The organism is Yersinia rochesterensis, assembly GCF_003600645.1.
GTDB classification, from domain to species: domain Bacteria; phylum Pseudomonadota; class Gammaproteobacteria; order Enterobacterales; family Enterobacteriaceae; genus Yersinia; species Yersinia rochesterensis.
Genome location: NZ_CP032482.1, coordinates 4031685 through 4085856 on the forward strand (window position 1 = coordinate 4031685; position 54172 = coordinate 4085856).

A 54172-nucleotide genomic window follows, 5' to 3' on the forward strand; every position below is an offset into this window, starting at 1 on the left:
TTTTTCAATAGGGCCTGAATAGCTTCGGCGCCCATTTTCGCGTCGAACTCATCACCAAACTCTTCCAACGCGTCCAGATACTGCTCTTCAGTCAGGATCTGACGACGTTCCAAGTTGGTCATACCGCCTTCAATAACCACATAGGATTCGAAGTACAGTACGCGTTCGATGTCACGTAATGGCATATCCAGCAGTAAACCGATGCGAGATGGCAACGATTTCAGGAACCAGATGTGCGCAGTTGGAGAAGCCAGTTCGATGTGACCCATACGCTCACGGCGTACTTTGGTTTGAGTCACTTCAACGCCGCATTTCTCACAAATAACACCGCGGTGTTTCAAACGCTTGTACTTACCGCACAGGCATTCGTAATCTTTTACTGGGCCAAAGATACGGGCACAGAAAAGGCCGTCACGTTCTGGTTTGAACGTACGGTAGTTAATGGTTTCCGGCTTTTTAACTTCGCCGAACGACCATGAACGGATCATGTCTGGCGATGCCAGAGCAATTTTGATCGCATCAAACTCTTCGGTCTTAGTTTGCGCTTTCAGAAACTTTAATAAGTCTTTCACGGATTGGCTCCTGTCGGAGTTAGACCTGATAGGCGCTCAAATCGAAATTTGAGCGCCCCTGTGACCAGTACGAACCACCAGCAGACTCCCGGCTGTCAAAGTCTGCTGTCTGGAGAAGAATTACTCTTCTTCCAGCTCGATATTGATGCCCAGCGAGCGGATTTCTTTCAACAATACGTTGAAGGACTCCGGCATGCCTGGTTCCATACGGTGATCGCCATCCACGATGTTTTTGTACATCTTGGTACGGCCGTTTACATCGTCGGACTTGACGGTAAGCATTTCCTGCAATGTGTACGCGGCGCCATAAGCTTCCAACGCCCACACTTCCATCTCACCGAAGCGCTGACCACCGAACTGAGCCTTACCACCCAGCGGCTGCTGAGTAACCAAGCTGTAAGAACCGGTAGAACGCGCATGCATCTTGTCATCAACCAAGTGGTTCAGTTTCAGCATATACATGTAGCCGACAGTAACCTGGCGTTCGAACTGTTCACCGGTACGGCCGTCAAACAGAGTAATCTGACCAGAAGTTGGCAGGCCACCCAGCTGTAACAGTTCCTTGATTTCTTTCTCTGTCGCACCATCGAACACTGGTGTTGCGATTGGCATACCTTTTTTCAGGTTCTCAGCCAGACGCAATACTTCGTCATCGGTGAAGGTGCTCAGATCAACTTTCTGACAAACGTTGTCGCCCAGATCGTAGGCTTTCTGGATAAACTCACGCAGTTTGGCAACTTCTTCCTGCTTCTTCAGCATGGCGTTGATTTTCTCGCCGATGCCTTTCGCTGCCATCCCTAAGTGGGTTTCCAAAATCTGACCGATGTTCATACGCGATGGTACGCCCAGCGGGTTCAGAACGATGTCTACCGGCGTACCGTTTTCATCGTAAGGCATATCTTCGATCGGGTTAATCTTGGAGATAACACCTTTGTTACCGTGACGACCGGCCATCTTGTCACCCGGTTGAATCTGACGTTTAACCGCCAGATACACCTTGACGATCTTCAGCACGCCTGGTGCCAAATCATCACCTTGGGTGATCTTACGACGCTTGGCATCCATCTTCTTCTCGAATTCGGATTTCATTTCGTCGTACTGCTCTGCCAACTGTTCCAGCTGGTTTTGCTTGTCTTCGTCGGTCAGGCCAAGTTCCAGCCAGCGATCACGTGGTAATTTGCTCAGCTTGTCAGCTTCGATGCCACCAGAAACCAGTACTGCATGGATACGTGCAAACAGGCCCGCTTCCAGGATCTGCAACTCTTCAGTCAGGTCTTTCTTGGCCTGCTTCAGTTGCATCTCTTCGATTTCCAACGCACGTTTGTCTTTTTCTACGCCATCGCGAGTAAAGACTTGTACGTCAATAACCGTACCGGAAACACCGTTTGGTACACGCAGAGAAGAGTCTTTAACGTCAGACGCTTTCTCACCGAAGATCGCACGTAACAGTTTCTCTTCTGGCGTCAGCTGGGTTTCACCTTTAGGTGTTACCTTACCAACCAGAATGTCACCGCCAGTCACTTCAGCACCGATATAGACGATACCGGATTCATCCAGTTTGGAGAGTGCAGCTTCACCCACGTTCGGGATATCGGCAGTAATCTCTTCTGGCCCCAGCTTGGTGTCACGAGACACACATGCCAGTTCTTGAATATGAATGGTAGTGAAGCGATCTTCTTGCACCACGCGCTCGGAGACCAAGATGGAGTCTTCGAAGTTGTAACCGTTCCAAGGCATGAAGGCTACGCGCATGTTCTGACCCAATGCCAGTTCGCCCAGGTCTGTTGATGGGCCATCTGCCAGCACGTCACCGCGCTCGATTGGCTCACCCAGATTCACACACGGCATCTGATTGATACAGGTGTTCTGGTTAGAACGGGTGTATTTGGTCAGGTTATAAATATCAATACCTGCTTCGCCCGGATACATTTCGTCTTCGTTAACTTTAATCACGATACGAGATGCATCTACATACTGAACAGTACCGCCACGCTTGGCTACAGAAGTTACCCCTGAGTCAACCGCTACTGCACGTTCCATACCAGTACCCACCAACGGCTTATCAGCACGCAGAGTAGGAACCGCCTGACGTTGCATGTTCGCACCCATCAAGGCACGGTTGGCGTCATCGTGTTCCAAGAATGGAATCAGAGAAGCACCAACGGATACGATCTGCTGGGTAGATACGTCCATATAGTCAACTTGATCGCGGCTAAATAGGCTAGATTCGCCTTTGCTACGACAAGTGACCAAGTCTTCCAAGAAGCGGCCTTCATCATCCAAGTTGGAGTTCGCCTGAGCGATAACGAAGTTGCCTTCTTCAATAGCAGACAAATAGTTAATTTCATCGGTCACCACACCATCACGTACGCGACGATAAGGTGTTTCCAAGAAACCATACTCGTTGGTCTGTGCGTACACAGACAAGGAGTTGATCAGACCGATGTTTGGACCTTCTGGCGTTTCGATTGGGCATACACGACCGTAGTGAGTCGGGTGTACGTCTCGAACTTCAAAGCCAGCACGTTCACGGGTCAAACCACCCGGGCCCAATGCAGAGATACGGCGTTTATGCGTAATCTCGGACAACGGGTTGTTCTGGTCCATAAATTGTGACAACTGGCTGGAACCAAAGAACTCTTTCACCGCAGCCGAAATAGGCTTAGCGTTGATCATGTCCTGAGGCATCAGTGTGTCGAGGTCGCCCAGAGACAAACGCTCTTTAACTGCACGCTCAACACGAACCAGACCTACACGGAACTGGTTTTCAGCCATTTCACCAACGGAACGAATACGACGGTTGCCTAAGTGGTCGATATCATCCACTTCGCCTTTACCGTTACGGATATCGATGAGCTTCTTCATCACTTCTGTGATGTCTTCTTTGCTCAGGATACCGGAACCTTCGATCTCGTCACGCAGCAGTGAACGGTTGAACTTCATCCGGCCAACCGCAGACAAATCGTAGCGGTCTTCAGAGAAGAACAGGTTCTCAAACAGATTTTCAGCTGCTTCACGTGTTGGTGGCTCACCAGGACGCATCATGCGGTAGATCTCAACCAAAGCGCTCAGACGGTCACTGGTTGGGTCAACACGCAGGGTCTCGGAGATATAAGCACCGTGATCCAGGTCGTTGGTGAACAATGTTTCGATTTGCTTGTGGCCAGACTGGCTCAACTTAGCCAGCAAATCCAGTGACAGCTCCATGTTGGCTGCACAGATTAGCTCACCAGTGTTCTCATCAATGTAGTCTTTTGCGACCACTTTACCGGCAATGTATTCAACCGGAACTTCGATGCGATCAATACCGTCTTTTTCAAGCTGGCGAATATGACGTGCAGTAATACGACGCGCTTTCTCGACGTAAACTTTGCCATTCGCTTCAATATCAAAGGATGCCGTTTCACCGCGCAGGCGCTCTGGAACCAATTCCATCTGCAGCTTGTTGTCACGAATCTCAAAGACCACTTTGTCAAAGAACAGATCAAGGATCTGTGTTGTGGTGAAACTCAATGCACGCAGAATGATGGTTGCCGGCAACTTACGACGACGGTCAATACGGACAAACAGGTTGTCTTTCGGGTCAAACTCGAAATCTAACCATGAACCGCGGTAAGGGATGATACGTGCGTTATACAGCACTTTACCCGAGGAATGGGTTTTACCCTTATCGCTGTCAAAGAATACGCCAGGACTACGGTGCAGCTGAGATACGATAACCCTCTCAGTACCGTTAATGACAAAGGTACCGTTTTCGGTCATGAGTGGAATTTCACCCATGTAGACTTCTTGTTCTTTGATGTCTTTAACCGTACCTTCCGGAGCTTCGCGCTCATAGATTACCAGGCGCAATTTAACGCGCAGCGGTGCGGAATAAGTCACACCACGGATCTGGCACTCTTTAACGTCAAATACTGGCTCACCAAGACGGTAGCTAACGTATTGCAGCTCCGAATTGCCGCTGTAGCTCTGGATTGGAAACACAGAACGGAATGCTGCTTCCAGGCCGTGCTGTCCTTCAGGATCTTGCTCGATAAACTTCTGGAACGAGTCAAGTTGGATAGAAAGGAGATAAGGTATGTCCAAAACTTGTGGACGTTTACCAAAATCCTTACGAATACGTTTTTTCTCGGTATAGGAGTAAACCATAGGGTTCCTCAGCTCGCTGATCAGTGACCCACTCTGTCCGCCCTAATAAAAATAGGACAGGTCATGCAACACTATTATTTAGAATGAGAAGTCGAAACACTTCTCGGAATACTCTTTTCTATCACTCTTAAACCATTTCATCGCGTTACTTTGACTACCGAGCTACCCGAGTGGGTCGTAGCTGAGAACGCAGTATATTAAGTCGTCAATAGAAAGGAATATTAGGGGTTAGTTAGCCGCTAAACAGTGTGAAATGCGACTAACGCCCTACAGCGCAAAAAGGCTGATGACTAAAAAGTCACCAGCCATCAGCCTATAAGTTAGGCTGCAAGCTCAAAGCTTAACTTACTTGATCTCAACAGAAGCACCAGCTTCTTCCAGAGATTTTTTCAGAGTTTCAGCTTCGTCTTTGTTCACGCCTTCTTTCAGAACTGCAGGTGCAGATTCAACCAGGTCTTTAGCTTCTTTCAAGCCCAGGCCAGTTGCGCCGCGAACAGCTTTGATTACTGCAACTTTGTTGTCGCCGAATGAAGCCAGAACAACGTTGAATTCAGTTTGTTCTTCTACAGCTTCAGCAGAGGCAGCAGGACCTGCAGCTACAGCAGCAGCTGAAACGCCGAATTTCTCTTCCATAGCAGAGATCAGTTCAACGATTTCCATTACAGACAGAGCTGCAACGCCTTCAAGAATTTGGTCTTTAGTGATAGTTGACATAACAAGTGTTCCTAAAATACAGAAATAGTTTATACGTTAAAAAGCAATGACTGAAAAAGTGAGGGCGAATTAAGCCGCTTCAGCTTCTTTCTGGTCACGCAGCGCAGCCAATGTACGAACCAATTTGCCAGCAGCGGCTTCTTTCATGGTTCCCATCAGACGTGCGATTGCTTCTTCGTAGGTTGGCAGAGTTGCCAGGCGGTCGATCTGAGCCGCAGGGATTAACTCGCCTTCAAAGGCTGCTGCTTTAACCTCAAATTTCGCATTATCTTTAGCAAATGCTTTGAACAAACGAGCAGCTGCGCCCGGGTGTTCTGAAGAGAATGCAATCAAGGTTGGACCAACAAACGTGTCTTTCAGGCATTCGAATGGAGTGCCTTCAACAATGCGACGCAGCAAGGTGTTACGAACAACTTGCATGTGAACGCCAGCTTCACGACCTGCTTTACGCAGTTCAGTCATTTTATCAACGGTAACGCCACGAGAATCCGCAACAACCGCAGACAGCGCACCTTTGGCTACTTCTTTAACTTCAGCAACAATCGCTTGTTTGCCTTGAAGATTTAGTGCCATTAGTTCTTGCTCCTGGATTAACCGGGGATTAATTCCCCGGAACTCACGTCACCCAACTCACAACAAAATGCAGTGAATGGGCGTTGAAACACGGTGAGCAGAATCCAGCAAAGACTATTCTTTATCATTCTTTATAAACAAATAAAGAAAGAAAAAATTTCTTCAGGTTCTGTCACCGTCTACGCAGGAAATTAAGTGTTTCGCAACACACCTGCGGTCTTGGACGGAGGCTTGGATAAGGCCAAGCTCCAACCGAAAATTCTGTTTTCTGTCAATTGAACATTTGTTATTAACAAATAAGCCATCAACAGAAGCATGGGCGTAAGATTCTAGACAAACCTTACGCCCACGTAAAGCGATAAAAGCAATTAGTGATTAGTTCACTACTGCTGACAGGCCGCTTTGATCAATAGCAACGCCGGCGCCCATGGTGGTGGACAGGCTGATTTTCTTGATATAAACGCCTTTCGCTGTAGCAGGTTTAGCACGCTTCAGCGCAACAACCAGAGATTCTAAGTTTTCTCTCAACTTTTCTGAGTCGAAATCAACTTTACCAATGGTGGTGTGGATAATACCGTTTTTGTCGTTGCGATAACGAACCTGACCTGCTTTAGCATTCTTAACTGCTTCAGCAACGTTAGGAGTAACAGTACCCACTTTAGGGTTTGGCATCAGGCCACGTGGGCCCAAGATTTGGCCTAATTGACCTACAACGCGCATTGCATCCGGGGAAGCAATAACAACGTCGAAGTTCATTTCGCCTTTCTTGATTTGATCAGCCAGATCTTCCATACCTACCAATTCAGCGCCTGCTTCTTTCGCAGCTTCAGCGTTTGCACCCTGAGCGAAAACAGCAACACGAACTGAACGGCCAGTACCATGTGGCAACACAGTTGCGCCACGAACGTTCTGGTCAGATTTACGTGCGTCGATACCGAGATTAACGGCAACGTCCACGCTTTCTACGAATTTAGCAGTAGCCAGCTCTTTCAGCAGGGCAACAGCTTCGTTGATATCATATTGCTTAGTAACATCAACTTTGTCACGGATCACGCGCATGCGCTTGGTCAGCTTAGCCATTTATTAACCCTCCACTACCAGGCCCATGGAACGAGCAGTACCTTCGATTGAACGCATCATGTCGTCAATTGAAGCACCAGTCATATCCGCAGCTTTGGTTTCTGCGATTTCACGGACCTGAGCACTGGTCACAGTCCCTACTTTGTCTTTGTTCGGCTTGCCGGAACCAGACTTAATACCTGCCGCTTTTTTCAGCAGAACTGCTGCTGGCGGGGTTTTAGTAACGAAAGTGAAAGAGCGATCAGAATAAACAGTAATAACAACAGGGATCGGCAGGCCTTTTTCAATGCTTTCAGTCTTAGCATTGAACGCTTTACAGAATTCCATGATGTTAACACCCTGCTGACCCAATGCTGGGCCAACTGGTGGACTTGGGTTCGCCATACCAGCTGCAACTTGCAGCTTGACATAGGCTTGTACTTTCTTAGCCATTTACGATTTCCTCGATTTGGGTAGTATCGCCTCGCGTTCGAGGCTCCCCGTGTTTTGTCTCGCTATTATTTACTATGAAATAAATTGCCACGCATGACAAAAAGCAAGACATCTAAAAACAAAAGGCGCGAAATTATATTGTAATTTCGCGCCTAAGACAAGACTCAAATTTCAACCAATGGTGAAAAATGAATCAGCCTTTTTCTACCTGGCTGAAATCCAGTTCGACCGGTGTTGCACGGCCAAAGATGGAAACAGACACTTTCAAGCGACTTTTTTCATAGTCCACTTCTTCAACGACACCGTTAAAGTCTGCGAACGGACCATCGCTAACACGTACCAGTTCACCTGGTTCAAACAGTGTTTTAGGACGTGGTTTATCACCCACTTGTTGAAGGCGATTCATAATCGCATCAACTTCTTTATCACTGATTGGTGCAGGGCGATCGGATGTACCACCGATAAAGCCCATTACACGTGGCACGCTACGCACTAAGTGCCAGCTGGCATCTTCCATCACCATCTGAACCAGTACATAGCCTGGGAAGAATTTACGTTCACTTTTACGACGTTGACCGCCACGAATTTCGACGACTTCTTCCGTTGGAACCATGACTTCGCCAAACAGCTCTTCCATGTCATTTAACTTGATATGCTCACGCAGCGATTGAGCTACGCGGCCTTCAAAACCGGAAAACGCCTGAACGACGTACCAACGCTTTTTGGGTGCTTCAGACATCTTAGAACCTCAGGCCAGTAATAAATGATACCAGGCGAACCAGAATACCATCCAGCCCCCATAGAATCAGTGACATTACAGCAGTTACCGCAGCAACGATTAACGTTGTGTGCAGAGTTTCCTGACGGGTAGGCCAAATCACTTTACGCACTTCCGTGCGTGCTTCACGAGCAAACGCGACAGTGGCTTTACCTTTTGCCGTCATCAGCGCAACAGCACCGGCAACAGCGATAATTACTACAACTGCCAACGCGCGCAGCGGCAGGCTGAAATCACGGTAATAATAATTACCAACAATAGCGGCAACTAATAATACAGCAACGATTAGCCATTTAGCCGTTTCCAGGCCGCGTCCGCTCCCTGGAGCCTCGGTATTCGCACTCATAAACCAACCTGTCACTATGATTCAGAACAAACAACTTTGCTTCGCACCGCAAAGCAAACCAAGCCGAAGGATGCTCTAGAAATTCTCTAATCGGCACCACTCAGCACTATTCGCCGTACTTCCAGAGCCCATCTCACCAGTAATTATGATGAAAAAACTGCTGATGAGATAGGTTCTAGTATGACAACGTATAAAAAGGGCATCAAATGATGCCCTTTTATCACATGTCGCGTCAAATCTTATTCAATGACTTTCGCAACAACGCCAGCACCGACCGTACGACCGCCTTCACGAATCGCGAAGCGCAGACCGTCATCCATTGCGATAGGCGCAATCAGGTTAACAATCATTTGAATGTTATCACCTGGCATCACCATCTCAACGCCTTCTGGCAATTCAATAGTACCGGTTACGTCAGTTGTACGGAAGTAGAACTGAGGACGGTAACCTTTGAAGAACGGAGTATGGCGACCGCCTTCATCTTTGCTCAGAATATAAACTTCTGATTCAAATTTGGTGTGTGGTTTGATAGAACCCGGTTTAGCCAGAACTTGACCACGTTCGATATCTTCACGTTTGATACCACGCAGCAGAACGCCAACGTTCTCACCAGCGCGGCCTTCGTCCAGCAGTTTGCGGAACATTTCAACGCCAGTACAAGTAGACTTAACCGTATCTTTCAGGCCGACAATTTCTACTTCTTCACCAACTTTAACGATACCGCGCTCTACACGCCCCGTTACAACCGTACCGCGGCCAGAGATAGAGAATACGTCTTCGATTGGTAACAGGAATGGCTTATCAATAGCACGCTCTGGTTCAGGGATGTAAGAATCCAAGTAGCCAGCCAGTTCGATAATTTTCGCTTCCCACTCAGATTCGCCTTCCAATGCTTTCAGCGCTGAACCACGAATAACCGGCGTATCATCGCCTGGGAAATCGTAAGTAGACAGAAGATCACGCACTTCCATCTCTACCAATTCCAACAGTTCTTCATCATCAACCATGTCACATTTGTTCATGAATACGATGATGTAAGGGACGCCAACCTGGCGACCCAACAGGATGTGCTCACGAGTCTGTGGCATAGGGCCATCAGTTGCAGCAACAACCAAAATAGCGCCATCCATCTGGGCAGCACCGGTAATCATGTTTTTAACGTAGTCGGCGTGACCTGGGCAGTCAACGTGCGCATAGTGACGAGACGGGGTGTCATATTCAACATGAGACGTGTTGATGGTGATACCACGCGCCTTCTCTTCCGGAGCGTTGTCAATCTGGTCGAATGCACGAGCACTCCCGCCGTAGGTTTTAGCCAGAACGGTGGTGATTGCAGCAGTTAGGGTAGTTTTACCATGGTCAACGTGGCCGATAGTACCCACATTAACGTGCGGTTTTGTACGTTCAAACTTTTCTTTAGACATCGATTGTCCCTCTAAGACACGGAATCGGTGGTTTCACCACATCAACCAAGCGCATGCTTGCTGAATCCATAACACAGAAAGAAAATCAGGGGACGAGAAAGTGAGAAGTGGTGCTGATAGGCAGATTCGAACTGCCGACCTCACCCTTACCAAGGGTGCGCTCTACCAACTGAGCCATATCAGCACATCTTGGAGCGGGCAGTGGGAATCGAACCCACATCATCAGCTTGGAAGGCTGAGGTAATAGCCATTATACGATGCCCGCATCTTAGAACTCGGCTACCTGACTTAATCTGCAGAAACTTGAAAGGAAGGGCTTGGCCACTTCACTCTTCATCGAGAGCGTTGCTCTCGCCTTGAGTGTTGATTGGGAGTTCGGTCTTCTGAATCACCCTGAGACTCAAGGTTAAATATGGTGGTGGGGGAAGGATTATTCGTCACTTCATTCCTCACCCTGCGGGTCGCCGCTTCGCGTCGCTGTCTCGCTACGCTCGGCTCGAACCTTATCGAAGGTTTTCACCTTCCCCTTAAGTGCTTGACTGAATTCCTAATACTGAATCAGCTTTCTACTCAAGGTTAAATATGGTGGTGGGGGAAGGATTCGAACCTTCGAAGTCGATGACGGCAGATTTACAGTCTGCTCCCTTTGGCCGCTCGGGAACCCCACCTAATTTTTAGTACTTGAATGGTGCCGGCACCAAGAGTCGAACTCGGGACCTACTGATTACAAGTCAGTTGCTCTACCAACTGAGCTATGCCGGCATCAAGTGCAGCGCATTCTAGGTAGAGTGGGCCTATGATGCAACAAAAAAATCGCATAAATCGACCTTTCGCTCATAAAACCGCCACTTTTCAAAAGCCAGACGTATTATTAACCAAGGTTAGCTTAATTAGCGCCCAGAACTTTAGTTATTCTAACCAACTCTATAGCGGAAAATCACCCCAAAAAACCGACAATGTCTCATTGTTGAACAATCTTATTGTCCACACAGCAAAAATAAATTTAGTTCTATGCCCCAAAATGGGGAAATCTTTCTATTAAGGTGCATGAAACCCAAGAAATACTCGCTCAATTCTCGTCACCACAAGGTTACATATTTGGCTTGTTTATTGCTTAAGCATAACTATTTATTTTAAACATCATATCCGCAGACCGACTGTTGAAGAGGAGCTTAATCATGAAGATAGTTTTACTTAATGCGGCAACATTGCCTATATACCGAAGCGAACTGGCAAGTTTACTGATTGATGCCGTCTCTCATGGTGCTTCAATCGGCTATAACACCCGCAGCCTCTCACAAGAAGAGGCTGAGAGCTACTACCATGGCCTACGCCCAGCCATCACGAAAGGCACGCTATTATTGTGGATAGCACGTGATGAAGTGGGGATAGTGGGAACCATCCAATTAGATCTCTGCCAAAAACCCAATGGATTAAATCGAGCCGAAGTACAAAAATTATTAGTTCACAGCCGCAGTCGTCGTGCTGGGATTGGGCATAAATTGATTATTGAAATGGAGAATACGGCGGTTCAACTTCGCCGCGGATTGTTATACTTGGATACTGAAGCTGGCTCTCCCGCAGAATCTTTTTACCGGGCACAAGGATATAGATATATGGGTGAAATTCCTGATTATGCCTGTACGCCTGATGGTTATTATCATCCAACCGCTATTTACTTCAAACGTTTATTCTCTGTAAATCAATTACATACTGTTATAGCTAGCTAGTCATGATAAATGCCTTCAACCATAAGACAAAAGCTTGGCATGCCCTTTTTTAATTGAGTGGAATAGCAACATACATCAAAGAAATCACTCACTAAATACAAAAATGTCTACGCCAAAAAGCAAGCTGCCTATAATATGCAGCTTGTTTATTATCTGGAGTTGGCGTCCAGCGCCTTTCCCAACCTGCGTTAACAGGCAGAATTTGGCTTATGATAAAAAGAGATCAATCTTTAGCGACGCCTTATCTACAGTTCGATCGTACTCAGTGGGCCGCTTTACGCGACTCAGTACCATTGACGCTAACAGAAGAAGAAATCGTTAAACTCAAAGGGATTAACGAAGACCTTTCCTTAGATGAAGTGGCACAGATTTATCTGCCGCTCTCACGTCTACTTAATTTTTATATCAGTTCTAATTTGCGTCGCCAGGCAGTTCTGGAACAATTCCTTGGAACTGATGGCCAACGCATTCCCTATGTTATTGGTATTGCGGGCAGTGTTGCGGTGGGTAAAAGTACAACGGCCCGCTTATTACAAGCATTGCTGAGCCGCTGGCCAGAGCATCGCAGTGTAGAACTGATTACTACTGATGGTTTTCTTTATCCGAATAAAGTGCTTAACGAGCGCGGACTGATGAAGAAAAAAGGATTCCCGCAATCCTATGATATGCACAGTTTGGTGAAATTTGTCTCTGAAGTAAAATCCGGGGCTGACTATGTTACGGCACCCGTTTATTCTCATTTAATATACGATATTGTCCCTGATGGTAATAAAATTATCAAACAGCCGGACATTCTTATATTAGAGGGATTAAATGTGTTACAAAGCGGGATGGATTACCCTCATGATCCACATCGTGTATTCGTTTCTGACTTTGTAGATTTCTCTATATACGTGGATGCGCCTGAGGATTTACTCCAAAGTTGGTATATCAATCGGTTCCTTAAGTTTCGTCAAGGTGCGTTTTCCAATCCTGACTCTTACTTCCATAACTATGCAAAATTGCCTGAAACCGAAGCAGTCAAGATTGCAACACAGTTATGGAAAGAGATTAATGGATTGAATTTAAAGCAGAATATATTACCGACCCGTGAGCGAGCAAGTCTGATAATGACAAAAAGTGCCAATCATGCGGTTGAAAATGTGCGTTTAAGAAAATAGTAGATAGCGGGTAGTAATAACTGCCCGCTTAGTTTATTGACTAAACTCCACGAAGGGATATTTCGCCACCAATATAAGGTTTTACATTACCATTTTGTTCTAATAATAATGCGCCCTGTTGATCTATCCCCCGAGAAATACCAAATATTTCTTGATTCCCAATAATCAATTTTACAGAACGATCAAGATAATTGTCCATTTCCCGCCAGCGAGAAATAAAGGCAGACAGACCTTCATTTTCAAATTTAACCACCGCTAGCCGTAATTCAGATAATAATTCAGCAGTCAGTTTATTACGATCAATAATAACCCCAGTTTCCTGTAAGTTAATCCAATCTTGGCTAATAACATTGGTCATAGATTCACGCATGGTCAGATTGATACCGGCCCCAATAACTAACTGCGCTGCATCACCCGTTTTACCAGTGAGCTCTACTAATATACCCGCCAGCTTCTTATCATTTAAATACAAATCATTTGGCCACTTCACACGAACTTGACCTGCACCCAATTTGTGCAGTACCTCGGCCATGACAATACCTACAACTAAACTTAACCCCATTGCGGCCGCAGGGCCTTGTTCCAATCGCCAATACATTGATAAGTAAAGATTAGCACCAAAAGGAGAGACCCACTGGCGGCCACGTCTACCACGCCCTGCTTGCTGATATTCAGCAACACATGCATCACCAGATTTAAGTTCCGTGATACGGTCTAAGAGATATTGATTCGTCGAATCAACTACTGGTAATACCGCAACTTGACCGGCGGGTAAATAACTTAATATAGCCTGCTCATCAAGTAATTGGATAGGTGCTGGCAGACTATAACCTTTGCCAGGCACGGTGAAGACATCCAGCCCCCATTCTTTGATAGTTTGCATATGCTTATTAATTGCGGCGCGGCTCATACCCAGCATTTCACCCAATTGCTCACCTGAGTGAAAAGCACCATCGGCCAGTATGCCAATTAATCGCAAGGGGACTTTAATATCTTTCAAGACAAATACTCCACAGCATTAACTTCACCATCACTAGCGATAAAGCGCACCTCGGGTTCCAGCCAGATGGCAAATTTCTTTGCGACCTGCTGACGAATATAGCTAGCAAGGCCGAGTACATCTTGGCCTGTAGCCTCTGCGAGGTTAATCAATACCAAAGCTTGCTGCTGATGCACCGCGGCTCCACCAATCTGGTGTCCTTTAAGCGCGCATTGATCAATAAGCCAGCCCGCAGCCAGCTTTACGGATCCATCGGGCTGTGGGTAATGGGGGGCATTGGGAAAGAGCTTCACGATATCTGCAGCTACAGTTGCATCCACAACGGGATTCTTGAAGAAACTGCCGGCATTGCCCGTCACTGTTGGGTCAGGGAGTTTACTCCTACGCATCGCGCAGACTGAGTTGAAGATATCTTTTGCTGTCACGGTCAATGGATCCATCCGAGTTAAATCACCATAACCCAATGTTGGTATCCACGACTTCACTAACTTGATACCCACCGCGACGATAGCGAACCCATTGCCATAGCGATGCTTAAATATGCTATCACGATAGCCAAACTGACAATCTAGCGCAGAAAGGCGCAGAACTGTGCCCTTCTCCATATCAAGCAAATCAACGTATTCACACACTTTTTGTAGCTCAACACCATATGCACCAATATTTTGAATTGGGGCAGAGCCGACACAACCTGGGATCAAAGCCAAGTTTTCTAGACCCGGCATGTTGTTTTGCAACGAATAGCAGACTAATTGATGCCAATTCTCCCCTGCTCCAACATGAAGATGCCAGGCAATATCGTCTTCGGTGAAAGTGATACCCTTGATGCGATTAAGCAACACTGTTCCTGAATAATTTTCGATAAATAGTACATTGCTACCTTCACCAAGCAAAAGCACAGGTCGATGCTTAGAGACAGACTCACGCCATGCATCAACCAATTCTTCAGGAGAGTTGGCACTGATGACATTGTTCGCATAGGCTGATAACGCGAAAGTATTAAGATGTTTTAGCGGGGAACATTGATTCGACATAACATTAAGTACTCATTCTTACTGGCTCTGGCGCTAGTCTAACCGATCAATATACTCATATTGTATTTTGTTTTAAGTGGATACATAAAAAAAGCCCTCTGCGCAGCAGAAGGCTTTTCTCTTTTTCTTTTCCACATAGCAAAAACCCCACGCTTTTGGCATGGGGTCTCGGCTTTATTTGATGCCTGGCAGTGTCCTACTCTCGCATGGGGAGACCCCACACTACCATCGGCGCTACGGCGTTTCACTTCTGAGTTCGGCATGGAGTCAGGTGGGTCCACCGCGCTATGGCCGCCAGGCAAATTCTGTTTTAATTAACCCGCTATGCAATATCACACAGCCAGCCAATCCAATCTCGGAACTTCGCTGAAAATCTTAATTTCTCTCAAATCACCAAAACACCTTCGGTGTTGTAAGGTTAAGCCTCACGGATCATTAGTACTGGTTAGCTCAATGCATCGCTGCACTTACACACCCAGCCTATCAACGTCATAGTCTTTAACGTTCCTTCAGGGGGCTTAAAGCCCCAGGGAAGACTCATCTCGAGGCAAGTTTCCCGCTTAGATGCTTTCAGCGGTTATCTCTTCCGAATTTAGCTACCGGGCAATGCCATTGGCATGACAACCCGAACACCAGTGATTCGTCCACTCCGGTCCTCTCGTACTAGGAGCAGCCCCTCTCAATCTTCCAACGCCCACGGCAGATAGGGACCGAACTGTCTCACGACGTTCTAAACCCAGCTCGCGTACCACTTTAAATGGCGAACAGCCATACCCTTGGGACCTACTTCAGCCCCAGGATGTGATGAGCCGACATCGAGGTGCCAAACACCGCCGTCGATATGAACTCTTGGGCGGTATCAGCCTGTTATCCCCGGAGTACCTTTTATCCGTTGAGCGATGGCCCTTCCATTCAGAACCACCGGATCACTAAGACCTACTTTCGTACCTGCTCGAGCCGTCACTCTCGCAGTCAAGCTAGCTTATGCCTTTGCACTAACCTCACGATGTCCGACCGTGATTAGCTAACCTTCGTGCTCCTCCGTTACTCTTTGGGAGGAGACCGCCCCAGTCAAACTACCCACCAGACACTGTCCTCACCCCGGATTACGGGGCCGAGTTAGAACATCAAACATTAAAGGGTGGTATTTCAAGGTTGGCTCCATGCAGACTGGCGTCCACACTTCAATGCCTCCCACCTATCCTACACATCAAGGCTCAATGTTCAGTGTCAAGCTATAGTAAAGGTTCACGGGGTCTTTCCGTCTTGCCGCGGGTACACTGCATCTTCACAGCGAGTTCAATTTCACTGAGTCTCGGGTGGAGACAGCCTGGCCATCATTACGCCATTCGTGCAGGTCGGAACTTACCCGACAAGGAATTTCGCTACCTTAGGACCGTTATAGTTACGGCCGCCGTTTACTGGGGCTTCGATCAAGAGCTTCGCCTTGCGGCTGACCCCATCAATTAACCTTCCAGCACCGGGCAGGCGTCACACCGTATACGTCCACTTTCGTGTTTGCACAGTGCTGTGTTTTTATTAAACAGTTGCAGCCAGCTGGTATCTGCGACTGGCTTCGGCGCCGGGAGCAAGTCCCATTACCTAATGCCAGCGTGCCTTCTCCCGAAGTTACGGCACCATTTTGCCTAGTTCCTTCACCCGAGTTCTCTCAAGCGCCTGAGTATTCTCTACCTGACCACCTGTGTCGGTTTGGGGTACGATTTAATGTTACCTGATGCTTAGAGGCTTTTCCTGGAAGCTTGGCATCAACTACTTCATCACCGTAGTGACTCGTCATCACACCTCAGCGTTGATAAGCAACCGGATTTACCAAGTCGCTCCGCCTACATGCTTAAACCGGGACAACCGTCGCCCGGCTAGCCTAGCCTTCTCCGTCCCCCCTTCGCAGTAACACCAAGTACAGGAATATTAACCTGTTTCCCATCGACTACGCTTTTCAGCCTCGCCTTAGGGGTCGACTCACCCTGCCCCGATTAACGTTGGACAGGAACCCTTGGTCTTCCGGCGTGCGGGTTTTTCACCCGCATTATCGTTACTTATGTCAGCATTCGCACTTCTGATACCTCCAGCAACCCTCACAGGTCACCTTCAACGGCTTACAGAACGCTCCCCTACCCAACAACACCTAAGTGTCGCTGCCGCAGCTTCGGTGCATGGTTTAGCCCCGTTACATCTTCCGCGCAGGCCGACTCGACCAGTGAGCTATTACGCTTTCTTTAAATGATGGCTGCTTCTAAGCCAACATCCTGGCTGTCTATGCCTTCCCACATCGTTTCCCACTTAACCATGACTTTGGGACCTTAGCTGGCGGTCTGGGTTGTTTCCCTCTTCACGACGGACGTTAGCACCCGCCGTGTGTCTCCCGTGATAACATTCTTCGGTATTCGGAGTTTGCATCGGTTTGGTAAGCCGGGATGGCCCCCTAGCCGAAACAGTGCTCTACCCCCGAAGATGAGTTCACGAGGCGCTACCTAAATAGCTTTCGGGGAGAACCAGCTATCTCCCGGTTTGATTGGCCTTTCACCCCCAGCCACAAGTCATCCGCTAATTTTTCAACATTAGTCGGTTCGGTCCTCCAGTTAGTGTTACCCAACCTTCAACCTGCCCATGGCTAGATCACCGGGTTTCGGGTCTATACCTTGCAACTAGACGCCCAGTTAAGACTCGGTTTCCCTACGGCTCCCCTATTCGGTTAACCTTGCTACAAAATATAAGTCGCTGACCCATTATACAAAAGGTACGCAGTCACACCACGAAGGTGCTCCCACTGCTTGTACGTACACGGTTTCAGGTTCTATTTCACTCCCCTCGCCGGGGTTCTTTTCGCCTTTCCCTCACGGTACTGGTTCACTATCGGTCAGTCAGGAGTATTTAGCCTTGGAGGATGGTCCCCCCATATTCAGACAGGATGTCACGTGTCCCGCCCTACTCATCGAGTTCACAGCAAGTGTGTTTTTGTGTACGGGAGTATCACCCTGTACCCTGCGACTTTCCAGACGCTTCCACTAACACACAAACTGATTCAGACTCTGGGCTCCTCCCCGTTCGCTCGCCGCTACTAGGGGAATCTCGGTTGATTTCTTTTCCTCGGGGTACTTAGATGTTTCAGTTCCCCCGGTTCGCCTTGCATGGCTATGTATTCACCATGCAATAGTGCAACGAATTGCACTGGGTTTCCCCATTCGGGTATCGTCGGTTATAACGGTTCATATCACCTTACCGACGCTTTTCGCAGATTAGCACGCCCTTCATCGCCTCTGACTGCCTAGGCATCCACCGTGTACGCTTAGTCGCTTAACCTCACAACCCGAAGGTGTCTTTGCAGACAACTTGCGTTGCGATTATTTGAGAGACTCTAATACAGGTTAATCCTTATCTCAGTACATCTACGGAGAGATAAGTTTCAGCTGTATTGTTTCAATTTTCAGCTTGTTCCAGATTGTTAAAGAGCAATATCTTAAACACGACTTGGTAAAGTCATCTTTAAGATATTCAGTTGATAATGTCTTTCACACATTATCGGATTGGCGTCCCCAAGGGGATTCGAACCCCTGTTACAGCCGTGAAAGGGCAGTGTCCTAGGCCTCTAGACGATGGGGACACGAAGTTCCGATTAAACCGAAATCTAACCGTTTCGCATCAGCATGAGTCGAAACTCACGACATCAACAGGTGCTCTTGCTCATTTACATTCATCAGACAATCTGTGTGGACACTACGCAATGCGTATCGTTAGGTAAGGAGGTGATCCAACCGCAGGTTCCCCTACGGTTACCTTGTTACGACTTCACCCCAGTCATGAATCACAAAGTGGTAAGCGCCCTCCCGAAGGTTAAGCTACCTACTTCTTTTGCAACCCACTCCCATGGTGTGACGGGCGGTGTGTACAAGGCCCGGGAACGTATTCACCGTAGCATTCTGATCTACGATTACTAGCGATTCCGACTTCATGGAGTCGAGTTGCAGACTCCAATCCGGACTACGACAGACTTTATGTGGTCCGCTTGCTCTCGCGAGTTCGCTTCACTTTGTATCTGCCATTGTAGCACGTGTGTAGCCCTACTCGTAAGGGCCATGATGACTTGACGTCATCCCCACCTTCCTCCGGTTTGTCACCGGCAGTCTCCCTTGAGTTCCCACCATTACGTGCTGGCAACAAAGGATAAGGGTTGCGCTCGTTGCGGGACTTAACCCAACATTTCACAACACGAGCTGACGACAGCCATGCAGCACCTGTCTCACAGTTCCCGAAGGCACCGAAGCATCTCTGCTAAGTTCTGTGGATGTCAAGAGTAGGTAAGGTTCTTCGCGTTGCATCGAATTAAACCACATGCTCCACCGCTTGTGCGGGCCCCCGTCAATTCATTTGAGTTTTAACCTTGCGGCCGTACTCCCCAGGCGGTCGACTTAACGCGTTAGCTCCGGAAGCCACGCCTCAAGGGCACAACCTCCAAGTCGACATCGTTTACAGCGTGGACTACCAGGGTATCTAATCCTGTTTGCTCCCCACGCTTTCGCACCTGAGCGTCAGTCTTTGTCCAGGGGGCCGCCTTCGCCACCGGTATTCCTCCAGATCTCTACGCATTTCACCGCTACACCTGGAATTCTACCCCCCTCTACAAGACTCTAGCTTGCCAGTTTCAAATGCAGTTCCCACGTTAAGCGCGGGGATTTCACATCTGACTTAACAAACCGCCTGCGTGCGCTTTACGCCCAGTAATTCCGATTAACGCTTGCACCCTCCGTATTACCGCGGCTGCTGGCACGGAGTTAGCCGGTGCTTCTTCTGCGAGTAACGTCAATCAACCGTGCTATTAACACGACTGCCTTCCTCCTCGCTGAAAGTGCTTTACAACCCGAAGGCCTTCTTCACACACGCGGCATGGCTGCATCAGGCTTGCGCCCATTGTGCAATATTCCCCACTGCTGCCTCCCGTAGGAGTCTGGACCGTGTCTCAGTTCCAGTGTGGCTGGTCATCCTCTCAGACCAGCTAGGGATCGTCGCCTAGGTGAGCCATTACCCCACCTACTAGCTAATCCCATCTGGGCACATCCGATGGCGTGAGGCCCGAAGGTCCCCCACTTTGCTCTTGCGAGGTCATGCGGTATTAGCTACCGTTTCCAGTAGTTATCCCCCTCCATCAGGCAGTTTCCCAGACATTACTCACCCGTCCGCCGCTCGCCGGCAAAGTAGTAAACTACTTCCCGCTGCCGCTCGACTTGCATGTGTTAGGCCTGCCGCCAGCGTTCAATCTGAGCCATGATCAAACTCTTCAATTTAAGATTTGTTTGATTTGCTATGAGTTAACATAGCGATGCTCAAAGATTACTTTCTGCAAATATGCATTCGAACCGAAGTTCAAATGTGTACTGCTTTGGTCACTCTTCAAGACTTTGATATTTCTTCTGCCTGTCGAAACAGGCTTCGATATCGTCTTGCGAGTGCCCACACAGATTGTCTGATAAATTGTTAAAGAGCAGTGCGTTAGCAACCCGTGGTTGGTAACGCGAGGTGCGCATATTACGCTTTCCTCATTCAGAGTCAACTACTAATTTCGTTGATTTTCTCTGTTCTCTTCGTCGGCCACTCAACTACTTGATTCGTTGTGTGCCGTCTCGATGGATGCGCATTATAGGGAGTCGAATTTTTTGCACAACACTTTTTTCGCGTTTTTCTTCTGTTTGAATACTTTTCACTCCTTACGTGCAGATCTTGGTCGATCCGCTGTGTTTTCATGGCGATCCCCACCGCCGATTGGTTGTAATTCCACCAGCAAAGGCTAGTATTGCCGGTAAAGTACTTTCTTATAAAGAGGCTATTATTATGTCTGATGCTATTCGCCCTTATCTTCATTACTTACCTACGCTAGGTGAACGAGTCATGATCGATAGATCCAGTGTGATCATTGGTAATGTTATTTTGGGTGATGATGTCAGTGTCTGGCCGTTAGTTGCCATTCGTGGTGATGTTAATCAGGTTAGCATTGGCGCACGTTCTAATATTCAAGACGGTAGCGTGTTACATGTTACCCATCACTCAGAACATAATCCCAAGGGGAATCCGCTGATTATTGGCGAAGATGTGACTGTCGGACATAAAGCCATGCTCCACGGTTGTACCATTGGCAATCGGGTATTAGTGGGAATGGGCTCCATCGTATTAGATGGTGCTATTGTAGAAGATGATGTGATGATTGGAGCGGGTAGTTTAGTTTCTACTGGAAAAAAACTGGTTAGCGGCCACCTTTATATGGGCAGCCCAGCCAGACAAGTCCGCCCTTTAACGCCCGCTGAATTAGAAGGCCTACTTTATTCTGCGGGTAACTATGTGCGCTGGAAAGATGACTATCTGGCAGAAACCAAATAGAGATTAATTTCTGATGCAGGGAATTAACCATATCTTCCCTGCATTACTCCGTGACTTTCTATTTACCTAACTCATCACGCAGCTGATTTAATACAGGGGTAATTTCAGGTATCACACCATGCCATAACTGAAAAGCATGCGCCGCCTGCCCCACCAGCATGCCCAAACCATCGGCATAGTTCGTCACCCCCAAGCGCGTACTCCAGGTTAAAAATGGCGTAATATCAGCCTGATAGAACATGTCGTAACAACGGGTTTGTGGGCTAATAATATCTATAGGCAGGTTTGGTACTTCACCATGAATGCCTGAGGCTGTCGCATTGATGATTAAATCAAACTGCTGCCCACTCAGATCTTGCATCTCGATAGCATCTATATCCCCTAAATGATGGAATACTTCTGCAAGTTGCTGCGCGCGAGCATAAGTCCGGTTAGTGATAACAACCTTACAGCCATAGGAAAGTAAAGGAAGGATAACACCCCGAGCCGCCCCACCAGCCCCCACCAATAGGATACGGTCGGTTGTTTGGATCAGACCCTGTCGCTCAAGATCACTGAGCAAACCAATGCCATCGGTGTTATCACCCAACAAGCGCCCATCTTTTAATTGCTTAATAGTATTGACGGCACCGGCCAGTGACGCGCGATCGGTCAATTCGTCGCACTTTGCATGAGCACGTTCTTTAAACGGTGTCGTTATGTTCGCGCCTATCGCTCCGCCCGCAAAAAAAGACGTTAATGTCTCTTCAAAAGTTTCATTAGGAGCCAAAACCATACCGTAACGATGTTCAATGCCCGTTTGCTCAGCAAAGAGCGCATGGATCCTTGGTGACTTACTGTGCCCAATTGGGTTACCAAACACTGCAAACTTCTGATCCATGCTATTTCCTATCCTTGACGAAATTGTTTACCGGTTAAAGCATCTCTAATCTCAGATGGATTCAAACGCCCGCCAACTAAACCAGTGAATACGGGCAGTGAAACACCAAACTGTATTCTGACTTCTTCAGTTGTACGGCAAGGTTCTTGGCCACTTAAGTTAGCGCTGGTTGAAACCAACGGTTTGCCATACTGCGAGCAAAGCTGCTGTACAAGTGGGTGGTCACTGACTCTCACGGCTAATGAATCAAAGCTGCCCGTTAGCCAGCGCGGTGTTTCAGGGCGGGCAGGAATAACCCAAGTTACCGGCCCTGGCCAACAGGAAAAAATAGCCTCTCGCTGGGCGTCACTTAGTGCCGCGTCATTCACATACGGTTTTAACTGTTCATAATTGGCGGCAATTAGAATCAGCCCTTTCTGCCATGGCCGCTGTTTTAATGCTAATAATGCATTAACAGCCTTTTCACTATCAGGATCACAGCCCAGCCCGAACACAGCCTCTGTCGGGTAGGCGATAACCTCTTCTTGTTGCAATGCCCGCAACACATCCGCCAAAACGGCACTATTCTCTGGCTTACTCACGTTGTTATTACTCACTGACTACTGCCTTCCCGCATAACTTGCTGGCGCAAAAACGTTTTACGCCTTGTGCTGTTTTCTTTTCCATTAACAATGGATAGTGGCAATAAACACACTCTCCAGTAATGGGTTGCTGATTAATTGTAAACTGGCAATCGGGATAACGATTGCAAGCATGGAAGACTTTTCCAAACCGAGATTTGCGCTGTAGCAATTTTCCTTGCCCACATTGTGGACAGTCTATTGATGTTTCATCCGGTTTATCAATAACTTCGGTATGATCGCATTGCGGATATTGGCTACAACCAATAAACATACCAAAACGTCCTTGCCGCAACACCATTTCTGAACCACATTCAGGGCAATGTTGCCCTTCCAGAACTTTCACGATATGGCCGTCAGATTGCGCTTTCAGCGGGCGCATGTACTGGCAACCTGGATAATGTGAGCAACCAAGGAATGGGCCATGACCGCCGCTGCGAATGACTAACGCCGCTCCGCACTCCGGACACGACCCATTATCCTTAGCAGTAACTGTTTTTGTCATAACGCCTTCTATATAAAGTTATTTGCCAGTGATATTACCACTTAGTGCAAATAACCTTCATTGACTTCAAAAAGTAACTCTTCCATCTGCTGATAGGCGCTTTCATAACCCGGAATGTTAAACAGCACCATTAACACAACCCATTTGAGATCCTCTAGGTCAATCTCATTCGAGTCCAATGCCATAATACGGTCGATAACCATCTCACGGGTATCAAGGTGTAATACCTGAATTTGTTCAAGAAACAGGATAAAACCACGGCAAGTGGCATCCAGACGTTGACACTCTTCCGCCGTATAAATACGCAGTGCTTGCGGATCAGCAGCATAGAGATAAGGTGCTTTCTGCCCCTCTTGTAGGTCGGCGAGAGCCTCTAACCAGTTCAGGGCGTTGTTGATATCCTCACGATAGAAACCTGCTTGTGCAAGATCATCAGTAATCCTGTCTTGATCAACAAGCATTTCCGACTCGTTATGCATATAAGTTTCAAATAAGTAAATTAGAACGTCGAACATGGCCTGCCCTCCTTAATCGGACATAGCCGCCGGGTACAGCTGCGATCCACCCTGCTAACTCCAGTTCGAGCAATTTGCTAACGATATCTGGCACAGGTTGGCCGGCACGTTCGGCGACGACATCAACGGGTGTCACCTCATCTCCTACGTTAGCCAACACATCGGCAAATGGCAATTCAACTTGCCCCTCAGATGAAGAAATAATTACTTTGTCGGGCAATGATATCCATTGCAGCGAACCGCCAACCTGTTCAGCAACCTCATGAGCAGATTTGGCCAAGTATGCCCCCTGCTGAATTAGCCAGTGAACCCCCTCACTGGTTGCGCTGCCGAGTGGCCCCGGAAGTGCAAAAACATCTCGGCCTTGATCCATAGCATAGCGGGCAGTAATTAAAGAGCCACTTTTCATTGTTGCTTCAACAACTAACACTGCGGAACTTAATCCGCTGATAATACGGTTTCTTCGAGGAAAATGAGCGGCGATAGGTAATGCTGTTGTCAGAAACTCGGAGACTAAAGCCCCACCTTGATACTCAATTTCGCGCGCTAATTGACTGTGACGACGTGGGTATATGTGCTCCAATCCACTACCTAATACAGCAATGGTTTTTCCTTTAGCATTCAGGGCCGCCTTATGGCAGATTCCGTCAATCCCCACAGCCAGACCACTGGTAATGACTAACCCAGTTTGAGCCAATTCTGAAGCGAAATATCGCCCCCACTGTTCGCCATAATGGCTAAAATGGCGACTGCCCACCATGGCAATTTGTGGCCGATAAAGGGCATCAAGTTCACCGGAAACAAAAATCATCAGGGGAGCAGTAGAAATATGAGCTAAACGCGGTGGATAGCCAGGCTCGCCGTATGTGAATAAGTAATGCGAGGGGTGATCCAGCCAGGTCAGGGTGGCGTCAATATAATGGGGATCGACCTGAGTAAATTGCTGACATTGCTGGGGATCTAACCCATAGGCGGCCAATCTCCCAAGGTGAACATCACCGCTGGCCAGTAACCGCCTTACCAATGCGCTGCTTTTTATTGCCCCGAGCCCTTTGACGTAGCTCATCCTGAGCCATAATTCTGCCGCTAGCATATCGCCTCCCTGGCATATTTCCTAAACTGACGCCGATTTGTTCAATTGGTAGACGATGCTGTCAATCATGGCCGGAAATGTCTAGAATAGAGATTGAATATCATTCACTACTCGGACGCAGATCTAGATATTTATGTCAGTATTACAAGTATTACATTACCCAGACGAGCGGCTGCGCAAAATTGCAGCGCCGGTAAAAGAAGTTAATGGTGAAATCCAGCGTATCGTGGACGACATGTTCGAAACCATGTACGCAGAGGAAGGTATTGGCCTTGCTGCAACACAAGTGGATGTTCACCTGCAAATTATCGTCATCGATGTCTCGGAAAATCGTGACCAACGTTTAGTGTTGATTAACCCTGAACTGTTGGAAAAAAGCGGTGAAACCGGTATTGAAGAAGGTTGCTTATCCATTCCAGAGCAACGCGCGTTAGTTCCTCGGGCTGAAAAAGTCAAAATCAGGGCGCTGGATCGTGACGGTAAACCGTTCGAGCTAGAAGCTGATGACTTATTGGCGATTTGTATCCAGCATGAAATGGATCATTTGGTGGGCAAACTGTTTGTGGATTATTTATCTCCACTGAAACGTCAGCGTATCCGCCAGAAGCTGGAGAAAATGGCCAAGCTAAATGCTCGAGCCGACTAACTGACTCTAATACAGGAAACCTATTAATTGCAGGAAACCAATGTGTTTGACTCTTTGCGGATTATTTTTGCCGGAACTCCTGACTTTGCAGCGCGCCATTTAGGCGCGTTGTTGTCTTCTCAACATCAGATTGTGGGGGTTTTCACACAACCTGACCGCCCAGCAGGCCGAGGAAATAAGCTTACCCCAAGCCCGGTGAAGGTATTAGCTGAACAACACAACATTCCCGTTTTTCAGCCAAAATCATTACGCCTGGAAGAAAATCAGCACTTAGTTGCCGATCTTAACGCGGATATTATGGTGGTGGTTGCTTATGGCTTGATTCTGCCGGCATCTGTTTTAACCATGCCGCGATTAGGCTGTATTAATGTCCATGGTTCCCTGTTGCCGCGCTGGCGTGGTGCTGCTCCGATCCAACGCTCATTATGGGCCGGCGATGCAAAAACCGGTGTGACTATCATGCAGATGGATGCCGGGCTGGATACCGGTGATATGTTGCATAAGATTGAGTGTGATATTCAGCCAGAAGACACCAGTGCGACACTGTACGATAAATTGGCGCAACTTGGCCCTCAGGGCTTATTAGTCACACTGCAACAGTTGGCCGAAGGCCGTGCACAGCCCGAAGTACAGGACGAAGCGCAAGTAACCTATGCAGAAAAACTGAGCAAAGAGGAAGCCAAACTAGATTGGTCACTTTCTGCTGTTCAGTTAGAGCGTTGTATTCGCGCCTTCAATCCTTGGCCAGTCAGCTATTTCGTTGTTGATGCGCAGCCGATCAAAGTTTGGCAAGCACAAGTGCTCGCGACTATTGACAATGCCGCTCCTGGAACAATCATTCAGGCCGATAAGCATGGCATTCAAATTGCCACCGCTGATGGTGTTTTGAATATCACGCAACTGCAACCGGCTGGAAAGAAAGCGATGTCAGCAGCAGATTTGTTAAATTCGCGGCGCGAATGGTTTACTCCCGGTAACCAGTTAGCATAAAAGATCTATTTAATCATATACCCAACGGGTATAAGTTTCATCGCCCGATACTTCATCATCGGGCTACTTTCCCTTTATTTGCTGACGTTTGTCGGCTTTTTTGGTTATGAAAAACACATATAATCTCCGCAGCATCGCTGCCAAAGCAATTAGCCAGGTATTGGATCAGGGGCAATCGCTCAGTACCGTTTTACCTGGGCTACATAAAAATATTTCCGATAAAGATCGCGCATTGCTGCAGGAGTTGTGTTTTGGCACTTTGCGTGTTTTACCGCAGCTCGAATGGTGCATCAAGCAATTAATGGCACGCCCGATGACGGGCAAACAGCGCGTTTTTCATTATTTGATTATGGTTGGACTTTATCAGCTGATATACACGCGCATTCCCCCTCATGCAGCGCTGGCGGAAACAGTTGAGGGGGCTACCGCATTGAAACGCCCCCAATTAAAAGGGTTAATTAATGGGGTACTGCGCCAATTCCAGCGCCAGCAAGTGGAATTATTAGAGCGAGCTGCAAATAACGAGAGTCACTACCTGCATCCAAGCTGGCTACTGGCGCGGATTAAACACGCCTATCCAGATCAATGGCAGCAGATTTTGGACGCAAATAATCAAAAACCGCCAATGTGGCTGCGCGTAAGCCGGCTACATCATTCACGTAGTGAATACCTTGAGCTGTTGAAGCAAGCTAATATTGATGCTCTACCTCATGATCTTTATCCTGATGCTGTTCGCCTTATTACACCTTGTGCTGTCGGCGCTCTCCCCGGTTTTGAACTCGGCTGGGTAACAGTGCAAGATGCATCCGCACAAGGCTGTGTTGATCTGCTTGATCCCCAAAATGGTGAACAGATCCTCGATTTGTGTGCCGCTCCAGGGGGTAAAACAACTCATATATTGGAAGCAGCGCCAAAGGCCCATGTATTAGCTATCGATATAGATGAACAGCGTCTCAGCCGAGTTAAAGAGAACTTACAACGTCTGAAATTACATGCGGACGTGCGAGTCGGTGATGGCCGAACCCCGGATGAATGGTGCGGTGATCAGCAATTCGACCGAATTCTGTTAGATGCCCCTTGCTCAGCAACCGGGGTTATTCGCCGGCATCCCGATATCAAATGGTTGCGCCGAGACAGCGATATTGCCGACCTGGCCCAACTTCAATCTGAGATACTTGAAGCTATCTGGCCTAAACTAAAACAAGGTGGCGTAATGGTTTATGCTACCTGCTCTATATTGCCAGAAGAGAATCAGCAGCAGATAGCCGCTTTCCTGCAACGGCACAGTGAAGCAGAATTGGTCGAAACCGGTACAACTTCAGCGCCCGGTAGACAAAACCTGCCACATCCTGAGGATGGCGATGGTTTTTATTATGCAAAGTTGATCAAAAGATAGTCGTGGCCTTTGCTGCCTCAAACCTAATTTCAGTGTGAAACAGAGAGCGCTATGAAAATAATTATTCTTGGGGCGGGGCAAGTCGGCGGTACCCTGGCAGAAAATCTGGTAGGTGAGAACAATGACATCACGGTCGTTGATGTCGACTCTGGTCGGCTACGCCAGCTACAAGATAAATTTGATCTTCGAGTCGTGCAAGGGCATGGGTCGCACCCGCGTATTTTGCGGGAAGCTGGGGCAGAAGATGCCGATATGTTGGTAGCAGTGACTAACTCAGATGAAACTAATATGGTTGCCTGCCAAATAGCTTACTCGCTATTTAACACACCAAATCGTATCGCTCGCATTCGTTCGGCTGAATATATTCGTGAAGCAGATAAACTATTTCTACCGGAAGCGGTTCCTATTGATCATTTAATCTCACCGGAACAGTTAGTTATAGATTACATCTATAAACTTATCGAATATCCGGGTGCTTTGCAGGTGGTGAATTTTGCTGAAGGTAAAGTCAGCATTGCGGCGGTCAAAGCCTATTATGGCGGGCCACTAGTCGGGAATGCATTATCATCTTTACGTGAACATATGCCGCATATTGATACCAGAGTCGCGGCAATATTTCGTCAAGATCGGCCAATTCGTCCGCAGGGTTCGACAATTATTGAAGCGGGTGATGAAGTATTCTTTGTTGCTGCCTCGCAGCATATCCGGGCCGTAATGAGTGAATTGCAACGGCTGGAAAAACCCTATAAGCGCATCATGATTGTTGGTGGTGGAAATGTAGGGGCGGGCTTAGCGTTACGATTGGAAAAAGATTACAGCGTAAAGTTAATCGAACGCGACCAGCAACGTGCGGCTGAATTAGCAGAAATGCTGCACGATACTATCGTATTTTATGGTGATGCATCAGATCAGGAATTGTTAGCAGAAGAACATATTGAACAGGTTGATGTTTTCATCGCCATTACCAATGATGATGAAGCAAATATTATGTCAGCTATGTTGGCAAAACGCATGGGCGCTAAAAAGGCAATGGTACTAATCCAGCGCAGTGCCTATGTCGACCTGGTTCAGGGAAGTGTTATTGATATTGTTATATCGCCACAACAAGCTACTATTTCCGCATTATTAGGCCATGTCCGCAAAGCCGATATTGTCAGTGTCTCGTCATTAAGACGAGGTGTTGCTGAAGCAATAGAAGCTATTGCCCACGGTGATGAAACAACATCAAAAGTGGTAGGCCGAATGGTTGAAGATATAAAGCTGCCGCCGGGTACAACTATTGGGGCAATTGTTCGTGGTGACGAAGTTATTATTGCAAATGGTAACTCCGTTATTAAGCAGGGCGATCATGTAATAATGTTTATTACTCACAAAAAATTCGTCCCTGATGTGGAGCGGCTGTTCCAGCCAAGTCCGTTCTTCTTGTAATTAATGATGATTAAATTAAAACTATTCCCATTGAGAATGGAAAAATTTTCCTATAATTATGGCTGTATCCAGTTTTATTTAGCTAAGATTAAGTAGTTCATTTTAAAGGGGGGTGTTAGTTATGAGTTTTATGAAGGAATTTCGTGAATTTGCCATGCGTGGCAATGTGGTCGACTTGGCTGTCGGGGTAATTATTGGAGCTGCATTTGGCAGAATTGTCTCCTCACTTGTTGCCGATATCATTATGCCACCATTAGGTTTATTGCTCGGTGGGGTCGATTTCAAACAATTCCATTTCGTATTACGTGCCGCCGAAGGAACTATACCTGCTGTTGTAATGAATTATGGTAGTTTTATTCAAAGCGTTTTTGATTTCGTCATTGTCGCACTCGCTATTTTCTCAGCCGTTAAACTAATGAATAAACTACGTCGCGAAAAAGCGGAAGAACCTGCAGCGCCGCCAGCACCAACAACAGAAGAAAAACTGCTTGCTGAAATTCGTGACCTACTGAAAGCGCAACAACCAAAATAATTTCAGCTTTATTAAATGTAGAAAGCCATCAATATTGATGGCTTTTTTATTGCTTTCAAATCAGGAGGCCAGTGGTAATAAATCTATTGATTGCTTACCACTGGCCTCCCAGTTACCGCCTTTACCGTGTTTTTCTTTACGCTGGTAGCTTCCTTTGCCTTTAGCATTCTTCTCAATACGTTGCCTAAATAGTGGATCATGGAGCAGGGCTTCCAGCGCATTGTCTTTAATTTTTCCTTTAGTATGCCGATATGTCGTCATAGTAGTACCTCACCAATGAAATATTGATCAAAAAACACACGAATAATACTGCCTATAAATACGGATAAAAACCCATCCTCTAAAAAAATTTAGTCTCTAGCTAACTCTTCAGTTGCCCCTTGCTCCAGTGCCTCCAAAATTGAGCAATAAGTCGTGGCGTGCGTACTACCGCAACACGCATTACTAAGTCGTTTTAAAGACTCCTGCATCTTTTTCAACTCTATGATCTTGCTTTCCACATCATGTAGCCGAGAATCTACAATCGCCTTAGACTCTTGGCATGTGTGATGTTCCGGATCAACACGGATCGACAATAACTCAGCAATTGTTTCTAATGTAAAACCAAGCTGCTTTGCATAACGAATGAAACGTAAACGCTGCAAATCTTGTTCAGTGTAAAGTCTGTAGCCACCTTCCGTACGTTCGCCATGCTCCATCATGCCTTGCTTTTCGTAATAGCGAATAGTATCTGGCGTGACATCTGCAAGTTTAGCGAGTTGCCCAATTTTTAGCATGCATTACTCCTCTTTGGACAGCTTATCTGCCACTTTGTGCTGATACTCTTTGTGTAAAAAGTCCGTGCTAAACCCCGCTTGCTTTAATCTTAGTTCCAGTAGGACCAGTCTTTTATGCAAGTTAGGGTAATCTTGGTGTTGTTTATCCAGTTGCGATAATAAATCAGTGATAGTCAGTGCTTCCTGACGATCCTGCAATTCAGGAGGAAGATATCCGGCATTCTTCAATAATCTATAGCCAGCTCTTAGTTCAGGAGGAACAAGGCGGTCATCATCAAGCAACAAGGGTTTGCCATTTCCCGAAAGATTATCCAGTTCTCCATTCTCTTGAGCATTAATAATGTGTCTTTCAGCCCATTCATCGACTAATCCCATATATCCTCCAATCAGCCCCATAAAATGGAGTGCTAGTTAAGATTAATGGATTGGCAGATAAATAATAAGTGGCACGGTGTAAAGAGATGAAGAATGGAAACCATGTTGCTGAATTCTGGACGTAAAAAAACCGGGCAAGCCCGGTTTTTTTACGCGTTTACAGATTACTCTGCAGCAACTACTTCTGCTTGCGATGCAGCACGATCAACTAACTCGATGTAAGCCATCGGTGCGTTGTCGCCTGCACGGAAGCCACACTTCAGAATGCGAGTGTAACCACCGGCGCGGCTCGCGAAACGCGGGCCTAGCTCGTTAAACAGTTTTGCCACGATCTCGTTATCACGAGTGCGGGCGAATGCCAGACGACGATTAGCTACGCTGTCGGTCTTGGCAAGAGTAATCAGCGGCTCAACAACGCGACGCAGCTCTTTCGCTTTCGGCAGGGTCGTCTTGATTATCTCATGACGAACCAAAGAGCCGGCCATGTTACGGAACATAGCCTGGCGATGGCTGCTGTTACGGTTCAGTTGACGACCACTCTTACGATGGCGCATGACCTTATCCTTCTCAGTAAAACCTTAACCTGTGATCCGGTTACTCGTTATCAGCAATGCTAGCCGGCGGCCAATTTTCTAGGCGCATGCCTAAAGAAAGACCACGTGATGCAAGCACGTCTTTAATCTCAGTAAGAGATTTTTTACCCAGGTTAGGCGTTTTCAGCAACTCAACCTCGGTACGCTGTACCAGATCACCGATGTAGTGGATAGCTTCTGCCTTGAGGCAGTTAGCAGAGCGGACAGTCAATTCCAGATCGTCAACAGGGCGCAGCAGGATCGGATCAAACTCTGGCTTCTCTTCTTTAACTTCCGGCTGACGTACATCACGTAGGTCAACGAAAGCTTCAAGCTGTTCAGCCAAGATAGTTGCCGCACGGCGGATCGCCTCTTCAGGATCGATCGTACCATTGGTTTCCATCTCGATAACCAACTTGTCCAGGTCGGTACGCTGTTCTACACGCGCTGCTTCAACATTGTAGGCAATTCGCTCTACAGGGCTATAGCATGCGTCTACTAACAGACGACCAATCGGGCGCTCATCTTCTTCCGAATGAATTCGGGCAGAAGCCGGCACATAACCACGACCACGTTGAACTTTGATACGCATACTAATAGATGCGTTTTCATCGGTCAGGTGGCAGATAACGTGCTGCGGCTTGACGATTTCGACATCACCATCATGGGTGATATCGGCTGCAGTCACAGGGCCAATGCCAGACTTATTCAGGGTAAGAATAACTTCATCTTTGCCCTGAACTCTCACCGCCAGCCCTTTCAGGTTGAGCAGGATCTCCAGGATATCTTCCTGTACGCCTTCTTTGGTGCTGTACTCATGTAGTACACCATCAATCTCAACCTCGGTCACAGCGCAACCCGGCATAGATGAAAGCAGAATACGGCGCAGTGCGTTGCCGAGAGTATGGCCAAAGCCACGCTCTAACGGCTCAAGGGTCACCTTGGCATGCGTCGAACTCACTTGCTCGATATCTACCAGGCGCGGTTTTAGAAACTCTGTCACAGAACCCTGCATTGTGTCCTCTCTTTGGTACTAAGCTTTACTTGGAGTAAAGCTCGACGATCAGGTGTTCGTTAATGTCCGCAGACAGATCAGTACGTTCAGGAATACGTTTGAACACACCTTCCATCTTGACAGCATCAACTTCCAGCCAAGTCGGCTTTTCACGCTGCTCAGCCAGCTCCAAAGCTGCCTTAACACGAGACTGCTTTTTAGCTTTCTCACGGATGCTGACTACGTCATTCGGAGATACCTGATAAGAAGCGATGTTAACAACGCGACCATTTACCATGATAGCTTTATGACTAACCAGCTGACGTGATTCAGCACGAGTTGCGCCAAAGCCCATACGGTAAACTACGTTATCCAGACGGCCTTCCAGCAATTGCAACAGGTTTGCACCGGTGTTGCCTTTCAGACGTGCTGCTTCTTTATAGTAGTTACGGAATTGACGTTCTAGAACACCATAGATACGGCGAACTTTTTGTTTTTCACGTAACTGCACACCGTAGTCAGACAGACGCGGTTTACGCGCACCGTGCTGGCCAGGTGGTTGTTCAATCTTACACTTGGTGTCAATCGCGCGAACGCCAGACTTAAGGAACAGGTCTGTGCCCTCACGACGGCTCAGCTTGAGCTTAGGACCCAAATATCTTGCCATTTTCTCTCTCCAACAAACCTAAAAGCAGCGTTATACGCGGCGCTTTTTCGGCGGACGACAACCGTTATGAGGGATCGGAGTCACATCAGTAATATTAGTGATGCGAAAACCAGCCGCGTTTAACGCACGGATAGTAGACTCACGGCCCGGACCAGGTCCTTTAACCATAACTTCCAGATTCTTGATACCGTATTCTTTCACTGCGTCAGCGCAGCGCTCTGCTGCAACTTGCGCTGCAAACGGAGTAGACTTACGAGATCCACGGAAACCGGAACCACCTGCTGTTGCCCAACCCAATGCGTTACCTTGACGATCTGTAATGGTAACGATGGTGTTGTTGAAAGAAGCATGGATATGAGCCACACCGTCAGAGACTGTCTTTCTTACACGCTTGCGTGCACGAATAGGTGCCTTTGCCATTATTCAATCACCCCGATTATTTCTTGATCGGTTTACGCGGACCCTTACGGGTACGTGCGTTGGTCTTAGTACGCTGACCGCGAACTGGTAGACCACGACGATGACGCAAACCACGATAAGTCCCAAGGTCCATCAGACGCTTGATGCTCAGGGTCACCTCACGACGCAGATCACCTTCTACAACGTACTTGGCAACTTCGTCACGCAGCTTCTCGATTTGCTCTTCAGACAGCTCACTGATCTTAACATTTTCAGCAATACCCGCAGCAACACAGATAGCCTGTGAACGGGTCTTACCGATGCCGAAGATCGCTGTTAAAGCGATAACGGTATGTTTCTGATCAGGAATGTTAATGCCTGCTATACGGGCCACTATGCACTCCTACTATTTTATACAGCAATACCATTCTGAAAAGCCCGTTTTCAGGATACTCAAATAGCATTGCAGTCACATACAAAAGATTGGCTGGCTAATCTAGCCAGCTCAACCCAACTTTGCAAGAAAAATATGCAAGATAAATCAGCCTTGACGCTGTTTATGCTTTGGTTCGGCACTGCAGATTACGCGAACGACACCGTTACGCTTAACAATTTTGCAGTTACGACATAATTTCTTGACGGAAGCACGAACTTTCATTTTTACTCTCCGTAACTTCTCAAACATCCCTGAATTAGCGGTTATAGCCTTTCAGGTTTGCTTTCTTCAATGCAGACTCGTACTGACTAGACATCATCAGAGTTTGCACTTGAGCCATAAAGTCCATGATGACCACCACTACGATAAGTAGGGAGGTACCACCAAAGTAAAATGGTACTTTCATCGCGTCACGCATGAACTCCGGGATCAGGCAGATGAAAGTAATATACATCGCACCAATTAAGGTTAGACGCGTCATTACTTTATCGATGTACTTCGCCGTTTGCTCTCCCGGACGAATTCCTGGCACGAATGCACCGGACTTCTTCAGGTTATCTGCTGTTTCACGTGGGTTAAACACCAACGCCGTGTAGAAGAAACAGAAGAAGATGATTGCAGACGCATAGAGTAACACATAAAGCGGCTGTCCTGGCTGCAAATACATCGAAATAGTCGTCAGCCAGTTCCAACCTGTTCCGCCCCCGAACCATGATGCAATCGTGGCAGGGAACAGAATTATGCTGGAAGCAAAGATTGCAGGGATAACCCCGGCCATATTCACTTTCAACGGTAAATGTGTGCTCTGTGCTGCATAAACACGACGACCTTGTTGACGTTTAGCATAGTTAACGACGATACGACGTTGACCACGTTCAATGAAAACAACGAAGAAGGTTACTGCAAACACTAATACTGCAACCAACAGCAACAGGAGGAAGTGCAGGTCGCCTTGCCGAGCTTGCTCGATGGTATGGGCTATTGCAGGTGGAAGACCGGCAACAATACCAGCAAAGATTATGATTGAAATACCGTTACCGATACCACGCTCAGTAATCTGTTCGCCAAGCCACATTAGGAACATCGTCCCTGTGACCAAGCTAACAACAGCGGTAAAATAGAAAGCAAAGCCTGGGTTGATTACCAGACCTTGCATCCCAGGCATATTCGGCAGACCGGTAGCAATACCGATCGATTGGAATATAGCCAATACCAACGTGCCATAGCGGGTGTACTGACTAATCTTACGACGGCCAGCCTCCCCTTCTTTCTTTATTTCTGCCAACGCCGGATGAACCACAGTTAGCAGTTGGATAATAATCGATGCCGAAATATACGGCATGATACCCAAGGCAAAGATAGAAGCACGACTGAGAGCACCACCAGAGAACATGTTAAACATTTCAATGATGGTCCCTCTCTGCTGCTCGAGCAATTTAGCAAGCACAGTGGCATCGATACCAGGAATCGGAATAAAAGAGCCGATACGGAAAACAATAAGCGCACCGATAACAAACAAAAGTCTGCGCTTCAGTTCGCCTAATCCGCCTTTAGCACTTTGAAAATCTAATCCTGGTTGCTTAGCCATCTGCTACTTATTCCTCAATTTTACCGCCAGCAGCTTCGATAGCAGCACGAGCGCCTTTGGTGACACGCAGACCACGCAGAGTTACCGCACGAGTGATTTCGCCTGAAAGCATAACTTTCGCGAACTCAATCTGGGTACCAACAACGTTAGCGGCTTTCAGCGTGTTCAGGTCGATTACGTCGCCTTCCACTAAAGCCAGTTCAGACAGACGAACTTCTGCCGTGATCATAGCTTTGCGAGAGGTGAAGCCGAATTTCGGCAAACGACGATATAAAGGCATCTGACCACCTTCAAAACCACGACGTACGCCACCACCAGAACGTGAGTTCTGACCTTTGTGACCACGACCAGCGGTTTTACCCAGGCCAGAACCGATACCACGACCTACACGCTTCGGCGCATGCTTGGCACCTTCAGCCGGAGACAGAGTATTTAAACGCATCTGTTACTCCTCAACTTTAACCATGTAGGAAACCAAGTTGACCATACCACGCACAGCAGGAGTATCCTCACGCTCTACAGTATGACCAATACGACGCAGACCTAAACCGATCAGAGTTGCCTTGTGTTTCGGCAAACGACCGATACTGCTTTTTGTTTGAGTTACTTTAATAGTCTTTGCCATGGTTATTTCCCTAGAATTTCTTCGACGGACTTACCACGCTTAGCAGCGACCATTTCTGGGGATTTCATATCTTCTAAAGCTGCGATAGTTGCACGAACCACGTTAATCGGGTTAGTAGAACCATATGCTTTAGCTAAAACGTTATGAACCCCTGCAACTTCCAAGACGGCGCGCATTGCACCACCGGCGATGATACCGGTACCTTCAGAAGCTGGTTGCATGAATACACGGGAACCTGTGTGAGCACCTTTAACAGGGTGCTGCAGAGTGCCGTTATTCAAAGCAACATTAATCATAGCGCGACGGGCTTTTTCCATCGCTTTTTGGATCGCTGCCGGAACTTCGCGTGCTTTGCCGTAGCCAAAACCAACGCGACCGTTACCATCACCAACTACTGTCAGTGCGGTAAAGCTGAAAATACGGCCACCTTTTACGGTTTTAGATACGCGGTTTACCGCGATCAGCTTTTCCTGCAGTTCGCCAGCTTGTTTTTCGATGTGAGACATCTTACACCTCTACCTTAGAACTGAAGGCCAGCTTCACGGGCAGCATCTGCCAGTGCCTGGACTCGACCATGATATTGGAAACCGGAACGGTCAAAGGATACTTTCGTGATCCCTTTTTCCAATGCGCGCTCTGCAACAGCTTTACCTACAGCTGCGGCGGCATCTTTGTTGCCGGCGTACTTCAATTGCTCATTGATAGCTTTTTCTACAGTAGAAGCTGCTACCAAAATTTCAGAACCGTTTGGTGCAATAACCTGCGCGTAAATATGGCGTGGGGTACGATGTACCACCAGGCGAGTCGCACCCAGTTCTTTGAGCTTGCGGCGTGCGCGGGTCGCACGACGGATACGAGCTGCTTTCTTATCCATAGTGTTACCTTACTTCTTCTTAGCCTCTTTGGTACGCACGACTTCGTCGGCGTAACGGACACCCTTGCCTTTATAAGGCTCAGGACGACGGTAGGCACGTAAATCTGCTGCAACCTGACCAATCACCTGCTTATCAGCGCCTTTCAGCACGATTTCAGTTTGGGTCGGGCATTCAGCAGTAATGCCAGCCGGCAATTCATGGTCAACTGGATGAGAGAAGCCTAAAGCTAAATTCACCACGTTGCCTTTAACTGCGGCACGGTAACCTACACCTACCAATTGAAGCTTCTTAGTGAAGCCTTCGGTAACACCAACGACCATTGCATTAAGCAGTGCACGAGTGGTACCCGCTTGGGCCCAACCGTCTACAGCGCCTTCGCGTGGAGCGAAAGTCAATGTATTTTCTTCTTGCTTAACTTCAACAGCGCTATGGACGGTACGAGTCAGCTCGCCGTTCTTACCCTTTATCGAAATAACCTGACCGTTGAGTTTTACCTCTACGCCGGCAGGAATGACGACGGGTGCTTTTGCAACACGAGACATTCTTTCCTCCCGAATTAAGCTACGTAGCAGATAATCTCGCCACCAAGACCAGCTTGGCGAGCTGCACGATCGGTCATAACACCTTTAGAGGTAGAAATAACAGCGATACCCAAACCGGCCATAACTTTTGGCAGCTCATCTTTTTTCTTATAGATGCGCAGACCTGGACGGCTGATACGTTGAATGCTTTCTACCACTGCCTTACCCTGGAAATACTTAAGTGCTAATTCCAGAACAGGCTTGGTGTCGCCTTCGATTTTAAAATCTTCAATAAAACCTTCTTCCTTCAGAACGTTGGCAATTGCCACTTTCAGCTTGGAGGAAGGCATGGTGACCGCGACTTTGTTTGCGGATTGACCGTTACGGATACGGGTCAGCATATCCGCGATCGGATCTTGCATGCTCATCTGTCTTTACTCCCGTGATTCAATTGGTGACAATTACCAGCTAGCCTTTTTAAGGCCCGGGATTTCACCGCGCATTGCGGTTTCACGGACTTTAATACGGCTCAACCCGAACTTCCGCAGGAAACCATGCGGACGACCAGTTTGGTTGCAGCGGTTACGCTGACGGGACGGGCTGGAATCACGCGGCAGAGACTGCAGCTTCAGAACAGCATTCCAACGATCTTCGTCGGATGAGTTCACACCAGAGATAATAGCTTTTAATTCCTCGCGTTGAGCGCGGTATTTGTTAGCTAGTTTCACGCGAACGACTTCGCGTGCTTTCATTGATTGCTTAGCCATCAGTAACCCTACCTTACTTGCGGAATGGGAATTTAAAAGCAGCCAACAATGCACGGCCTTCATCATCGGACTTCGCAGTAGTGGTAATGGTAATATCCAAACCACGTACACGATCGACTTTATCGTAGTCGATTTCCGGGAAGATGATCTGCTCGCGCACACCCATGCTGTAGTTACCACGGCCATCGAATGACTTAGCGGACAAGCCACGGAAGTCACGGATACGTGGAACAGCAATGGTAATCAGACGCTCAAAGAATTCCCACATGCGTTCGCCACGCAGGGTTACTTTACAGCCGATCGGATAGCCCTGACGGATTTTGAAGCCTGCAACAGATTTGCGTGCTTTGGTGATAAACGGCTTTTGACCGGAGATTGCTGCCAAGTCAGCTGCTGCATTATCCAGCAGTTTCTTGTCAGCGATCGCTTCACCAACACCCATGTTCAGGGTGATCTTCTCGACCCGAGGGACTTGCATGACAGAGTTGTAGCCAAACTGAGACATCAGTTGTTTGACTACCTCGTCTTTGTAGTAATCATGCAGTTTCGCCATCGTATTACTCCAAATTACTTGATAGTTACGCTATTAGATTTAAAGAAACGGACTTTTTTGCCATCTTCGAATCTAAAGCCTACACGGTCAGCCTTACCAGTTGCCGCGTTGAACAGCGCAATGTTGGAAACTTGAATTGCAGCTTCTTTTTCAACAATGCCACCTGGTTGGTTCAGGGCCGGAACCGGCTTCTGATGTTTTTTAACCAGGTTGATACCTTCAACAATGACCTTACTAGCAGACAGGACATTCTTTACTTTACCGCGCTTACCTTTGTCTTTCCCGGTTAGCACGATAACTTCGTCATCACGACGGATTTTCGCTGCCATGGTTCGCTCCTTAGAGTACTTCTGGTGCCAGAGAGATAATTTTCATGAACTTCTCATTACGCAGTTCACGAGTTACCGGCCCAAAAATACGCGTGCCGATTGGCTGCTCGCTGTTATTATTTAAAATAACACAAGCGTTACCATCGAAGCGAATGACAGAACCGTCCGGGCGACGTACACCCTTCTTGGTGCGCACCACTACCGCCTTCAGAACATCGCCTTTCTTCACCTTGCCACGAGGAATTGCTTCCTTGATGGTGATCTTGATGATGTCGCCGATGCCTGCGTAGCGACGGTGCGAGCCACCTAGAACCTTGATACACATTACGCGACGTGCACCGGAGTTGTCGGCCACGTTCAGCATAGTCTGTTCTTGGATCATGTTAGTGCTCCGCTAATGTCAACTACTACTTTAGGACCCAGAATAGGTCGTTTAAAAGCCCCACTAATGAGGGCGCGGCATTATAACACCGGTTCCACATCCTTTGATAGGAAAAAGTGGGTAGAAAAAATAAGCGGCCCATTTTCAGAGCCGCCTATTATGTTCGAGTCAGCTACTCTATTACAGAATCGCTTTCTCTACAACGCGAACAAGTGTCCAAGACTTAGTCTTTGACAATGGACGGCATTCGCGGATTTCTACCACGTCACCGATTCCACATTCATTGTTCTCGTCATGTACATGCAATTTCGTCGTACGACGGATGAATTTCCCATAAATTGGGTGCTTCACCACACGTTCGATAGCAACAACCATGGATTTCTCCATTTTGTCACTAACTACGCGACCTTGCAGAGTACGGATTTGGTCAGTCATTACGCACCCGCCTTCTCAGTCAGTAAAGTCTTAACACGTGCGATATTACGGCGCACTTGTTTCGACAGGTGAGTTTGTTGCAGCTGGCCACTAGCCGCCTGCATGCGCAAATTAAATTGCTCACGCAGCAGGTTGAGCAGCTCAGTGTTCAGCTCTTCAACGCTTTTTTCACGCAGCTCTTGTGCTTTCATTACATCACCGTCTTAGTTACAAAGGTGGTTCCTACAGGCAGTTTCGCTGCAGCAAGCTTAAATGCTTCGCGAGCAGTTTCTTCCGGTACACCAGCCATTTCAAATAAAACTTTTCCTGGCTGGATCAGGGCAACCCAATACTCTACGTTACCCTTACCTTTACCCATACGCACTTCGAGCGGCTTCTCAGTGATCGGCTTGTCCGGGAATACACGGATCCAGACCTTACCTTGACGCTTAATTGCACGTGTCATCGCACGACGGGCTGCTTCGATTTGACGAGCCGTCAGGCGGCAACGGCCACAAGCTTTCAGGCCGAACTCACCGAAGCTAACATCCGTACCTTGCGCAAGGCCACGGTTACGGCCTTTGTGCATCTTACGGAATTTTGTACGCTTTGGTTGTAACATCAGCGATTCTCCTTACTTGCGGCCTTTACGCTGCTGCTTTTTAGGTTGAGCCGCCGGTTCCGGTTGTTCAACAGCAGCCATACCACCCAAGATCTCACCTTTGAAGATCCATACCTTAACGCCGATTACACCATAAGTGGTGTGCGCTTCAGATGTGTTGTAATCGATATCCGCACGCAGTGTATGCAACGGAACACGACCTTCACGGTACCATTCGGTACGCGCGATTTCAGCACCGCCAAGACGGCCGCTTACTTCAACTTTGATACCTTTAGCGCCAAGACGCATTGCGTTCTGTACAGCACGCTTCATAGCACGACGGAACATAACGCGACGTTCCAGCTGTGAAGTGATGCTGTCAGCAACCAATTTTGCGTCCAGTTCCGGTTTACGGACTTCGGCGATATTAATCTGTGCAGGAACGCCAGCGATATCCGCTACGACCTTACGCAGTTTTTCGACATCTTCACCTTTCTTGCCGATAACGATGCCAGGACGAGCGGTGTGAATAGTCACACGGATGCTCTTCGCTGGACGCTCGATAACGATGCGAGAAACGGAAGCTTTCGCTAATTCTTTAGTCAAGAATTGGCGAACTTTAAAGTCGCTGTCCAGGTTGTCAGCGAATTCTTTGGTATTTGCGTACCAGGTAGAGTTCCAAGCTTTGACAATACCTAGTCGAATACCATTAGGATGTACTTTCTGACCCATTGCTAGTCTCCAGAGTCTCAGCGATCGGACACAACCACAGTAATGTGGCTGGTGCGCTTCAGGATGCGATCTGCACGACCTTTTGCACGAGGCATAATGCGCTTCATGCTAGGGCCTTCGTCTACGAAGATCTTCGTGACTTTCAGATCATCGATGTCAGCGCCATCGTTGTGTTCTGCGTTAGCAATGGCAGACTCCAGTACCTTCTTAACCAAACCAGCAGCTTTCTTGTTGGTATAGGCCAGAGTTTCCAGAGCTTGCGACACTTTCTTACCGCGAATCAGGTCCGCTACCAAGCGAACCTTCTGAGCAGAAGAACGAGCGTGGCGATGTTTAGCGATAGTTTCCATCTCTTCCTCCTACCTTAGCGCTTTTTAGCCTTTTTATCGGCCGCATGGCCGCGATAAGTACGGGTCGGCGCGAATTCACCCAGTTTGTGACCGACCATTTCATCGGAAACAAAAACGGGAACGTGCTGACGACCATTATGGACAGCGATGGTCAAACCGATCATATTTGGAAAGACCGTTGAACGACGGGACCAAGTCCGAATTGGCTTCTTGTCTCCGCTTTCCACCGCTTTCTCTACCTTCTTCAGCAAGTGCAGGTCAATGAAGGGACCTTTCTTGAGAGAACGTGGCATGGCTTATCCTCTAATTATTTTTTACTACGGCGACGTACGATGAACTTATCAGTACGCTTGTTGCTACGGGTCTTCTTACCTTTGGTTTGAACGCCCCACGGGGTTACCGGGTGCTTACCAAAGTTACGACCTTCACCACCACCGTGTGGGTGATCGACTGGGTTCATCGCCGTACCGCGAACGGTAGGACGAATACCACGCCAACGACTAGCACCTGCTTTACCCAGCACACGCAGCATGTGTTCAGCGTTACCGACTTCACCTAAGGTGGCGCGGCAATCAGCTAGAACTTTGCGCATTTCGCCGGAGCGCAGACGCAGGGTCACGTAGGAACCGTCACGAGCAACGATCTGAACGTATGCACCAGCAGAACGAGCCAATTGGCCGCCTTTACCTGGTTTCATTTCTACGTTATGAACCGTTGAACCAACTGGGATGTTACGCATAGGCAGGGTGTTACCTGCTTTAATTGCAGCATCAACGCCAGATTGAATCTGGTCACCAGCTTTCAGGCCTTTTGGCGCCAGGATATAACGGCGTTCGCCGTCTTTGTACAGAACCAGTGCGATATTCGCAGAACGGTTCGGATCGTACTCCAGACGCTCAACCACAGCAGGGATACCATCTTTGTTGCGTTTGAAGTCAACCAGACGATAATGTTGCTTGTGGCCACCACCGATATGACGGGTAGTGATACGGCCATTGTTGTTACGGCCACCGCTTTTGCTTAATTTCTCAAGCAACGGGGCATAAGGCTTACCCTTATGCAACTCCTGGTTAACCACTTTAACAACGTGGCGACGACCCGGAGACGTAGGTTTACATTTAACAATTGCCATTGTTTACTCCTCCGACTTACTCTGCGCCGCCGATGAAGTCCAGATTCTGGCCTTCTTTCAGGGTGACGTAAGCTTTTTTCCAGTCGCTACGACGACCAACACGCTGACCGTGACGCTTACTCTTGCCTTTAACCAGCAAGGTGTTAACGTCTTCGACTTCGACTTCAAACAGTTTCTGCACTGCAGCTTTAATTTCTGCTTTGGTCGCGTCTTTGGCAACTTTGAGAACGATGGTGTTATTCTTTTCCATCGCAGCGGATGCTTTTTCAGATACATGCGGCGCGCGCAGTACTTTCAGCAGACGTTCTTCACGAATCATGCCAGCATCTCCTCAACTTGCTTCACAGCATCAGCAGTCATAACCACTTTGTCGAAGGCGATCAGGCTAACTGGGTCAATACCAGCAACATCACGGACATCAACCTTGTACAGGTTGCGAGCTGCCAAGAACAAGTTCTCATCCAGTTCACCAGTGATGATCAGTACATCTTCCAGAGCCATATCTTTCAGCTTCTGCGCCAGCAACTTAGTTTTAGGTGCTTCAACAGAGAACTTTTCGACAATGATCAGACGATCTTGACGTACCAATTCGGACAGAATGCTTTTCAGCGCGCCGCGGTACATCTTTTTATTTACTTTCTGACTGTGGTCCTGAGGCTTCGCAGCAAAGGTCACACCACCTGAACGCCAGATTGGGCTCTTTACAGAACCTGCACGCGCACGGCCGGTGCCTTTCTGGCGCCACGGTTTTTTACCGGAACCAGTCACTTCGGCGCGGGTCTTCTGAGCACGAGTACCTTGACGGGCACCTGCTGCATAAGCAACAACAACCTGATGTACCAGCGCTTCGTTGAAATCACGACCGAAGGTAGTTTCGGAAACAGTCAGCGCGCCTTGCGCGTCTTTCAATACTAATTCCATTGCTATCCCCTTACGCCTTCACAGCTGGTTTAACGATCAGGTTGCCACCGGTAGCGCCCGGTACAGCACCCTTAACCAGCAGTAGGTTGCGCTCAGCGTCAACACGTACTACGTCCAGGCTTTGAACGGTTACACGCTCGTCACCCAGGTGGCCAGCCATTTTCTTGCCTTTGAACACTTTGCCCGGAGTCTGGTTTTGACCGATAGAACCCGGAACACGGTGAGACAAGGAGTTACCATGGGTAGCATCTTGGGTGCGGAAGTTCCAGCGCTTAACAGTACCGGCAAAACCTTTACCTTTAGATGTACCTGTAACGTCGACTTTCTTAACGTCAGCAAAAATCTCGACGCTAATTTCTTGACCAGCAGTGAACTCTTGACCTTCTGGAAGGCGGAATTCCCACAGACCACGGCCAGCTTCTACGCCAGCTTTAGCGAAATGACCCGCTTCTGGTTTAGTAACGCGGTTAGCTTTTTTAGCACCGGTAGTTACTTGTACAGCACGGTATCCGTCGTTCTCCAGGCTTTTGACCTGAGTTACACGGTTCGCTTCAATTTCGATAACAGTTACTGGGATTGAAACGCCATCTTCTGTGAAGATACGCGTCATGCCCACTTTCTTACCGACTAAACCAATCATTGTTTCAACCTCTCAATCGCTCAATGACCTGATTAACCCAGGCTGATCTGCACGTCTACACCGGCAGCCAGATCCAGACGCATCAGAGCATCAACGGTTTTCTCGGTTGGCTCAACGATGTCAACCAGACGCTTGTGAGTGCGAATCTCGTACTGATCGCGCGCATCTTTATTGACGTGCGGAGAGATCAGAACGGTAAAGCGCTCTTTGCGAGTTGGCAGCGGGATCGGACCACGAACCTGCGCACCAGTGCGCTTGGCAGTCTCGACGATTTCCGCAGTTGATTGATCGATCAAACGATGATCAAACGCTTTCAGGCGGATACGGATTCTTTGGTTCTGCATGAGACCAGAGCTCCAATTATTTATAAACGTAAATGATTACTCCTCGCACCCATTTCGATTGATGGGGGAGTGTAATCGTTCAACATATAACCCCCATATCGGGAGTATTGTTCAGTTCCAACACTAGGCTGTAACCGACAGATTAGTTTCAATCTGACCTATCAAGATTAGGTAGGCCCGCGCATTATACTGAAATACCGACAGGAAGCAAGCCAGTGTTGAAAATCTATGCGAAAACTTACCAGATAACTTAATTTGAGGGGAATAGGTCTATTTTTACAGGTCTGAAAATGAGAAGTAGAGTGAGGCCAAGGAGGTTCTCACTCTTTTGACTGAATATACGATGGTTGAGTAAACGACGGTGCAGTGAGGAAAAAACTAGTCTTTTGCCAATTGAGCCTGGGAGTAGTTCTGTATCCCCAAACGTTCAATGAGGCTCAGCTCTGTTTCCAGCCAGTCTATGTGGCCTTCTTCTTCCGCTAGAATTTCCTTCAACAAATCGCGACTGACATAGTCATGAATAGAATCAGCATAGGCAATGCCTTCGCGCAGATCCTTAGCTCCTGCTAATTCGAGGGCTAAATCTGACTTCAATATTTCTTCAACGTCTTCACCAATATTCAGCTTACCTAAATCTTGTAAGTTAGGAATACCTTCGAGGAATAAGATGCGCTCGATATATTTATCCGCATGCTTCATTTCGTCGATTGATTCGTGATACTCCTTATCATTAAGGCGCATCAGCCCCCAGTTTTTAAACATTCGGGCGTGGAGAAAATATTGATTGATAGCAACTAACTCGTTTCCGAGTAGTTTATTGAGATGTGCAATTATCTTTTTATCGCCTTTCATAGTTATACCCTCCGCTTCCAGTACTAAAAGTGTAGTACCAGATGGCAAAGTGTGGGGAAAACTTCTCCCTGCTAACGATTAGGCAACATCATTCATTTCTGGAATGTTAGCGCGTTCCTCAATCAAGATTTCTCTGGCCTGTCGAATGCACTTCCCGCAGTCTGTACCAATTGGTACTAATTGGCGCAGCTGTTGAATGGTATGTGGATGGTGCTGACGCACAGCTTTACGGATAACTTTGTCAGATACCGCATTACACAGGCAAACATACATAAAATGACTCACTTCTTAACCAAGATCCACAGTGTAAATAAGAATGCGAGTTATTTCAATTAAGATTATTTTCTTTAGGCAATAAAAAAGGGCGCCGAAGCGCCCTCTTACTTGATCAATAACGTAATTAATCAATAAAACAATTAAGCGATAACTTTAGCAACAACACCAGCGCCTACAGTACGGCCGCCTTCACGGATTGCGAAACGCAGGCCGTCGTCCATTGCGATTGGGTGAATCAGAGTAACAACCATGTTGATGTTGTCACCTGGCATCACCATTTCAACGCCTTCTGGCAGTTCGATGGTACCGGTTACGTCAGTTGTACGGAAGTAGAACTGAGGACGGTAGCCTTTGAAGAACGGAGTATGACGGCCGCCTTCGTCTTTGCTCAGAATATAAACTTCTGATTCAAAGGTAGTGTGTGGCTTGATAGAACCTGGTTTAGCAAGAACTTGACCACGTTCGATATCTTCACGTTTGATACCACGCAGCAGAACACCAACGTTCTCACCAGCACGGCCTTCGTCCAGCAGTTTGCGGAACATTTCAACGCCGGTACAAGTAGATTTAACAGTATCTTTGATACCAACGATCTCTACTTCTTCACCAACTTTAACGATACCGCGCTCTACACGACCCGTTACAACAGTACCACGGCCGGAGATAGAGAATACGTCTTCGATTGGCAGCAAGAATGGCTTATCAATAGCACGTTCTGGCAGTGGAATGTAGGTATCCAATGCTTCAGCCAATTCGATGATTTTAGCTTCCCACTCAGGAATGCCTTCCAGTGCTTTCAGAGCTGAGCCCTTGATTACTGGAATGTCGTCGCCTGGGAAATCGTAAGCAGAAAGAAGTTCACGCACTTCCATTTCTACCAGTTCCAGCAACTCTTCATCATCAACCATGTCACATTTGTTCATGAATACGATCATGTATGGAACGCCAACCTGGCGACCCAACAGGATGTGCTCACGAGTCTGTGGCATAGGGCCATCAGTTGCAGCAACAACCAAGATCGCGCCGTCCATCTGAGCAGCACCGGTGATCATGTTTTTAACGTAGTCGGCATGCCCTGGGCAGTCAACGTGCGCATAGTGACGTGCTGGGGTGTCATATTCAACGTGAGAAGTGTTGATAGTGATACCACGTGCTTTTTCTTCTGGTGCGTTATCGATCTGATCGAAAGCACGAGCGCTACCGCCGTAGGTTTTAGCCAGTACGGTGGTGATTGCAGCAGTCAGGGTAGTTTTACCATGGTCAACGTGGCCGATAGTACCGACGTTTACATGGGGTTTGTTACGTTCAAATTTTTCTTTAGACACGACTATATTCCTTACTCTTGTGCTCTCCCACTTATGAGAGAGCACTGGATCATTGTTTTAAACCCGAAAGCTTATTTGCCACGGGCTTCGATAACGGCTTTAGCGACGTTACTAGGTGCTTCAGCATACTCCAGGAATTCCATGGAGTAAGAAGCACGGCCCTGAGTCTGAGAACGCAGGTCAGTAGCATAACCGAACATTTCAGACAACGGAACCTTGACGCGAACGGTTTTACCGGTAGCAGTATCTTCCATACCTTCGATGATACCACGACGACGGTTAAGGTCGCCCATTACGTCACCCATGTAATCTTCAGGGGTTTCGACTTCAACCTTCATGATTGGCTCAAGCAGAACTGGTTTAGCTCGTTTGAACCCTTCTTTAAAGGCGATAGAACCGGCTAATTTAAACGCCAATTCTGAGGAGTCAACGTCATGGTAAGAACCGTAGTGCAGACGGATTTTAACGTCAACAACCGGGTAACCAGCCAGAGGACCGGCTTTCAGTTGTTCCTGGATACCTTTATCAACAGCAGGGATGAACTCTTTAGGAATAGAACCACCAACGATTTCGTTGACGAATTCATACCCAACACCACCCGGTGGCAACGGAGACATGTCGATAACAACATGACCGTACTGACCACGACCGCCTGACTGCTTAGCATGCTTACCTTCCACGTCCTTAACGGTATCGCGGATAGTTTCACGGTATGCAACCTGAGGTTTACCAACGTTTGCTTCCACATTAAATTCGCGGCGCATACGGTCAACCAGGATATCCAAGTGCAGCTCACCCATACCAGCGATGATAGTCTGACCAGATTCTTCGTCAGTCCAAACGCGGAATGATGGATCTTCTTTCGCCAGACGACCCAGAGCCATACCCATTTTTTCTTGGTCGGCTTTGGTTTTTGGTTCAACGGCAACAGAGATTACTGGCTCTGGGAACTCCATACGTTCCAAGATGATCGGATTAGTTGGATCACACAGAGTGTCACCCGTCGTCACATCTTTCAGACCGATCGCTGCTGCGATGTCGCCTGCACGAACTTCTTTGATCTCTTCACGTTTGTTGGCGTGCATCTGAACGATACGGCCCAGACGTTCACGCTGTGAACGTACTGAGTTCAACACTGTGTCACCGGAGTTAACAACACCAGAGTACACACGGAAGAACGTCAGGTTACCCACAAACGGGTCAGTAGCAATTTTGAATGCTAGTGCAGAGAACGGCTCTTTGTCGTCTGAGTGACGAACAGCCGGAGTATCTTTACCGTCGTCCAAAATACCGTTGATTGCTTCAACGTCAGTTGGTGCTGGCAGATAGTCGATAACTGCATCCAGCATTGCCTGTACGCCTTTGTTCTTAAACGCAGAACCACAGGTAACCAAGATGATTTCGTTGCGCAGAACGCGTTGACGCAAAGCTTTCTTGATTTCTTCCTCGGTCAGCTCTTCGCCGCCCAAGTATTTATCCATCAGCTCGTCAGATGCTTCTGCAGCAGATTCAACCAGATTCTGGTGCCATTCAGCAGCCAGCTCAGCCATATCAGCCGGGATCTCTTCGTATTCGAAGGTCACGCCCTGATCAGCTTCGTTCCAGTTGATCGCTTTCATTTTCACCAGGTCGATAATACCGGTGAATTTCTCTTCCGCGCCGATTGCCAGTTGCAATGGAACTGGATTCGCGCCCAGACGAGATTTAATCTGACCAACAACTTTCAGGAAGTTAGCACCCATGCGGTCCATTTTGTTAACGAACGCAATGCGTGGAACTTTATATTTGTTAGCCTGACGCCATACGGTTTCAGACTGTGGCTGAACACCACCAACTGCACAGTAAACCATTACCGCGCCATCAAGAACACGCATGGAACGTTCTACTTCGATAGTGAAGTCAACGTGCCCTGGGGTGTCAATGATGTTGACGTGATGTGGTTCGTACTGTTTAGCCATACCAGACCAGAAGCAGGTAGTAGCCGCAGAAGTAATGGTAATACCACGCTCCTGCTCCTGTTCCATCCAGTCCATGGTGGCTGCGCCGTCATGAACTTCACCGATCTTGTGGTTTACACCGGTGTAAAACAGGATACGTTCGGTAGTGGTTGTCTTACCGGCGTCGATGTGAGCGCTGATACCGATATTACGATAGCGCTCAATGGGTGTTTTACGAGCCATTTGATTCCTCTATTCCTAGGGCGTTCATTCGGTTAACCCATGCGGGTTGGCTTAAAGCGCCCGCATGGTTAGCATGACTACTGCGTGGTGATTACCAGCGGTAGTGCGCGAACGCCTTGTTAGCTTCGGCCATACGGTGAACGTCTTCACGTTTCTTAACAGCAGAACCTTTGTTCTCTGCTGCGTCAGACAGTTCATTCGCTAAGCGCAAAGCCATGGATTTATCACCGCGTTTACGAGCAGCATCAACGATCCAACGCATTGCCAAGGCATTACGACGAACCGGACGAACTTCAACTGGTACCTGATAAGTAGAACCACCAACGCGGCGAGACTTAACTTCGACAGTCGGGCGCACGTTGTCCAGAGCTACTTCGAAAGCTTCCAGAAAATCTTTACCAGAACGCTGAGCCAGGGTCTCCAGCGCGGTATAGACGATTGCTTCTGCAGTAGATTTCTTACCATCTACCATCAGGATATTTACAAATTTAGCCAGCAATTCAGATCCGAACTTAGGATCTGGTAAAATTTTACGCTGGCCAATTACACGACGACGTGGCATGGAAATACTCCGTTGTTAATTCAGGGTTGTCCAAAACTCTAAGAGTTTATTTTGACATTAATGTGAAAATGTTTGGCCTTACTTAACGGAGAACCATTAAGCCTTTGGCTTCTTCACGCCGTACTTAGAACGTGATTGCTTACGGTCTTTAACACCTGAGCAGTCAAGCGCGCCGCGAACGGTGTGGTAACGCACACCTGGCAAGTCTTTAACACGACCGCCACGGATCAGGATCACGGAGTGTTCCTGAAGGTTATGACCTTCACCGCCGATGTAGGAGGTGACTTCAAAACCGTTAGTTAAACGCACACGACAAACTTTACGCAGTGCGGAGTTAGGTTTTTTCGGGGTGGTTGTATATACGCGGGTACATACACCACGTTTCTGCGGGCATGCTTCCAGCGCAGGAACGTTGCTTTTAGCAACCTTCATGCTGCGTGGCTTGCGAACCAGCTGGTTAATCGTTGCCATTATTAAAAAAGCTCCTGGTTTTTTGCTTCGTAAACACGTGATAAATCCCCCTCGTTTGCACTACTGGCAGAGAACGAGGACGCAGAATTTTATGGCTGACTATCTAAGGTGTCAAGAAATATACAGCATTGACTGCATTACCATGCCAGTTGCTGCTGATGTTTTAGGGTCAAATCCACAAAGCGAGTATAACCGATTAGCATGATTTTGTCTGAAATTTGACCACCCAAGCCACGGGCAATAACGTCATCTTCCAACACAAATAGCGAAGCGGGGTTATTTAACAACAAGTTAAGACTTTCACTATTTTTTAAAACCGCCATCACTCCATTTTGCAGAAATAGAATTTCATCTTCCGATGTGACGAGTTTCAGCAATGCAGATAAATCGCAGTGATAAGGTGAATGACTGACGGTATACAGCATTATGGCTACCCAAATCTCATTAGAAAGTCAGTACAACATCATAATTTGCCAATTGGCGGCGTAAATTTACCGGAGATAACACCGCAACATCAAGTATCCAATCCGTCACTTCACTCAATCCACGCTGCTGTAATGAGGCTTCACAGATATAACAATTCTCAACATCGTACAGAGGTAAGACACCGAAAGTTGCAATATAGTTTCTGGAGAGAATTTTTTCTGGCTGCTGCTGTGGCAAAAGCTGCAAAACACCATCCGAAATAAAGAATACCCCGATGTCTTCACTCAAAGCAGAAGTTGCCAGCAAGGCATCTAACCCTTCCCGTCCCGCTGAATTACCATGCGGGCTTTGGGTGAAAACAAAAGCAACACTATTCTTACCATTCTCTGCCATTAAAATTGCACCATGCGGTCACAGGTTAATGCGGCTTCAGCCAGTGCACCTAGCCCACTCAAGGTAAAACCGGGTTGCAGATTTACTCCCGCCAAATCGAGTTGGTCAGCTTCATTTTGGTCAGTAACACCACGGCGCAATGCCGCCGCCACACAAACATTTAGCTCAATCGAATGGTTAAGTGCGAGTTGCTGCCACGCCCGTACCAAATCAAACTCATCACTAGCAGGTGCAGTTAATTGGTTAGCATTCAAAACACCTTCGCGGTAGAAGAAAACACTAACCAAATTATGGCCTGAACTTATCAGTGCTTGGGCGAACTGATAGGCGCTGCTGGCCTGCTGGGTGCCATAGGCTGGGCCTGTGACCATCAGACAATATTTCGCCACCTTTGCCCCTGACATTAACGCTCGTGTCCCACGAGATCGCCACTTTTGAACTGGCGAATGTAAAGATAAACCGTGTGTTTGGAAATATTTAGTCGCTCAGCCACCTGATTAATTGCATCTTTGATATCAAAAATACCTTTCTCATACAGATTGAGAACAACCTGGCGGTTCTTCGCATTGTTAGACACATTGCGATCAGCATTAACTTCCTCAATAGTAAATTCCAGTGTTTGCGCCACCAAGTCATCGACCGATGAAGCAAAGTTTACTGAGGAAGCAACCTCCTGAGTTTCCGGCGGCATGAAAGTCTTAATGATTTGCGAGAAAGGCACATCCAGATTTATGTTAATACATAACAGGCCAATAGCGCGCTGGTCGCGGTTACGGATAGCGATAGTGACAGATTTCATCAGCACACCGCTTTTGGCGCGTGTGAAATAGGCTCTTGAAACACTGCTGTCTGCACCCGCCATATCATGCAGCATCCGCAGGGCCAGGTCAGTTATCGGCGAGCCAATTTGCCGGCCGGTGTGTTCGCCATTAGCAATTCTTACCGCAGAGTTTTTCAGGTCTTCCAGTGAATGCAGGACAATTTCACAGTGGTTGCCAATAAGCATCGCCAAGCCATCAACGATAGCTTCGTATGATTTGAGTATTTCATGGTCCGTCTGACTGAACGGACGTTCATCCAGTAAATCCAGTTCACTGGTTTCGCTACTGAGAAGCGAATTAGACATCGAAGACACCATCCTCTACATAAAGCCTGTCTCAATATCGTCGGCAGACTCATAACTCAAATATATCGAATTTTAAGTCTAGCAAATATGCCGAGATAAAATCCTTGCGTTTGCGCGTGATCTTGACGTTAAGCCCACAAACCATAAATCGTCAAGTTATCAACGAGCAGAAGGTAGATATACCGCAAAAAAAACCGCCACGACAATTATCGCGGCGGTTATAGCAGAACCGGGTACTAGGTTACGACAACAAAGGCGCTAAATTATTTTTTAGCTTTTGCGTCCGTAGCAGCAGGTTGTTCTTCTTGAGCGTCAGCTTTAGGTGCCGCTTTAACATCCAACAACTCTACATCAAATACCAGAGTAGAGTTGGCTGGAATGCCTGGGACGCCAGTTTTGCCGTAAGCTAACTCTGGTGGAATAACCAGAGTGACTTTGCCGCCTTTCTTGATTTGCTTCAGGCCTTCGGTCCAGCCAGGGATAACACCATCAAGACGGAAAGACAGTGGCTCACCGCGTTTGTAAGAGTTATCAAACTCAGTACCATCGGTCAGAGTCCCTTTGTAGTTAACTACCACGGTATCACTGTCTTTTGGTGCTTCACCGGTACCGGCTTTCTCTACTTTGTACAGCAGGCCAGATTCAGTTTTCTTCACATCTTTTTCTTTAGCAAAAGTTTCGCGGTACTTAGCACCTTTATCGGCGTTTTCTTTAGCATCTTGCTCCATTTTGGCTTGAGCAGAAGCTTTCACGCGCGCTTCAAAACCTTGCAAGGTTTTTTCGATTTCTTCATCAGTCAGTTTACTTTTGCTCGCAAAAGCATCCTGTACGCCGGCGATCAACTGGTCTTTATCCAGTTTGATGCCCAATTTTTCTTGCTCTTTCAGGGAGTTATCCATATAACGCCCTAATGATGCACCTAATGCATATGCAGATTGCTGGTCATCATTCTTAAATGCGCTATTTGTCGTTGCAGCCGCATCAGCGGTTTTGGCTGTTTCAGCAGCAAAAGTCGCAGAAGTATTCAGGGTCAGCGCCATGGTGGTAGCCAGTAGCGTTACTTTAAACAGTGATTTCATCCATTTCTCCATTGGCTTAAGGACACTTACCCCAAGCAACGATTATAAGTGTGTCTTGTACTATAACTGTCTGTGCGAACACAAAACAATCTCTATGCAGATGCTATTAAGTGATATTAAGACTTTTTTTACTACAAGAAGTTTCGTTTTATCGATATCTTGACCCTCTCAGGGCAATCATGGGGTTTTACAGGTAGTATTGCCCGCCCTTGTTTTATGGCCGTCGAGCTGTTTTATGGCCGTCAAACGGAAAGTGATCAGAGGGTATGGTTTGCAGTCATAAGAGGATATTAAGATGGAACAATCCCTGTTTGAGCAACGGCTAGAAACGCTGGAGAGCCGTCTGGCATTTCAGGAAGTGACGATTGAAGAACTCAATTTGATCGTGACGGAGCACCAGATGGAAATAACCAAATTACGCGAACATCTGCGTTTATTGACCGATAAGCTGCGAGAGTCTCAGTCTTCCATGATGGCTTCACCAGCAGAAGAGCCGCCGCCGCCG

Annotated in this window: 68 protein-coding genes, 5 tRNA genes, 3 rRNA genes and 1 other RNA gene (2 of these 77 only partly in view); 9 read left to right on the plus strand and 68 right to left on the minus strand. The window is 47.6% G+C overall.

Features of this window, described 5'->3' with window-relative positions:
* From rpoC to DXZ79_RS18775, 14 genes are all read right to left on the minus strand, one after another.
* A protein-coding gene (gene rpoC / locus DXZ79_RS18705; RefSeq protein WP_038638427.1) for a DNA-directed RNA polymerase subunit beta' crosses the window boundary here: on the minus strand, positions 1 to 572 show its 5' portion. The gene continues 3649 nt to the left of window position 1, outside the view; only the first 572 of its 4221 coding nucleotides appear in the window; the start codon lies at positions 570 to 572; the stop codon falls past the left edge of the window.
* Positions 573 to 692: 120 nt separating this feature from the next.
* Positions 693 to 4721 carry a DNA-directed RNA polymerase subunit beta gene (gene rpoB, locus DXZ79_RS18710; RefSeq protein ID WP_038638424.1) on the minus strand — a complete coding sequence of 1343 codons (4029 nt, stop codon included), beginning with the start codon at positions 4719 to 4721 and terminating at the stop codon, positions 693 to 695.
* A 345-nt stretch (positions 4722 to 5066) separates the two neighbouring features.
* A complete protein-coding gene (gene rplL, locus DXZ79_RS18715) occupies positions 5067 to 5435 on the minus strand; it encodes a 50S ribosomal protein L7/L12 (protein WP_038638421.1) in 369 nt (122 codons plus the stop codon).
* Between the two features lie 69 nt (positions 5436 to 5504).
* The gene (gene rplJ / locus DXZ79_RS18720; RefSeq protein WP_004393386.1) at positions 5505 to 6008 is read right to left on the minus strand and encodes a 50S ribosomal protein L10; all 504 of its coding nucleotides are present in this window, start codon (positions 6006 to 6008) and stop codon (positions 5505 to 5507) included.
* A gap of 375 nt (positions 6009 to 6383) precedes the next feature.
* Positions 6384 to 7088: a 50S ribosomal protein L1 gene (gene rplA, locus DXZ79_RS18725; RefSeq protein ID WP_038638418.1), complete on the minus strand. Its 705-nt coding sequence runs from the start codon at positions 7086 to 7088 to the stop codon at positions 6384 to 6386.
* A 3-nt stretch (positions 7089 to 7091) separates the two neighbouring features.
* The gene (gene rplK / locus DXZ79_RS18730; RefSeq protein ID WP_004393384.1) at positions 7092 to 7520 is read right to left on the minus strand and encodes a 50S ribosomal protein L11; all 429 of its coding nucleotides are present in this window, start codon (positions 7518 to 7520) and stop codon (positions 7092 to 7094) included.
* Positions 7521 to 7713: 193 nt separating this feature from the next.
* On the minus strand, positions 7714 to 8259 hold the full coding sequence (nusG, locus tag DXZ79_RS18735) for a transcription termination/antitermination protein NusG (protein ID WP_038638415.1): 546 nt from the start codon (positions 8257 to 8259) through the stop codon (positions 7714 to 7716).
* Position 8260: 1 nt separating this feature from the next.
* The gene (gene secE / locus DXZ79_RS18740) at positions 8261 to 8644 is read right to left on the minus strand and encodes a preprotein translocase subunit SecE (RefSeq protein ID WP_004704671.1); all 384 of its coding nucleotides are present in this window, start codon (positions 8642 to 8644) and stop codon (positions 8261 to 8263) included.
* Between the two features lie 239 nt (positions 8645 to 8883).
* Entirely contained in the window at positions 8884 to 10068 is a 1185-nt protein-coding gene (gene tuf, locus DXZ79_RS18750; RefSeq protein WP_038638412.1) for an elongation factor Tu, read from the minus strand.
* A 108-nt stretch (positions 10069 to 10176) separates the two neighbouring features.
* Positions 10177 to 10252: transfer RNA gene (locus tag DXZ79_RS18755), tRNA-Thr, on the minus strand.
* Between the two features lie 6 nt (positions 10253 to 10258).
* Positions 10259 to 10333 (minus strand) — tRNA-Gly (locus tag DXZ79_RS18760).
* Between the two features lie 148 nt (positions 10334 to 10481).
* Positions 10482 to 10608, minus strand: a non-coding RNA gene (locus DXZ79_RS18765) — RtT sRNA.
* Positions 10609 to 10651: 43 nt separating this feature from the next.
* Positions 10652 to 10736, minus strand: a tRNA-Tyr gene (locus DXZ79_RS18770).
* Positions 10737 to 10754: 18 nt separating this feature from the next.
* Positions 10755 to 10830 (minus strand) — tRNA-Thr (locus DXZ79_RS18775).
* Positions 10831 to 11246: 416 nt separating this feature from the next.
* On the opposite strand from DXZ79_RS18775, the gene DXZ79_RS18785 reads away from it, so the two are divergent.
* Together DXZ79_RS18785 and coaA are read left to right on the plus strand one after the other, a co-directional pair.
* A complete protein-coding gene (locus tag DXZ79_RS18785) occupies positions 11247 to 11798 on the plus strand; it encodes a GNAT family N-acetyltransferase (protein WP_050292129.1) in 552 nt (183 codons plus the stop codon).
* A 209-nt stretch (positions 11799 to 12007) separates the two neighbouring features.
* A complete protein-coding gene (gene coaA / locus DXZ79_RS18790; protein WP_038638404.1) occupies positions 12008 to 12958 on the plus strand; it encodes a type I pantothenate kinase in 951 nt (316 codons plus the stop codon).
* A 40-nt stretch (positions 12959 to 12998) separates the two neighbouring features.
* Here coaA and birA read toward each other — a convergent pair whose 3' ends face one another.
* The 7 genes from birA to DXZ79_RS20740 form a co-directional block, all read right to left on the minus strand.
* Positions 12999 to 13958, minus strand: coding sequence for a bifunctional biotin--[acetyl-CoA-carboxylase] ligase/biotin operon repressor BirA (birA, locus tag DXZ79_RS18795; protein WP_038638401.1), 960 nt, complete (start codon positions 13956 to 13958; stop codon positions 12999 to 13001).
* Positions 13955 to 14992 carry a UDP-N-acetylmuramate dehydrogenase gene (gene murB, locus DXZ79_RS18800; RefSeq protein ID WP_038638399.1) on the minus strand — a complete coding sequence of 346 codons (1038 nt, stop codon included), beginning with the start codon at positions 14990 to 14992 and terminating at the stop codon, positions 13955 to 13957. The genes birA and murB overlap by 4 nt, the downstream gene beginning before the upstream one ends.
* A 183-nt stretch (positions 14993 to 15175) precedes the next feature.
* Positions 15176 to 15291: ribosomal RNA gene (gene rrf / locus DXZ79_RS18805) — 5S ribosomal RNA — on the minus strand.
* Positions 15292 to 15406: 115 nt separating this feature from the next.
* Positions 15407 to 18313 (minus strand): 23S ribosomal RNA (locus DXZ79_RS18810).
* Positions 18314 to 18538: 225 nt separating this feature from the next.
* Positions 18539 to 18614, minus strand: a tRNA-Glu gene (locus tag DXZ79_RS18815).
* Between the two features lie 135 nt (positions 18615 to 18749).
* Positions 18750 to 20292: ribosomal RNA gene (locus tag DXZ79_RS18820) — 16S ribosomal RNA — on the minus strand.
* Together the 16S, 23S and 5S rRNA genes with 1 tRNA gene alongside form the textbook arrangement of a ribosomal RNA operon.
* A 99-nt stretch (positions 20293 to 20391) precedes the next feature.
* A complete protein-coding gene (locus DXZ79_RS20740; RefSeq protein ID WP_162472779.1) occupies positions 20392 to 20532 on the minus strand; it encodes a hypothetical protein in 141 nt (46 codons plus the stop codon).
* A gap of 304 nt (positions 20533 to 20836) precedes the next feature.
* On the opposite strand from DXZ79_RS20740, the gene DXZ79_RS18830 reads away from it, so the two are divergent.
* Positions 20837 to 21379: a gamma carbonic anhydrase family protein gene (locus DXZ79_RS18830; RefSeq protein ID WP_038637086.1), complete on the plus strand. Its 543-nt coding sequence runs from the start codon at positions 20837 to 20839 to the stop codon at positions 21377 to 21379.
* Positions 21380 to 21437: 58 nt separating this feature from the next.
* Here the strand turns inward: DXZ79_RS18830 and aroE are convergent, their stop codons facing one another.
* From aroE to dprA, 5 genes are read right to left on the minus strand one after another with little or no spacing between them, the layout of a single operon-like run.
* Positions 21438 to 22259 (minus strand): shikimate dehydrogenase, encoded by an 822-nt coding sequence (aroE, locus tag DXZ79_RS18835; protein WP_038637088.1) that lies wholly within the window; start codon positions 22257 to 22259, stop codon positions 21438 to 21440.
* Between the two features lie 8 nt (positions 22260 to 22267).
* Entirely contained in the window at positions 22268 to 22840 is a 573-nt protein-coding gene (gene tsaC / locus DXZ79_RS18840) for an L-threonylcarbamoyladenylate synthase type 1 TsaC (protein WP_038639902.1), read from the minus strand.
* A 7-nt stretch (positions 22841 to 22847) separates the two neighbouring features.
* Positions 22848 to 23384, minus strand: coding sequence for a DNA topoisomerase family protein (locus DXZ79_RS18845; RefSeq protein ID WP_038637090.1), 537 nt, complete (start codon positions 23382 to 23384; stop codon positions 22848 to 22850).
* Between the two features lie 41 nt (positions 23385 to 23425).
* Positions 23426 to 23899: a DUF494 family protein gene (locus DXZ79_RS18850; RefSeq protein ID WP_038637092.1), complete on the minus strand. Its 474-nt coding sequence runs from the start codon at positions 23897 to 23899 to the stop codon at positions 23426 to 23428.
* The gene (gene dprA, locus DXZ79_RS18855) at positions 23871 to 24992 is read right to left on the minus strand and encodes a DNA-protecting protein DprA (RefSeq protein WP_038637094.1); all 1122 of its coding nucleotides are present in this window, start codon (positions 24990 to 24992) and stop codon (positions 23871 to 23873) included. The genes DXZ79_RS18850 and dprA overlap by 29 nt, the downstream gene beginning before the upstream one ends.
* A gap of 133 nt (positions 24993 to 25125) precedes the next feature.
* Here dprA and def point away from each other — a divergent pair, with 133 nt between their 5' ends.
* The 5 genes from def (at position 25126) to mscL (ending at position 29984) form a co-directional block, all read left to right on the plus strand.
* On the plus strand, positions 25126 to 25638 hold the full coding sequence (gene def, locus DXZ79_RS18860) for a peptide deformylase (protein WP_004391400.1): 513 nt from the start codon (positions 25126 to 25128) through the stop codon (positions 25636 to 25638).
* Between the two features lie 42 nt (positions 25639 to 25680).
* Positions 25681 to 26628 (plus strand): methionyl-tRNA formyltransferase, encoded by a 948-nt coding sequence (gene fmt / locus DXZ79_RS18865; protein ID WP_038639905.1) that lies wholly within the window; start codon positions 25681 to 25683, stop codon positions 26626 to 26628.
* A gap of 106 nt (positions 26629 to 26734) precedes the next feature.
* Positions 26735 to 28024, plus strand: a complete 1290-nt coding sequence (rsmB, locus tag DXZ79_RS18870) for a 16S rRNA (cytosine(967)-C(5))-methyltransferase RsmB (RefSeq protein WP_038637096.1) — start codon at positions 26735 to 26737, stop codon at positions 28022 to 28024.
* A gap of 51 nt (positions 28025 to 28075) precedes the next feature.
* Entirely contained in the window at positions 28076 to 29452 is a 1377-nt protein-coding gene (trkA, locus tag DXZ79_RS18875; protein ID WP_038637098.1) for a Trk system potassium transporter TrkA, read from the plus strand.
* Positions 29453 to 29573: 121 nt separating this feature from the next.
* A complete protein-coding gene (gene mscL, locus DXZ79_RS18880) occupies positions 29574 to 29984 on the plus strand; it encodes a large-conductance mechanosensitive channel protein MscL (protein ID WP_004391404.1) in 411 nt (136 codons plus the stop codon).
* Positions 29985 to 30044: 60 nt separating this feature from the next.
* Here mscL and DXZ79_RS18885 read toward each other — a convergent pair whose 3' ends face one another.
* The 42 genes from DXZ79_RS18885 to fkpA form a co-directional block, all read right to left on the minus strand.
* Positions 30045 to 30245 (minus strand): alternative ribosome-rescue factor A, encoded by a 201-nt coding sequence (locus DXZ79_RS18885; RefSeq protein WP_038637100.1) that lies wholly within the window; start codon positions 30243 to 30245, stop codon positions 30045 to 30047.
* Between the two features lie 89 nt (positions 30246 to 30334).
* Positions 30335 to 30760: a Zn(2+)-responsive transcriptional regulator gene (zntR, locus tag DXZ79_RS18890; protein WP_038637102.1), complete on the minus strand. Its 426-nt coding sequence runs from the start codon at positions 30758 to 30760 to the stop codon at positions 30335 to 30337.
* 3 nt (positions 30761 to 30763) lie between these two features.
* Positions 30764 to 31135 carry a DnaJ family domain-containing protein gene (locus tag DXZ79_RS18895; protein WP_038637103.1) on the minus strand — a complete coding sequence of 124 codons (372 nt, stop codon included), beginning with the start codon at positions 31133 to 31135 and terminating at the stop codon, positions 30764 to 30766.
* A 164-nt stretch (positions 31136 to 31299) separates the two neighbouring features.
* A complete protein-coding gene (rplQ, locus tag DXZ79_RS18900) occupies positions 31300 to 31689 on the minus strand; it encodes a 50S ribosomal protein L17 (RefSeq protein ID WP_004391407.1) in 390 nt (129 codons plus the stop codon).
* A gap of 40 nt (positions 31690 to 31729) precedes the next feature.
* A complete protein-coding gene (locus tag DXZ79_RS18905; RefSeq protein WP_004709232.1) occupies positions 31730 to 32722 on the minus strand; it encodes a DNA-directed RNA polymerase subunit alpha in 993 nt (330 codons plus the stop codon).
* 25 nt (positions 32723 to 32747) lie between these two features.
* The gene (gene rpsD, locus DXZ79_RS18910; protein WP_002218949.1) at positions 32748 to 33368 is read right to left on the minus strand and encodes a 30S ribosomal protein S4; all 621 of its coding nucleotides are present in this window, start codon (positions 33366 to 33368) and stop codon (positions 32748 to 32750) included.
* Between the two features lie 30 nt (positions 33369 to 33398).
* Positions 33399 to 33788: a 30S ribosomal protein S11 gene (rpsK, locus tag DXZ79_RS18915; protein ID WP_004709234.1), complete on the minus strand. Its 390-nt coding sequence runs from the start codon at positions 33786 to 33788 to the stop codon at positions 33399 to 33401.
* A 16-nt stretch (positions 33789 to 33804) separates the two neighbouring features.
* Positions 33805 to 34161: a 30S ribosomal protein S13 gene (rpsM, locus tag DXZ79_RS18920; protein WP_004391410.1), complete on the minus strand. Its 357-nt coding sequence runs from the start codon at positions 34159 to 34161 to the stop codon at positions 33805 to 33807.
* A gap of 147 nt (positions 34162 to 34308) precedes the next feature.
* The gene (gene rpmJ, locus DXZ79_RS18925) at positions 34309 to 34425 is read right to left on the minus strand and encodes a 50S ribosomal protein L36 (protein WP_002227352.1); all 117 of its coding nucleotides are present in this window, start codon (positions 34423 to 34425) and stop codon (positions 34309 to 34311) included.
* A gap of 34 nt (positions 34426 to 34459) precedes the next feature.
* Positions 34460 to 35791 carry a preprotein translocase subunit SecY gene (secY, locus tag DXZ79_RS18930; RefSeq protein ID WP_002213344.1) on the minus strand — a complete coding sequence of 444 codons (1332 nt, stop codon included), beginning with the start codon at positions 35789 to 35791 and terminating at the stop codon, positions 34460 to 34462.
* Between the two features lie 7 nt (positions 35792 to 35798).
* Positions 35799 to 36233, minus strand: coding sequence for a 50S ribosomal protein L15 (gene rplO / locus DXZ79_RS18935; RefSeq protein ID WP_004391411.1), 435 nt, complete (start codon positions 36231 to 36233; stop codon positions 35799 to 35801).
* Positions 36234 to 36236: 3 nt separating this feature from the next.
* Entirely contained in the window at positions 36237 to 36416 is a 180-nt protein-coding gene (gene rpmD / locus DXZ79_RS18940; protein ID WP_002213339.1) for a 50S ribosomal protein L30, read from the minus strand.
* A 2-nt stretch (positions 36417 to 36418) separates the two neighbouring features.
* Positions 36419 to 36922 (minus strand): 30S ribosomal protein S5, encoded by a 504-nt coding sequence (gene rpsE / locus DXZ79_RS18945; RefSeq protein ID WP_002213337.1) that lies wholly within the window; start codon positions 36920 to 36922, stop codon positions 36419 to 36421.
* Positions 36923 to 36936: 14 nt separating this feature from the next.
* On the minus strand, positions 36937 to 37290 hold the full coding sequence (gene rplR / locus DXZ79_RS18950; RefSeq protein ID WP_004391413.1) for a 50S ribosomal protein L18: 354 nt from the start codon (positions 37288 to 37290) through the stop codon (positions 36937 to 36939).
* A 9-nt stretch (positions 37291 to 37299) separates the two neighbouring features.
* Positions 37300 to 37833 carry a 50S ribosomal protein L6 gene (rplF, locus tag DXZ79_RS18955; RefSeq protein WP_004391415.1) on the minus strand — a complete coding sequence of 178 codons (534 nt, stop codon included), beginning with the start codon at positions 37831 to 37833 and terminating at the stop codon, positions 37300 to 37302.
* Between the two features lie 14 nt (positions 37834 to 37847).
* Positions 37848 to 38240 carry a 30S ribosomal protein S8 gene (gene rpsH, locus DXZ79_RS18960; protein WP_032820216.1) on the minus strand — a complete coding sequence of 131 codons (393 nt, stop codon included), beginning with the start codon at positions 38238 to 38240 and terminating at the stop codon, positions 37848 to 37850.
* Between the two features lie 33 nt (positions 38241 to 38273).
* Positions 38274 to 38579: a 30S ribosomal protein S14 gene (gene rpsN, locus DXZ79_RS18965; protein WP_004391418.1), complete on the minus strand. Its 306-nt coding sequence runs from the start codon at positions 38577 to 38579 to the stop codon at positions 38274 to 38276.
* A 13-nt stretch (positions 38580 to 38592) separates the two neighbouring features.
* A complete protein-coding gene (gene rplE / locus DXZ79_RS18970; protein ID WP_004391419.1) occupies positions 38593 to 39132 on the minus strand; it encodes a 50S ribosomal protein L5 in 540 nt (179 codons plus the stop codon).
* 14 nt (positions 39133 to 39146) lie between these two features.
* Positions 39147 to 39461 carry a 50S ribosomal protein L24 gene (gene rplX / locus DXZ79_RS18975; RefSeq protein ID WP_038637108.1) on the minus strand — a complete coding sequence of 105 codons (315 nt, stop codon included), beginning with the start codon at positions 39459 to 39461 and terminating at the stop codon, positions 39147 to 39149.
* Between the two features lie 10 nt (positions 39462 to 39471).
* Entirely contained in the window at positions 39472 to 39843 is a 372-nt protein-coding gene (rplN, locus tag DXZ79_RS18980) for a 50S ribosomal protein L14 (RefSeq protein WP_002213325.1), read from the minus strand.
* 180 nt (positions 39844 to 40023) lie between these two features.
* The gene (gene rpsQ / locus DXZ79_RS18985; protein WP_002228135.1) at positions 40024 to 40278 is read right to left on the minus strand and encodes a 30S ribosomal protein S17; all 255 of its coding nucleotides are present in this window, start codon (positions 40276 to 40278) and stop codon (positions 40024 to 40026) included.
* Complete coding sequence (gene rpmC / locus DXZ79_RS18990; protein WP_005159843.1) at positions 40278 to 40469, minus strand: 50S ribosomal protein L29; 192 nt, start codon at positions 40467 to 40469, stop codon at positions 40278 to 40280. Before rpmC ends, rpsQ begins: the two co-directional genes overlap by 1 nt.
* A complete protein-coding gene (rplP, locus tag DXZ79_RS18995; protein WP_002218940.1) occupies positions 40469 to 40879 on the minus strand; it encodes a 50S ribosomal protein L16 in 411 nt (136 codons plus the stop codon). Before rplP ends, rpmC begins: the two co-directional genes overlap by 1 nt.
* Before the next feature lie 12 nt (positions 40880 to 40891).
* The gene (gene rpsC, locus DXZ79_RS19000; protein ID WP_002221644.1) at positions 40892 to 41590 is read right to left on the minus strand and encodes a 30S ribosomal protein S3; all 699 of its coding nucleotides are present in this window, start codon (positions 41588 to 41590) and stop codon (positions 40892 to 40894) included.
* Between the two features lie 17 nt (positions 41591 to 41607).
* A complete protein-coding gene (rplV, locus tag DXZ79_RS19005; RefSeq protein ID WP_004391423.1) occupies positions 41608 to 41940 on the minus strand; it encodes a 50S ribosomal protein L22 in 333 nt (110 codons plus the stop codon).
* A 14-nt stretch (positions 41941 to 41954) separates the two neighbouring features.
* On the minus strand, positions 41955 to 42233 hold the full coding sequence (rpsS, locus tag DXZ79_RS19010; protein WP_002213430.1) for a 30S ribosomal protein S19: 279 nt from the start codon (positions 42231 to 42233) through the stop codon (positions 41955 to 41957).
* Positions 42234 to 42247: 14 nt separating this feature from the next.
* Positions 42248 to 43072, minus strand: coding sequence for a 50S ribosomal protein L2 (gene rplB, locus DXZ79_RS19015; protein ID WP_004391424.1), 825 nt, complete (start codon positions 43070 to 43072; stop codon positions 42248 to 42250).
* Positions 43073 to 43088: 16 nt separating this feature from the next.
* Entirely contained in the window at positions 43089 to 43391 is a 303-nt protein-coding gene (gene rplW / locus DXZ79_RS19020) for a 50S ribosomal protein L23 (protein WP_005159841.1), read from the minus strand.
* A complete protein-coding gene (gene rplD / locus DXZ79_RS19025; RefSeq protein WP_004391426.1) occupies positions 43388 to 43993 on the minus strand; it encodes a 50S ribosomal protein L4 in 606 nt (201 codons plus the stop codon). The genes rplW and rplD overlap by 4 nt, the downstream gene beginning before the upstream one ends.
* 10 nt (positions 43994 to 44003) lie before the next feature.
* On the minus strand, positions 44004 to 44633 hold the full coding sequence (rplC, locus tag DXZ79_RS19030) for a 50S ribosomal protein L3 (protein WP_004709250.1): 630 nt from the start codon (positions 44631 to 44633) through the stop codon (positions 44004 to 44006).
* Positions 44634 to 44665: 32 nt separating this feature from the next.
* A complete protein-coding gene (gene rpsJ / locus DXZ79_RS19035; RefSeq protein WP_001181005.1) occupies positions 44666 to 44977 on the minus strand; it encodes a 30S ribosomal protein S10 in 312 nt (103 codons plus the stop codon).
* A gap of 378 nt (positions 44978 to 45355) precedes the next feature.
* Positions 45356 to 45829, minus strand: a complete 474-nt coding sequence (gene bfr, locus DXZ79_RS19040) for a bacterioferritin (RefSeq protein ID WP_032820222.1) — start codon at positions 45827 to 45829, stop codon at positions 45356 to 45358.
* A gap of 78 nt (positions 45830 to 45907) precedes the next feature.
* Entirely contained in the window at positions 45908 to 46102 is a 195-nt protein-coding gene (gene bfd / locus DXZ79_RS19045) for a bacterioferritin-associated ferredoxin (RefSeq protein ID WP_004391429.1), read from the minus strand.
* A gap of 143 nt (positions 46103 to 46245) precedes the next feature.
* Positions 46246 to 47430 carry an elongation factor Tu gene (tuf, locus tag DXZ79_RS19050; protein WP_038637113.1) on the minus strand — a complete coding sequence of 395 codons (1185 nt, stop codon included), beginning with the start codon at positions 47428 to 47430 and terminating at the stop codon, positions 46246 to 46248.
* A gap of 71 nt (positions 47431 to 47501) precedes the next feature.
* Entirely contained in the window at positions 47502 to 49610 is a 2109-nt protein-coding gene (gene fusA, locus DXZ79_RS19060; RefSeq protein ID WP_038637115.1) for an elongation factor G, read from the minus strand.
* 91 nt (positions 49611 to 49701) lie between these two features.
* Positions 49702 to 50172 (minus strand): 30S ribosomal protein S7, encoded by a 471-nt coding sequence (gene rpsG / locus DXZ79_RS19065; protein WP_002212324.1) that lies wholly within the window; start codon positions 50170 to 50172, stop codon positions 49702 to 49704.
* A 96-nt stretch (positions 50173 to 50268) separates the two neighbouring features.
* Positions 50269 to 50643 (minus strand): 30S ribosomal protein S12, encoded by a 375-nt coding sequence (gene rpsL, locus DXZ79_RS19070; RefSeq protein ID WP_002212323.1) that lies wholly within the window; start codon positions 50641 to 50643, stop codon positions 50269 to 50271.
* A 137-nt stretch (positions 50644 to 50780) separates the two neighbouring features.
* Positions 50781 to 51068: a sulfurtransferase complex subunit TusB gene (gene tusB, locus DXZ79_RS19075; RefSeq protein ID WP_038637117.1), complete on the minus strand. Its 288-nt coding sequence runs from the start codon at positions 51066 to 51068 to the stop codon at positions 50781 to 50783.
* 19 nt (positions 51069 to 51087) lie between these two features.
* Positions 51088 to 51462 carry a sulfurtransferase complex subunit TusC gene (gene tusC / locus DXZ79_RS19080; RefSeq protein WP_038637119.1) on the minus strand — a complete coding sequence of 125 codons (375 nt, stop codon included), beginning with the start codon at positions 51460 to 51462 and terminating at the stop codon, positions 51088 to 51090.
* Positions 51462 to 51866: a sulfurtransferase complex subunit TusD gene (tusD, locus tag DXZ79_RS19085; protein WP_050291813.1), complete on the minus strand. Its 405-nt coding sequence runs from the start codon at positions 51864 to 51866 to the stop codon at positions 51462 to 51464. The genes tusC and tusD overlap by 1 nt, the downstream gene beginning before the upstream one ends.
* Positions 51866 to 52588, minus strand: a complete 723-nt coding sequence (locus DXZ79_RS19090; protein WP_038637124.1) for a helix-turn-helix transcriptional regulator — start codon at positions 52586 to 52588, stop codon at positions 51866 to 51868. The genes tusD and DXZ79_RS19090 overlap by 1 nt, the downstream gene beginning before the upstream one ends.
* A 263-nt stretch (positions 52589 to 52851) precedes the next feature.
* Positions 52852 to 53667 carry an FKBP-type peptidyl-prolyl cis-trans isomerase gene (fkpA, locus tag DXZ79_RS19095; protein WP_038637126.1) on the minus strand — a complete coding sequence of 272 codons (816 nt, stop codon included), beginning with the start codon at positions 53665 to 53667 and terminating at the stop codon, positions 52852 to 52854.
* A gap of 295 nt (positions 53668 to 53962) precedes the next feature.
* Between fkpA and DXZ79_RS19100 the strand changes: the two genes are divergently transcribed.
* On the plus strand, positions 53963 to 54172 hold the 5' portion of the coding sequence (locus DXZ79_RS19100) for a SlyX family protein (RefSeq protein WP_004391440.1). The gene runs 9 nt beyond the window's last position; the window shows 210 of its 219 coding nt (coding positions 1-210); the start codon lies at positions 53963 to 53965; its stop codon lies off the right edge, out of view.

Bases quoted from the DNA above. Each gene is read 5' to 3' on its own strand.
- DXZ79_RS18905 (WP_004709232.1), bottom strand. From the start codon at position 32,722: ATGCAGGGTTCTGTGACAGAGTTTCTAAAACCGCGCCTGGTAGATATC.
- rpmJ (WP_002227352.1), bottom strand. From the start codon at position 34,425: ATGAAAGTTCGTGCTTCCGTCAAGAAATTATGTCGTAACTGCAAAATT.
- dprA (WP_038637094.1), bottom strand. From the start codon at position 24,992: ATGCTAGCGGCAGAATTATGGCTCAGGATGAGCTACGTCAAAGGGCTC.
- rpsN (WP_004391418.1), bottom strand. From the start codon at position 38,579: ATGGCTAAGCAATCAATGAAAGCACGCGAAGTCGTTCGCGTGAAACTA.
- rplC (WP_004709250.1), bottom strand. From the start codon at position 44,633: ATGATTGGTTTAGTCGGTAAGAAAGTGGGCATGACGCGTATCTTCACA.
- DXZ79_RS18850 (WP_038637092.1), bottom strand. From the start codon at position 23,899: ATGTTCGACGTTCTAATTTACTTATTTGAAACTTATATGCATAACGAG.
- rpsL (WP_002212323.1), bottom strand. From the start codon at position 50,643: ATGGCAACGATTAACCAGCTGGTTCGCAAGCCACGCAGCATGAAGGTT.
- DXZ79_RS18885 (WP_038637100.1), bottom strand. From the start codon at position 30,245: ATGACGACATATCGGCATACTAAAGGAAAAATTAAAGACAATGCGCTG.
- rplB (WP_004391424.1), bottom strand. From the start codon at position 43,072: ATGGCAATTGTTAAATGTAAACCTACGTCTCCGGGTCGTCGCCACGTT.
- rpsG (WP_002212324.1), bottom strand. From the start codon at position 50,172: ATGCCACGTCGTCGTGTAATTGGCCAGCGTAAAATTTTACCAGATCCT.
- rpsQ (WP_002228135.1), bottom strand. From the start codon at position 40,278: ATGACTGACCAAATCCGTACTCTGCAAGGTCGCGTAGTTAGTGACAAA.
- rplR (WP_004391413.1), bottom strand. From the start codon at position 37,290: ATGGATAAGAAAGCAGCTCGTATCCGTCGTGCGACCCGCGCACGCCGC.
- DXZ79_RS18895 (WP_038637103.1), bottom strand. From the start codon at position 31,135: ATGGGATTAGTCGATGAATGGGCTGAAAGACACATTATTAATGCTCAA.
- rpmD (WP_002213339.1), bottom strand. From the start codon at position 36,416: ATGGCAAAGACTATTAAAGTAACTCAAACAAAAAGCAGTATCGGTCGT.
- zntR (WP_038637102.1), bottom strand. From the start codon at position 30,760: ATGCTAAAAATTGGGCAACTCGCTAAACTTGCAGATGTCACGCCAGAT.
- fkpA (WP_038637126.1), bottom strand. From the start codon at position 53,667: ATGAAATCACTGTTTAAAGTAACGCTACTGGCTACCACCATGGCGCTG.
- fusA (WP_038637115.1), bottom strand. From the start codon at position 49,610: ATGGCTCGTAAAACACCCATTGAGCGCTATCGTAATATCGGTATCAGC.
- trkA (WP_038637098.1), top strand. From the start codon at position 28,076: ATGAAAATAATTATTCTTGGGGCGGGGCAAGTCGGCGGTACCCTGGCA.
- rpsD (WP_002218949.1), bottom strand. From the start codon at position 33,368: ATGGCAAGATATTTGGGTCCTAAGCTCAAGCTGAGCCGTCGTGAGGGC.
- mscL (WP_004391404.1), top strand. From the start codon at position 29,574: ATGAGTTTTATGAAGGAATTTCGTGAATTTGCCATGCGTGGCAATGTG.
- rplN (WP_002213325.1), bottom strand. From the start codon at position 39,843: ATGATCCAAGAACAGACTATGCTGAACGTGGCCGACAACTCCGGTGCA.
- DXZ79_RS18845 (WP_038637090.1), bottom strand. From the start codon at position 23,384: ATGACAAAAACAGTTACTGCTAAGGATAATGGGTCGTGTCCGGAGTGC.
- rpsS (WP_002213430.1), bottom strand. From the start codon at position 42,233: ATGCCACGTTCTCTCAAGAAAGGTCCCTTCATTGACCTGCACTTGCTG.
- rplP (WP_002218940.1), bottom strand. From the start codon at position 40,879: ATGTTACAACCAAAGCGTACAAAATTCCGTAAGATGCACAAAGGCCGT.
- aroE (WP_038637088.1), bottom strand. From the start codon at position 22,259: ATGGATCAGAAGTTTGCAGTGTTTGGTAACCCAATTGGGCACAGTAAG.
- tuf (WP_038638412.1), bottom strand. From the start codon at position 10,068: ATGTCTAAAGAAAAGTTTGAACGTACAAAACCGCACGTTAATGTGGGT.
- rplQ (WP_004391407.1), bottom strand. From the start codon at position 31,689: ATGCGCCATCGTAAGAGTGGTCGTCAACTGAACCGTAACAGCAGCCAT.
- bfd (WP_004391429.1), bottom strand. From the start codon at position 46,102: ATGTATGTTTGCCTGTGTAATGCGGTATCTGACAAAGTTATCCGTAAA.
- rplV (WP_004391423.1), bottom strand. From the start codon at position 41,940: ATGGAAACTATCGCTAAACATCGCCACGCTCGTTCTTCTGCTCAGAAG.
- DXZ79_RS19090 (WP_038637124.1), bottom strand. From the start codon at position 52,588: ATGTCTAATTCGCTTCTCAGTAGCGAAACCAGTGAACTGGATTTACTG.
- rplK (WP_004393384.1), bottom strand. From the start codon at position 7,520: ATGGCTAAGAAAGTACAAGCCTATGTCAAGCTGCAAGTTGCAGCTGGT.
- rplX (WP_038637108.1), bottom strand. From the start codon at position 39,461: ATGGCAGCGAAAATCCGTCGTGATGACGAAGTTATCGTGCTAACCGGG.
- nusG (WP_038638415.1), bottom strand. From the start codon at position 8,259: ATGTCTGAAGCACCCAAAAAGCGTTGGTACGTCGTTCAGGCGTTTTCC.
- rplD (WP_004391426.1), bottom strand. From the start codon at position 43,993: ATGGAATTAGTATTGAAAGACGCGCAAGGCGCGCTGACTGTTTCCGAA.
- rplA (WP_038638418.1), bottom strand. From the start codon at position 7,088: ATGGCTAAGCTGACCAAGCGCATGCGCGTGATCCGTGACAAAGTTGAT.
- rpsC (WP_002221644.1), bottom strand. From the start codon at position 41,590: ATGGGTCAGAAAGTACATCCTAATGGTATTCGACTAGGTATTGTCAAA.
- rpmC (WP_005159843.1), bottom strand. From the start codon at position 40,469: ATGAAAGCACAAGAGCTGCGTGAAAAAAGCGTTGAAGAGCTGAACACT.
- rpsH (WP_032820216.1), bottom strand. From the start codon at position 38,240: ATGAGCATGCAAGATCCGATCGCGGATATGCTGACCCGTATCCGTAAC.
- rplO (WP_004391411.1), bottom strand. From the start codon at position 36,233: ATGCGTTTAAATACTCTGTCTCCGGCTGAAGGTGCCAAGCATGCGCCG.
- rplF (WP_004391415.1), bottom strand. From the start codon at position 37,833: ATGTCTCGTGTTGCAAAAGCACCCGTCGTCATTCCTGCCGGCGTAGAG.
- DXZ79_RS18830 (WP_038637086.1), top strand. From the start codon at position 20,837: ATGTCTGATGCTATTCGCCCTTATCTTCATTACTTACCTACGCTAGGT.
- def (WP_004391400.1), top strand. From the start codon at position 25,126: ATGTCAGTATTACAAGTATTACATTACCCAGACGAGCGGCTGCGCAAA.
- murB (WP_038638399.1), bottom strand. From the start codon at position 14,992: ATGTCGAATCAATGTTCCCCGCTAAAACATCTTAATACTTTCGCGTTA.
- rplW (WP_005159841.1), bottom strand. From the start codon at position 43,391: ATGATTCGTGAAGAACGTCTGCTGAAAGTACTGCGCGCGCCGCATGTA.
- coaA (WP_038638404.1), top strand. From the start codon at position 12,008: ATGATAAAAAGAGATCAATCTTTAGCGACGCCTTATCTACAGTTCGAT.
- DXZ79_RS20740 (WP_162472779.1), bottom strand. From the start codon at position 20,532: ATGCGCACCTCGCGTTACCAACCACGGGTTGCTAACGCACTGCTCTTT.
- rsmB (WP_038637096.1), top strand. From the start codon at position 26,735: ATGAAAAACACATATAATCTCCGCAGCATCGCTGCCAAAGCAATTAGC.
- rplE (WP_004391419.1), bottom strand. From the start codon at position 39,132: ATGGCGAAACTGCATGATTACTACAAAGACGAGGTAGTCAAACAACTG.
- DXZ79_RS18785 (WP_050292129.1), top strand. From the start codon at position 11,247: ATGAAGATAGTTTTACTTAATGCGGCAACATTGCCTATATACCGAAGC.
- rpsK (WP_004709234.1), bottom strand. From the start codon at position 33,788: ATGGCAAAGGCACCTATTCGTGCACGCAAGCGTGTAAGAAAGACAGTC.
- rplL (WP_038638421.1), bottom strand. From the start codon at position 5,435: ATGTCAACTATCACTAAAGACCAAATTCTTGAAGGCGTTGCAGCTCTG.
- rpoB (WP_038638424.1), bottom strand. From the start codon at position 4,721: ATGGTTTACTCCTATACCGAGAAAAAACGTATTCGTAAGGATTTTGGT.
- tusB (WP_038637117.1), bottom strand. From the start codon at position 51,068: ATGCTGTATACCGTCAGTCATTCACCTTATCACTGCGATTTATCTGCA.
- tusD (WP_050291813.1), bottom strand. From the start codon at position 51,866: ATGTCAGGGGCAAAGGTGGCGAAATATTGTCTGATGGTCACAGGCCCA.
- secE (WP_004704671.1), bottom strand. From the start codon at position 8,644: ATGAGTGCGAATACCGAGGCTCCAGGGAGCGGACGCGGCCTGGAAACG.
- bfr (WP_032820222.1), bottom strand. From the start codon at position 45,829: ATGAAAGGCGATAAAAAGATAATTGCACATCTCAATAAACTACTCGGA.
- tusC (WP_038637119.1), bottom strand. From the start codon at position 51,462: ATGGCAGAGAATGGTAAGAATAGTGTTGCTTTTGTTTTCACCCAAAGC.
- secY (WP_002213344.1), bottom strand. From the start codon at position 35,791: ATGGCTAAGCAACCAGGATTAGATTTTCAAAGTGCTAAAGGCGGATTA.
- rplJ (WP_004393386.1), bottom strand. From the start codon at position 6,008: ATGGCACTAAATCTTCAAGGCAAACAAGCGATTGTTGCTGAAGTTAAA.
- rpsJ (WP_001181005.1), bottom strand. From the start codon at position 44,977: ATGCAGAACCAAAGAATCCGTATCCGCCTGAAAGCGTTTGATCATCGT.
- rpsE (WP_002213337.1), bottom strand. From the start codon at position 36,922: ATGTCTCACATCGAAAAACAAGCTGGCGAACTGCAGGAAAAGCTGATC.